The sequence below is a fragment of the Fictibacillus halophilus genome, from assembly GCF_042680145.1.
Classification (GTDB): Bacteria; Bacillota; Bacilli; order Bacillales; family Fictibacillaceae; genus Fictibacillus; species Fictibacillus halophilus_A.
The window spans coordinates 1835177-1892847 of record NZ_JBHTNQ010000001.1 but is presented as its reverse complement, the minus strand read 5'-3'; the positions used below and the strand labels follow the sequence as shown (position 1 = coordinate 1892847).

The window sequence follows — 57671 nt, the reverse complement described above, 5'->3', positions numbered from 1 at the left end:
TACCAGTAGCAGGGATACTCATAGGTCCTTTTTTAGGTGCTGTGCTTGCTGAATTGATCTTCCATAAAACAGGTTTTAAGTCTGCAGTTTCGATTGGTATAGGAACTGTTCTTGCTTTTGTAGGAACGACTATCATAAAAATATTTAATCAGGCTTTAATGATTGGTTATTTTTATTACCAAGTACTATAATTCGACCTTGCTTAATCCTCTATTGCATGCTATATTATTTTTGTTCAAAAAAAGTACATGTGTTCGTTTGAAGAACTTTTAAAATGTTATTGACATTAATTAAGACAACATGCTATAGTAGTTCTTGTCCTTAAATAATGTTAATTCATTATTCCACAGTAGCTCAGTGGTAGAGCTATCGGCTGTTAACCGATCGGTCGTAGGTTCGAGTCCTACCTGTGGAGCCATTTTGGCGGTGTAGCTCAGCTGGCTAGAGCGTACGGTTCATACCCGTGAGGTCGTGGGTTCGACTCCCTCCGCCGCTACCAAAATGTTTTTTTTCTTCACGATGGCGGTCGTGGCGAAGTGGTTAACGCATCGGATTGTGGTTCCGACATTCGGGGGTTCGATTCCCCTCGTCCGCCCCATTTCTTACTTACATAACCTATATTTTCACATGGACCCTTAGCTCAGTTGGTCAGAGCGGTCGGCTCATAACCGATTGGTCGTAGGTTCGAGTCCTACAGGGTCCACCAAAGTCGAGGAGGTATACCCAAGTCCGGCTGAAGGGATCGGTCTTGAAAACCGACAGGGGTGTAACAGCCCGCGGGGGTTCGAATCCCTCTACCTCCTCCATATTTTTTGGCTCGATAGCTCAGTCGGTAGAGCAGAGGACTGAAAATCCTCGTGTCGGCGGTTCGATTCCGTCTCGAGCCACCATATGTATACATACTAAAACCTTACGCTAATCGTAAGGTTTTTTTGTTTTATAAAAGGGTACAGTGTTTAAGAATTGAAAGTTTAGACTAAATTTGATAAGGTAAAATTGTTAAATCACTTTTTAAACAAGTAAGTTGATTAAATGGTTTCACTTTTCAAGATTATCCTTGAAAATGAAAATAAAAAACACTACATATTATAAGGAGGAAATGAACATGGCTAAATTTGAACTGCCTGCATTACCTTATGAATCAAGCGCACTTGAACCGCATATTGACAAAGAAACAATGGAGATCCACCACGGTCGTCACCATAAAACTTATGTTGATAACCTTAATGCTGCACTTGAGGGTCAATCAGAATTTGAAAATAAGTCTCTAGAAGATATTCTTTCAAACCTTGATTCTCTTCCGCAAAACGTTCAAACAGCTGTAAGAAATAATGGCGGCGGACATGCTAACCACAGTCTTTTCTGGGAAGTAATCGCACCAGGCGGAGCAAACGCTCCATCTGGCGAACTTGCTGATAAAATCAACAGCAAGTTTGGAAGCCTTGAAGCGTTTAAAGAGGAATTTGCAAACGCAGGTAAAACAAGATTTGGATCTGGCTGGGCTTGGTTAGTTGTAAACAATGGTGAGCTTGAAGTTACAAGCACTCCAAACCAAGACAACCCAGTAATGGAAGGTAAGACACCTATTCTTGGTTTGGATGTTTGGGAACATGCTTATTATTTGAAATATCAAAACAAGCGTCCTGATTACATTGCTGCATTCTGGAATGTAGTAAACTGGGATGAAGTTGATAAGCGTTATAACGAAGCAAAATAAGTTTAATGAAAGCTGCTGGCATCCCAGCAGCTTTTTATTATGCCTTTGTCATGGATTTCATAATTCTTTGCTAATTTTATTAGTAAGTCATCAAGTAATAAATTGCCGTCTCCAAAAGGAACACTAGACTGAATGACAAAAAGATTTCTTGCTTTGAAAAACCAGATACGATCCCCGTTAGGCTCTATGGAATTTTCATTTTTCCTCGAATATAAATCATCTTCTAAAACCAAAGGTATACCAAAGTCCTGATCATGATAAATCCAATATTCAAACATATTTCTGTCTCCTTATACAATTAAAGCCAATTAGTTAAATAATGAATAGCCCTTTTACTCTTGAAAGACACTAACGACGATATGTAAAGGGGCGAAAAACATGATATGGAAAAAATTCATGGAAGACGACCAATACCCTAGAGATCTTTTTTTACTTCTATTTGTCGGCGGTTTATTTACTCTAAGCACAGCTTTATCTAACACATTTGTTAACATTTTTTTGTGGAAGCAATCCGGCGAACTGACAGATATCGCTTTTTATAATCTATCTATTGTAGTCATGCAGCCTGTCGCATTTTATTTGGCAGGGTGGTTTGCTAAAAAAATTGACCGGGTTATTGTGTTAAGGATTGGTGTTGTCATTCTTGCGTTGTTTTATATAGGTGTTCTTTTTATGGGTTCACTTGCAAGTCATTATTTGTTTGCGTTAGGAGCAATGTTAGGTTTCGGTCTGGGATTTTATTGGCTTGCCTTTAATGTTCTGACTTTAGAAGTGACTGAACCTGAGACTAGAGATTTTTTCAATGGCTACCTGGGTGTATTGAATTCGTTATCCGGTATGATTGGTCCTTTAAGTGCAGGATTTATTATTACAAGGATGGACAAACATTCAGGATATGAAACCATTTTTACGATTTCAATGGTTTTATTCTTAGTTGCTGTTGTGATCAGTTTCTTTTTAAAACGTAGAAAAGCCGATGGGCATTTTGGGTTAAAAGAAGTTTTTCAAGAAAGAAGAGAAAACAAAGCCTGGTTCCAATTGTTAAATGCTCATTTCTTTCAAGGTTTGCGGGAAGGGACGTTTATTTTTTTAATCGTGATCTGGGTTTATACAACCTCACAGAGCGAATTTGCACTTGGAACATTCGGATTTGTTCAATCAGTTGTATCTTTTATTGGTTACTATTTCGTTTCTCATTATTTAAAGCCATGGCATAGGAAAAAAGGGATCTTCGCTGGGGGTTTATTATTGTTCATCTCTCCATTCATGCTTCTTGTACCTGTTTCTTTTACACTGCTAATAATATACGGCATATCTGTATCTATAGCGTATCCGCTTCTTCTTGTTCCTTATGTTTCATTAACTTATGACATTATTGGGAAATGTCGGGGAATTCATGAAAAAAGGATTGAGTATATTGTAGTTCGTGAATTTTTCCTTAACGCAGGAAGAATATTTTCAATTCTTATATTCTTGCTTGTCATAAATTATCTTTCAGAAGAAAAAGGTATTCCGCTTTTATTGCCAATATTGGGTGCAGGGCATTTTCTGATTTATTTTTGCTTAAGAAATATATCTGTACCAACCAGTCCGGCTGATCAAACAATAGAACTTGCTGAAACTCAGCAAGATGGCAATAATCCAAATAAACAATAATTAACTTTTGACATACTAACTAGTCAAAGGATACTATTGTTATGTAAAGATAATAACCGGTTGGCTTTAGGACACCTTTTTTTAAAGGTGTCTCTGCTGTTTTAAAGGGAGATTTACAATATTATGAAAACAAAATCAAATAAAAAGAAAAATCACGTACCGATTCGAATGAATGCCTTGTTTTTATCGGTATTTTTTCTCTTCTCAGTGCTTGTTCTAAGATTAGGCTACATACAAATTGTAAAAGGTGAAGAGTACAAACGGACCGCCTATTTGACGGAAAATGTGACTACAAAGCTTGATGCCCCACGCGGCAAAATGTTTGATGCTAATTATCGAGTAGTAGTGGATAATGAGCCAGTATTTTCGATAACGTATACAAGAACACGTGAAGCTGATGCTGAAAAAAGACACGAAATTGCTAAGAAAATGGCTGAATTGATCGATAAAGACTCGGAAGAATTAACAGAACGAGATAAAAAGGATTATTTTATCTTTCTAAATGAAGAAGAAGTGAAAAAGAGAATTTCAGCTGCTGAAAAAGAAAGTACTCCTCCAGAAGAGCTCTATGATTTAATGCTGGAAAAAGTAACTCAGAAGGACATTGAATCATTAACGAAACAGCAGCTTGAAGTGCTGGCGATTAAAAGTGAAATGGATAGAGGCTATACACTTTCTCCTCAAAGAATAAAAATTGGTGCAACCAAAGAAGAAATCGCTTTGATCAGTGAACACCTGCCTGAGCTAGAGGGTGTTGATATTAAACCTGATGCAGAACGTTCTTACCCATTTAAAGATTCGTTCAGGGATATATTCGGTCAAGTAAAACAAATACCCAAGTCAAAAATGGATTATTACACTTCGAGAGGTAATGACCGAAATGATATGGTTGGTACGAGTTTTCTGGAAGAACAATACGAATCGGTTCTTCGAGGCACGAAAACAAAAATTAAATATGTTACGGATAAAGTCGGGAATCCGGTGGGTGATCCTGTCGAAGAAGATGGTGCAAGAGGAAGCGATCTTGTATTAACTGTAGATATGGAACTTCAGCAAGAAGTCGAAAAGGTTATTGAAGAAAAATTAAAGGAAGCCATTCGAGGTAAGTATGCCTATGATAACAAGGAATTAAAAAATGCTTATGTTGTTATGATGGATCCGAATACAGGCGAAATCTTATCCATGGCTGGAAAAGAGTACAATCGGAAGACAGGTGAATTTAATGATATTCCATTCGGCAACATCTATCATTCGTATGCGATGGGGTCAACTGTAAAAGGAGCTACAGTTTTAACTGGATTACATGAAGGTGTAATTGAACGAAATACAGTAATCAATGATGCGCCGCTTAAATTTGGTGATGGAAGACAATTAAAATCACATGCGAACATGGGACCTGTTGATGCAGTAGAAGCATTGGAAGGATCTTCAAACATTTTTATGTGGCACATTGCGATGCGTCTTTCAGGCTATGATTATACAAACAAACGATTTAATGATCATAAAGTTAAAGAAGCTTTTGAAATTCTGAGAAATTCTTATAGTCAATTTGGTCTTGGTGTACCTACTGGTATCGACTTGCCATCTGAAGCAACAGGCTATAATACAGGAATGAGTAATGAATTGTTCCAAGCAATGTTTTTCTCGATTGGGCAATTTGACACATATACACCGATGCAGCTGGCACAATACGTTTCAACAATTGCTAACGGTGGTTTAAGGATGCAGCCGCATTTATTAAAAGAGATTAGGGAACCATCTGTAAATCCGAATAAATTAGGTAAACTTTTGTATCGTTTTGAACCAAACGTTATGAACAAGATTGAAATGAACCCGAGTCACATTGAAGTCGTTCAAAAAGGTTTTTACGAGGTAATGCATGGATCTAATGGAACAGCAGCTTGGATATTTAAAGACAAAGAATACAATCCTGCAGGGAAGACCGGGACGGCAGAAGTCGATAAGGAAACAGGTTTAGTCAACAAAACACTGATTGGCTATGCCCCATATGAAAACCCTGAAGTGGCGTTTGCGGTAGTTGTACCAGATATACGAGAAGGGTATACAAACAATGAAATTGCAGAAGGTGTGCTGGACGCATATTTTTCAATGAAAAAAGAAGGTATACCAACCGAACCTGAATCTAATCAATTAAACGAGAATAAAGAATCGCGCTAATTAGTGCGATTCTTTTTTTTGTATAGTTTCAAGCATTCAGTAAAAGAATAGGATTATATTCAATAAAATTCAGTCTTAACAATCTCTTTACAATTCATTAAAACCTAATTAATATTCCAGGTTTATTGTAGTAAGTGTAAGAAAGAAACAAGCTTTAAGGTTTCATGTGACCCGAGATAAAATCTCTAACATGAAAAAGTTGAAAATTACATTTAGGGGGACCTATCAAGATGAAGAAAATGAAGTCTGTGTACCTATTAGCTGTAATGTCACTTATTTTAGTTTTCGCAGCAGCATGCGGAAATAAGAGTGAAGATGGAGCAGCTGGCGGCGGAGATCTAAGCGGAAAAATTAAAATTGATGGATCATCCACAGTATTCCCAATCATGGAAGCTGTTTCTGAAGAGTTCCAAGCTGCGAATCCTGATGTGCAAGCACCAGTTGGAGTTTCTGGTTCTGGAGGCGGATTTGAGAAATTCACTCGCGGGGAACTAGATCTTGCAAATGCATCACGTCCTATTAAGGAAGAAGAAAAAACAGCAGCAAAAGAAAAAGGAATTGAATTTACTGAATTTGAACTTGCAAAAGACGGATTATCTGTAGTTGTAAGTAAAGATAACGACTTTATCAATCACCTGACAGTCGATGAACTGAAAAAGATTTACCTTGAAAAAGATGCAGCAAAAACTTGGGCTGACGTTCGTGAAGGATGGCCTAAGAAGAAAATTGAAGTATTTTCACCTGGAACTGATTCTGGTACTTACGACTACTGGAACGAAGTAATTCTTGAAGAAGAGCCTATGCGACGTGATGCTCAGCTTTCAGAAGACGACAATGTACTTGTTCAAGGTGTTTCTGGTTCTGAAGATGCGATCGGATTCTTCGGTTATGCATACTATCAAGCAAATAAAGATAAGTTAAAAGCTGTTCCGGTTGACGGAGGCAACGGCCCTGTTGAGCCAACTCCTGAAACAATCGAATCTGGTGAATATGCTCCACTATCGCGTCCGTTGTTTACTTATGCGGCTAACAAGTCAATTAAAGAAAACGAAGCGGTATATGAGTATATGAAGTTTGCTCTTGAAAATGCTGGGGAGCTGGCATCATCTGATACGATCGGATATGTTTCTCTGCCGAAAGAAAAATATGAAGAGCAGCTTAAAAAACTCGATGAACTTGCAGGTAAGTAATTGTCTAATCCAGAATAACTTAAAAAAATAATACAGGGTGAGGAGTGAAATCTCCTCACCTTTCACCTGTTTTAGTATTGGCGATTTATAGGAGGTTTTGTTGGTGTCAAGAGAGAAATCAAACCAAAAATCCATCCGCTCTATGATTCAGGAGAATAAATCCACTAGAAGTCAATCTGCGGTAATGGAAAAGGTAGTACCAAAAATATTTTTGATATGTGCAGTTATATCTATTTTCACAACATTAGGTATCGTTTTTACACTGTTAACAGAAACTTTTACATTTTTTAATCGAATCTCAATAGTTGAATTTTTTACGAATACACACTGGTTCCCTTTTACTTCAGATAAAAATGCTGATTACGGTATTCTCGCACTTGTAATGGGTACTCTTACTGTAACGGCTATTGCAATGGTAGTTGCAATACCGGTGGGTCTTGCTGCGGCGATTTATTTAAGTGAATATGCTTCAGCAAAAACAAGAAAATTTATTAAACCTATTTTAGAAGTATTAGCAGGAATCCCAACAATCGTTTATGGGTTCTTCGCACTGACGTTTGTTACACCTTTATTAGATAACATCATTCCTGGTGGAATCTCAATTTTTAATGCATTAAGCCCAGGTATTGTTGTTGGTATAATGATTATTCCGATGATCGCTTCTTTATCAGAAGATGCAATGAATGCTGTTCCAAACTCTATGAGGGAAGGTGCAATGGCTTTAGGAGCAACACGTTTTGAAGTTGCTATGAAAGTCGTGCTTCCGGCTGCTCTTTCAGGTGTAATGGCATCATTCGTATTAGGAATTTCCCGTGCCATCGGTGAAACGATGATTGTTACGATTGCTGGTGGTTCTAGACCTACAGCAGATATTAATGTTACAGAATCTATTCAGACAATGACTGCGTATATCGTCCAAGTCAGCCAAGGAGATACTGGGTATGGCACGACGATTTATTACAGTATTTATGCAGTAGGGATGACATTGTTTGTATTCACCTTGATTATGAATTTACTTGCTCAGTTTATTTCCCGCAAGTTTAGGGAGGAATATTAATGAGTTTAATTAATAAAGAGTCGGTTAAGAAAAGAATGGGGAACCGAGTTGCTGTCAACGGGTTTGCTAAGTTTCTTTTTATTCTTGCAACTAGTTTTTCATTAATTGTTTTAGGTGTATTAATCTATAGAATATTAGCAGAAGGATTGCCATATTTAAGTCTAGATTTTATTACAAACTTTGCTTCAAGAATGCCCGAACGCGCTGGTATATGGGCAGCACTTGTAGGTACCGTATGGATTATGGCTGTTACGGCCCCTGTTTCGTTTATCCTTGGAGTCGGAACAGCAATTTATCTAGAAGAATACGCAAAGAAAAATGCTTTTACAAAATTTGTTCAAGTAAATATTGCTAACCTAGCTGGCGTTCCATCTATTGTCTTTGGTCTTTTGGGATTAACGATTTTTGTTAGATTAGCGGGATTAGGATCAAGTGTACTTGCAGGTGGATTAACAATGAGTTTATTAATTCTTCCTGTCATTGTAGTTGCATCTCAAGAGGCAATTAGAACCGTACCAAGAGAAATTAGGGAAGCTTCTTTCGGAATGGGAGCAACAAAATGGCAAACAATCAGAAGAATTGTGTTTCCTGCCGCACTCCCTGGAATACTCACAGGCACGATCTTAGCCTTATCACGTGCAGTAGGGGAAACAGCTCCGTTGTTAGTATTAGGAGCATTAGCGTATGTAGCGTTTGTACCTGAAACTCTGTTTTCACAGTTTACTGTGCTCCCGATACAGCTATATAACTGGACGAGCAGACCGCAAGAAGACTTCCATATGCTTGCGGCAAGCGGAATTATCATCTTAATGATTATCTTGCTCATCATGAATTCAATCGCTGTTTACATTCGAAATAAATTTCATAAGCGCTTCTAACAGAGAGAAGGAGGACAAAAAACATGGATATTACAATTAATAAACAATTGGTACAAAAGGATAATGAAAAACAAGAGCAGTTCACACCTGTTTTCAAAATAAACAATTTAAACTTATGGTATGGACAAGATCATGCTTTAAAAGACATTAAGTTTGATATACCTGAAAAGCAGGTTACAGCAATCATTGGGCCGTCTGGCTGCGGTAAATCAACATTTATTAAAACACTTAACAGAATGGTGGAAATGGTACCAATCGTTCGTATGTCAGGAGAAATTGTTTACAGAGAAAAAAATATCTTTGATCCGAAGTACGGAGTAGAAGAACTTCGTACACAAGTAGGCATGGTGTTTCAAAAGCCAAATCCGTTCCCAAAATCGATCTATGATAATGTAGCTTATGGACCTCGAATCCATGGCATCAAAAATAAAAAAGTTTTAGATGAAGTTGTTGAAAAAAGTTTAAGAGGTGCGGCTATCTGGGATGAAGTTAAAGACCGATTAAACGAAAATGCTTATGGGTTGTCAGGCGGTCAGCAGCAGCGTTTATGCATTGCGCGTTGTCTTGCAATTGAACCAGACGTAATCTTGATGGATGAACCAACGTCTGCACTAGATCCAATCTCAACATTAAAAGTTGAAGAGCTTGTTCAAGAATTGAAAAAGGATTATAGCATTGTTATCGTTACACATAACATGCAGCAAGCAGCGCGTATTTCAGATCGTACAGCATTCTTCCTTAATGGGGAAGTTGTAGAGTACACAGATACCAGCACATTGTTCTCAAATCCATCTGATAAACGAACAGAAGATTATATTACAGGACGTTTTGGCTAATAAAAGGGAATAGGAGTGGGATAAATGGTTGTTCGTGAAAATTTTCAGCTTCAATTAGAAGAAATGAAAAAAGCTATTATTCAGATTTCAAAGCTAGCAGAAGAGGCTTTGCTCGAATCTGTAGAAGCTCTAAAAAATCAAGATCTTGATAAAGCATTAGAAGTAATTGAAAATGATAACAGGATCAATGTCTTAGAAGATGAGATCAATGATATGGCAATTCTTTTAATAGCAAAACAAGCTCCTGTAGCGTCAGATTTAAGACGTATTATTGCAGCTATTAAGATTTCATCTGATATTGAAAGAATGGCTGATTTCGCAGTAAATATTGCAAAATCAACGATTCGAATCGGCAAGCAAGAATTGATTAAACCCCTTGAAGAACTTCCGAAAATGGCGCATCATGCTATTAAGATGCTGACTGCAGCTACGAAAGCTTACGTGGAAGAAGACGTTGCACTTGCAAAAGAACTTGCTGATATGGATGACTACGTTGATGAAACGTATGGAAAAATTATTAAAGAGCTTTTAGAGTTAATGACCAAGAATCCTGATCACCTTTCACAGATTAGCCAATTGTTGTTTGTATGCAGATACATCGAACGTACAGCAGACCATGCAACGAACATTGCCGAAAGTATTATTTTCTTAGTAAAAGGCAAACGATACGGATTGAATGATTAAAAAAGACTGATTTCTAATAGATCGTTGCTGTTGAACATTTTTGTTGAGTACGCTTCTTTGACTAGTTGATTGGAGCGTAAGGTGCGAGACTCCTGCGGGATTAGCGTGCCAACCACCTGAGTATACTTCTCGTAAGGCATGCGACGAGGAAGCACGCTTCAATAGATTTAGCTTGCAGACGCAGGAGCACAGATACTTCCTTATGAGACCCCGGCAGGCTTAATTCGCTTAGGGGGCTCACCGCACGCGCGGCGGAAAGCGAGCATCCTGGAGCGGAAATCAACATCTTCTAATAGCAGCAATGATTACGAAAACAGCCTTTAAAAAAGAGAGCAGGCGTGATATACGCCTGCTCTTTTTATGTAATAAATTTATGAACTTGTAATTTCTTTAGCTAATTCATCAAAGTTCATGCTGCTGTTCACCTGATGAGATTCAGCTCTGACAGCACCTTCTAAGTTATTGGATCTTAAATACTTTAAGAATTCTTTGCTGTCCTTGATGATGTTTCCTTTTTGCAGAAGGTCACAAACCTCGCCAGTACTCATACCTTGTGAGATCGTTAAAGTCATTTGAAAGACTTTCTCTTCTTCCTTTTCAGGTTCAGCTTTGGCTTCTTCTTTTGCAGGAGCAGCCGCTGCACTTTCAGCTTCTGTTAAAGAAGTGTATTCCTCTGTTGAAATTGCCAACTCGCCTTTTTCAGAAAGATATTGTTCCACTGCAGTATCCGTTAATTCAGTACGGTTTTCTGTATCCGCTGTGTAGTATACACCAGCTAATATTCCAGTAGAAATTATAATACCAGCTGAAAATCCGCGAAGGTTTTTGCTCGTCATACTAATTTCCCCTCACAAATTTAGTTCTTATCGTTAATCATCATTTCATCTTCAAGAACTTTTAACTTCTTTTTAATTTGATAGATTTCTTTCATTAATTGAATCGTAAAGTTTTCAAGCTGTGTTTCAACTGAGTTTTCACGATTTTTTCGAAAGGAAAGAATCAAAAGAATAATACCAACTAGCAATAATCCAAAAATTGCAAACTCCATAATATCCTCCCTGTAAATAAAGCTATACCCTTTACTTTTATAACATAGTATCTATTTGTGGTATAGGTTTTTTCACAAAAGTTTACACAAAATACGACAATTCGACTATATTCATGTCTTACCAAAAATATAAATTCCATAAATTAGAAAAAAATAGTGTATTTTTGTGTTATTTTGTCTTAATTTCAGAATAATCTGATGAAGCAACCGGTTACAAAAACTTTACATAAACTGTAATCTCAAGCAGGAGATGGAACCGCCAATTTTCGACTTTTTTGACACATTGTACATAAAAATATCTAGTGATACGATTATTTAAAATCTAAGAATAAGTATAAGTTTACTAGAATAATTGATTAAGATGAGGTGATGAACTTGATCGAAGATATTGTGAAGTTGAAGGAAAGAGGACTTACGCTGCAAGAAATTGCTGAAAGAATGAATATGTCTATAGGCAAGGTTCAGTACCGCTGGAATAAATACCGGCAGCAGCAATTGCCGCCAGGAGAAAATTCTGCTTCATCAGTAGAAATGAAGAAAGAAAATTGGACAATGCCGTTTGAATATAAGGAAGAAAATGCTTGTCTTATGCCGCGCACTCCAGAGAGTTTGTATGTATATTGGAGTTTCTCCGAATCTATCAAGAATATGGCAGAACACCACTTCCGTACAAAGTGGGAAGAGCTTCCTGGCGTTTTAAAAATATATGATGTTACGGATATCCTATTTTATGGGCATAACGCACACAGAACATTTGAAATAGATCTTCCTCCTATGACAAACAACTGGTTCCTGCATTCGTTAGAGCCTGACCGGACATACATTGCTGATATTGGAACCCGCACATTTGACGGCAGCTTTTTTACATTGTTGCGTACAAATCCAGCTGAAACTGGTGCAGCCGAAATGAGCAGTTCTTACGATGAAAAGATAGAACGATGGAAACAGCAGGATATAACACAGCCTGAATGGCTTGAGAATTTTTCAACTTATTCATACTATCAAAAAATAAGATAGGAGATTACACAATGTCTAACGGGTATTTCGCATTGGTTTTGCACGCTCACCTTCCTTATGTGAGGCATAATGAAGCAAATCGTTTAGAGGAAAGATGGGTTTTTGAGGCACTTACTGAGTCATATATCCCGTTATTATGGGTTCTCGAAGAACAGCCTGAATCCTTATCTTGGACCTTATCATTTTCCCCTCCATTACTTGAACTATTGAATGATCCAGTTATTCAAAAACGCTATTTAGAGCATCTCGATTCCACTATAAAACTCATCAAAAAAGAAAAAAACTTTTCAAAAAACAAACAAGAAAAAGAAGTCATCAGTTTTTACGAAAAACGCTTTAAAAAGATCATGGATACGTATCAGAATCATGACTGCCAGATTATTAAAGCATTCAAATCTTTTATGGATGAAGGAAAAATCACATGTATAACATCCGCTGCAACTCATGCGTTCTTGCCGTATGTTCAGACTGAGCAAGGAGTAAAAGCGCAAATTCTTGCTGGTATAAATACGTATGAGAAATATTTTGGTAGTAAACCAACAGGATTTTGGCTTCCGGAATGTGCGTATTCTCCTGGGGTAGATAAAATATTAGCTGATGCAGGAATCCGCTACACGTTTGTTGATGAACAAACACTACTTAAGAGCAAACCTGTTCCAAGTAAAGGAATAGGAGCACCCGTTTATTCACCGCATGGGGTAGCGTTATTCCCGAGAAATCAGTTTATTTCTGAGACTATTTGGAATTCTTCTGTTGGATATCCGGGTGATTTCGATTACAGGGAGTTTTACCGCGACGTTGCTTATGAACGTGACTTTGATTACATTAAAGGATTTATTCATCCTGACGGGATCAGAGTAGATACCTCGTTAAAATATTGGCGAATTACTGGTGAAACTGAAAATAAAGACTGGTATAACAGAACGTATGCTGAAGAAAAAATAAAGCAGCACTCCAAAGATTTTAATATTCGCATCAAAGACTACTTACATAACAACAAACAATCTTTTCCTCCTCAACTTATTACGGCACCTTTTGACGCAGAACTTTTTGGACACTGGTGGTTTGAAGGACCAGAATTTTTACTGCAATCTATGGAAGTTTCGAATGAACAAAACATTAGCTGGATCACACCACAAGAATTTTTACACAGACATTATCAAGACCTTGAAACCGTTAGACCTTGCTTTTCAACATGGGGAAGGAATGGGACTGGGGAAGTTTGGCTAAACAATGCAAATGCCTGGATGTATCGTCATCTTCATTACTGTGAGAAGAAATTAGTTGAACTAGCTGCCAAGCTTTCAAAAGAAAAAGTGAATATTGTGATCGAACGTTATGCTAACCAAATGGTAAGAGAATGGATGCTTGCTGCAAGTTCTGATTGGGCATTTATTATTGAAGGCAATAGCGCTTCACAATATGCAAAAGATAGATTTCAAGAACACATTGAAAGGTTTCATACATTATATGAGGCTATTCAAAATGGAAGTTATAACGTTAATGAAATCTCAGAATATGAAAATGAATATCCATTTATCATGATGAATTTATGGCATTACTTTAAAAATCAGCATGATTTATATGTGAATATGCAGTATACAAAGGAAAACCAAAAAGGCAAAAAAATACTGATGCTCTCTTGGGAATTTCCGCCGATGGTAGTTGGCGGGCTATCGAGGCATGTATTTGATTTATCACGTAAATTAACAGATTTGGGTCATGAAGTGTATGTGCTGACTTCTGCAGTCGAGGGCTATCCAGACTACGAAATAATTAATGGCGTTCACGTATATAGGCTCAAAGGAAAACAGCCATCCTTTGAATCTTTCTTTCATTGGACCGGCAGCTTGAATTTAGCAATGGCTGATTATGCTGTTGAGCTATCCAAGAAAATTAAGTTTGATTGTATCCATGCCCATGATTGGCTCGTATCCGTTGCAGCGCTAGCGGTAAAAAAAGAATTAGAACTTTCGTTAATTACGACTATACATGCCACTGAACATGGAAGAAACAACGGGATCACTTCACCTCTTCAATATGAGATTAATCAAAAAGAGTGGGAGCTTATGGACGGTTCTGATAGCCTCATTGTCTGCAGTACTTACATGAAAAAAGAACTTACCGATGTCTTTCAAATTCCTGAGGATAAAATTTCGATCTTGCCTAATGGCATAGATCCACAACAGATAATAGCTGAATCAAATGAAAAACTTAATGATGAAAATCGCTCTGATAATGAACTATTGCTATTTTCGGTAGGTAGGCTCGTAAAAGAAAAAGGCTTTCAAACTATTGTTGAAGCTGCAGATATTATTAGAAATAAAGGACTTCAAGTGAGATTTGTAATTGCCGGAAAAGGACCTCTATTTGATGAATTAAATGAAATGGTGAGGAAAAAACAATTAGAAAGTTATGTTCATTTAGCTGGTTTTATCAGTGATGAGGAGAGAAATGTGTGGTTTGCAAAAGCGGATGCGGCTCTTTTTCCAAGTCATTATGAACCTTTTGGAATCGTTGCACTTGAAGGGATGGCTGCAGGAAAATTAACGATTGTCTCAAATACCGGAGGATTAAAAGAAATTATAGAGCATGAGGAAACCGGCTTGAAGGTTTACCCGAACGATCCTCACAGCATTGTTTGGGCAGTAGAATATATGTTCGCTAATCGTGAACATTGCAAAGAAATGGCTCGAAAAGGGGAAGAAACAGCTAGAACCATCTTCAGCTGGGATTCAATTGCAGAAAGAACCGCTGACTTATATAACAAAATTCAAAATAATACAGCAAAAGTAGGAGGAATGGTGTAATGAAAGGTGTAATCATGGCTGGCGGAAAAGGAACACGTTTAAGACCTCTTACATGCAACATGCCAAAACCTATGGTGCCCATGCTTCACAAACCGGTTATGGAATACGGAATTGAGCTGTTAAAAAGGTATGGAATAACTGATATTGCTGTTACAGTTCATTATCTTCCAGATGCCATCAAGAACTATTTTGGCGACGGACGGAATTTTGGTGTTAATCTTCATTATTTCGTTGAAGATTCTCCTCTTGGAACAGCAGGGTCGATTAAAAATGCTGAAGATTTTTTAGATGAACGTTTTATTGTTATTAGCGGAGATGCTTTAACTGATTTTGACCTTGAAAAAGGGATTGATTTTCATGAAGAAAAGGATTCTCTTGTCACAATTTTTATGAAACAAGTAGAATCACCTCTGGAATATGGTGTAATCATGACGAATCAGGAAGGAAAGATCATCCGATTCTTAGAAAAACCTAGCTGGAATGAAGTTTTCAGCGATACAGTGAATACTGGTATATATGTTCTTGAGCCCGAAGTTTTCCAATATATAGAAAAAGATGTACCTGTAGATTTCAGTAAAGATTTATTTCCCTTATTAATGAAGGAAGACAAAAATTTGTTCGGCTATCAAGCAGACGGTTACTGGTCCGATATCGGAAGTCTGCAGCAGTATCGCCAGTCTCACTATGATATGTTAAATGGTCTTGTCAATCTTCCTTTTGCCGGAAAAGAGCATGAACCTGGAATTTGGATTGGTGAGAACGTTTTTATTGAAGAAGGAGCTAAGATTGAGGGTCCTGTAAGTATTGCAGATGGGGCTGTTATTAGAAAGGGAGCTCACGTTGGTAAACTGTCTGTTGTTGGGAAAAACAGCGTTGTGAGTTCTGGCAGCTCATTGAAAAAAACGGTGCTATGGAATGACGTTTTTGTTGGCGATCAATGTGAGCTGAGAGGTGCTACTATTGCGAATGGAACAAAAGTTGAGAAAGATGCCTCGATATTTGAGCATGCAGTAGTAGGGAATCATTGTACGATTGGTAAAAATGCTACTTTAAAACCGGATGTGAAAATATGGCCGGAAAAAGAAATTTTTGAAGAGGCACTTGTTCATACATCGATCGTTTGGGGTAAAAAAGCGACCAAGTCCTTATTTGGATCACGGGGAGTTTCCGGCATAGCGAATGTGGAAATCACTCCTGATTACATCGCGAGGCTTGCATCTGCATACGGAGCGGTTCTTCCATATGGTTCACAGATTCTGATCGCAAGTGATTCACATGATTTTTCTGTAATGATCAAGCAATCTTTTATACAAGGACTTCATTCTTCAGGTGTCCATACACTTGATATCAGCCCGACAGTGGCACCAGTTGTCAGGTTTTCAATTGAGGAAGAACGTTTAGAAGGCGGGGTTTACGTCCGTTTCTCAAACCCTACTGGCGAAAAACAATTAATGATCGAGTTTTATGATAACAAAGGTTTGCCGATTCACTCCGATCTTGAAAGAAAGATTGAAAATGCATACTGGCAGGAAGATTATAGACGGGCATCGTTTGATAGAATAGGAAAAGGTGCGGTACAGGCGAATAAGCATGAGGATTATATTTCTGCACTGCTTGAAGAAATACAGGAAAAAAGAATACAAGAGGCAAAATTCAGGGTAGTCGTGAATTATAATCATCAGCCGTATTTGAATTTTATTCCGAATCTCTATAACCGCCTTAACTGTGAAATTCTTACTGCCCCGTATCAGACAAAGCCTGAAGAAATGGCTTCATTTGTTAGAGTAACTAATGCCAACATAGGTGTTCTGATTGGTGAAGCAGGAGAAACCTTGCGCTTGATTACAGAAACTGGTGAAGTCTTAGACGAAGAAACCATGCTAGCTCTTTACGTTTTCACAGCATTCTCTCAGGGCAAGCAAAAAGAAATGGCTATTCCTGTGTATGGCTCTTCTGCATTAGATTCAATCGCAGAACGGCTAAAAGGGAAGCTGATCCGTACAAAAGCTAACCCAAGGTCCATAATGGAAGTTGGGGAAGGTGTACTAAACTATCAATATGATGCACAATATGCATTTGTTCATATCCTGGAAGTGATGGCGATGCAGCAAATCACACTTTCAGAACTCGTAAAAATGCTGCCTGATGTGCATATGCTAAGAGAATATGTACCATGTCCTAAGGATAAAAAAGGGCGTGTGATGCGAAGGTTAATGGAAGATATTAGGGACAACAATGTAGAATTGCTCGATGGAATCAAGGTATTTCATCCAGAAGGCGGCTGGACATTAATTTTACCTGATGTGGAACAACCTGTTTTTACGGTTTATTCTCAAAACACGAACCCTGAACAAGCAAAACAGGCTGCATCACAGTACATCGAAAAAATCCAGCTGTATCAGCAGGTGTAACGTATGCCAAGACATTTAGCTTTAGGCAACGGAAATTTACTGATCAACTTAGACGAGTTTTTGCAGATTAGAGACATATATTTTCCCTATGTTGGTCAGCAAAATCATGTGCAGGGACATGTAAACCGTTTGGGAGCCAGTATCAATGGCTCCTTTTCTTGGCTTTCTTCTAAAGAATGGGTGATAGAACCTGGTTACCGCAGCGATTCTTTAGTCACTCAGTCATATGCAAGGAATAAAAAAGAAGGTGTGTGCCTAAAGATTGAAGATGCTGTACATCAAAGAGAAAACATGTTTATGAGGAGAATAAGTATTATCAATGAAACAGATGAAGAAAAGAAGATTAAGCTTTTCTTTCATCAGGATCTTTCTATTTACGAAACCGAAGTTGGCGATACCGCCTATTACGATCCTCATAAGTCAGTCATTATCCATTATAAAAAGAATCGATATTTTTTGTTCCATGCTTCTTTTGAAGGAAAAGGAATGGATCAATACACGACAGGTATAAAACGATTTTTAAGCGCAGAAGGGACATGGAAAGATGCTGAAGACGGCCATTTGCATGTGAATCCAATTGCTCAAGGATCGGTAGACAGTACATTCTGCGTCACTGGAGTCATACCACCGAATGAAACGAGAGAAGCATTTTATTCATCAACAGTTGGGAAAAGCAGGGAAGAGGTTTTTTCTCTTTTTGATTATCTGATGGAGATAGGTCCATCCTTAACCCTGGACAAAATCGATGTTTATTGGCGGAGGTGGGTTAATAAAACGAAGATTGATCCATGCAACCTTTCAGACGAACTGCTGGACCTATACAACCGGAGTCTGCTTATTATACGTACGCAAACGAATGAGAATGGTTATATCATCGCAGCAAATGATTCAGATATACAGCAATATAACCGAGATCATTACAGTTATATGTGGCCAAGAGATGGAGCATTAATAGCTGCTGCTGTAGCGAAAGCGGGATTTCATGGCATGGTTAAAAATTTTTATCGAAGATGTGCTGATGTTCTAACGAAAGAAGGGTACTTGCATCATAAATATAATCCAGACGGTTCAATTGGATCATCCTGGCACCCTATGATTGATAAAGATGGAGCAAGCCAGCTGCCTATCCAAGAAGATGAAACAGCACTCGTTTTGTGGGCCTTCTGGGAGCACTATAAAGAAACCGGTGATATTGAATTTGCTCAATCTCTTTATCGCTCTCTTGTCAGACCAAGTGCTAGATTTTTGCTCCAATACATGCATAGCGAACTTGATCTTCCTTTTCAATCTTATGATCTTTGGGAGGAAAGGAGAGGAATATTTACATTCACAGCGAGCAGTGTGTATGGGGGATTGATGGCTGCATATTCATTTGCTACGCTGTTTGGTGAAGACGATCGGGCAGAACGATATAAAAAAGGTGCTGAACGCATCAAAGCAGGCATGGAAAAACACCTATATGATGAAGGTGCGGGCAGATTCATCAGAGGCATCTATTTATTAGATAATAACGCTTATAAAAAAGATTTTACGATGGAATCAAGCATGTATGCCCTATTTGCCTTTGGCGTATTTTCAGCAGATGATGAAAGAGTCATCCGCACGATGCATCAGATGGAAGAAGATTTAAGTATAAAAACAAGTGTCGGTGGAATAGCAAGGTACACAAATGATTACTATTTTCAGCAAACACATGAAGTTGCAAGGGTACCAGGCAACCCGTGGCTGATTTGTACACTTTGGGTAGCAAAATGGTACATTCAAAAGGCAAAAACAGTACATGATCTAGAACGGCCGCACGAAATTTTGCGCTGGATTCAAGAGCATAGTTTTTCAACCGGTGTATTGCCAGAACAGCTACACCCCTTTACAGGTGAAGCATTATCAGTAGCTCCTTTAACATGGTCACATGCTACTTTTGTCGATGTTTTAAAAGAATATACGACCGTATATCAGAAACTTTCACAAAACTCTCTTGCCCGTTAGATAAGAATTTGTTATCATGTTAAAGTATGGTTTAATAGAGAATAATGACTGTTAGTAACCATTAATATGTACTTTGGTAAAGATGTGGAGGGAAACAACAATGCGTGTAAACATTACTTTAGCTTGTACTGAGACTGGTGATCGTAACTACATCACTACTAAAAACAAGCGTACAAATCCAGACCGTTTAGAGCTTAAAAAATACAGCCCGCGTTTAAAGAAATACACAGTTCACCGTGAAACTAAGTAATTTCACTTAAGAACGCCTGACTCCCATGAGAATGAGGAATCAGGCGTTTTTTCGTACATAAAAATAAATCAGTGGTAATGATTGGGGAGCGGATAGAATGAAAATTGGGATTTTAGGCGGTTTGACTCCACAGGCTACAATAGAGTACTACAAGCTGATTATCAGCAAATATCAAATGGTAATTGACTCCGCTACTTTTCCTGAAATGGTTATTGAAAGCGTAGATGTGAGTAAAGTACATCATTTAACAATGGGAAAGAAATTTCAGCAGCTTATTCAATATTTATCTGAATCCATGAATAATCTTATGAAAGCTGGTTCTGATGTCATCCTAATTGCTTCTAATACTCCTCATCTCTTTTATGAAGATATTACAAGGAATGTTGGTGTTCCTGTGATCAGTATATTAGATGCGACCTATAACGAAGTAATAAAAAGCAAAAAGAACCGCATAGGTCTATTAGGTACAATTCCAACTATGCAGAGCGATCTATACAAGAAACCATTTAAAAACACTGAAATCCAAATCTTTGGTCCTGAAATAACTCAGCAAGATTTCCTGCAGGAGAAGATTTTTAAACAATTTTCCAGAGGTATATTTATTGAAGAGGATATAATGGCTGTGGGGAACATGATTCATCAGTTAAAAAGTCAATATAATATAAATGGATTGATTTTAGGGTGTACTGAACTACCAATCTTTTTAAAACAAGAGGACTGGGATGATATTACTTTATTCAATACTACAGCAATTCACGTAGACAGCTTAATTCGTTTTTTGAAAATGTTATAAACGTAAACATTGTTGCATTCCTTGCGATATGGTTGGCACGCTAATGTAGTTATTAGCGTTTTTTTTTGTCTCTTACAAGACACATGCTATGATTAAGGCATAATTCAATTCATAAGAGGTGCTGCAAATGACGAAGGCAGAATGGCGAAAAAAGATAAAGAATGAGTTGCTCTCTATGGAAGCAAAAGATCGGAAAGCGATGAGCGAAAAAATAGCTGAACAATTATTTGAAACAAAACTATGGCAAAATTCAAACTGTATCGGAATCACTGTTTCAAGAAAATTTGAACTAGACACGACTTTTATTATAAAAAAAGCTTGGGAGGAAGGGAAAAGAATTTGTGTGCCAAAATGCTATTCGGCTAATAAAAAAATGGAATTTAGAGAACTGAGTTCCTTTGATGATTTAGAGAATGTGTATATGGATCTCTATGAACCAATAATCGAAAAAACGAAGGATATTCCTAAAGAAAATATCGACTTGCTTATCGTGCCCGGGCTGGTCTTTGACAAAAAAGGATACAGGATTGGTTACGGAGGCGGCTATTATGATCGTTTCTTACAGGACTATCAAGGGTCAACATTATCTATTGCATACTCATTTCAGACAGCAGAACAACTGCCTTTTGAAGAATTTGATGTTCCAGTAGAACAAATCATTACTGAAGAAGGACGCCATATTTAAAATGGAAGCTATCTTTTTTGCAGGGATCGCTCTGCTCTGTATGGTCTCCTTTATTTTTAAGCTGCTTACACTTCGGGGAAGTTTAGCAGCATTTTTAACAGGTGCTCTAACTTTTTATTCTTTTCAATGGCAGGGTCTAGTCATTTTAGCAATATTTTTTCTAACATCATCCCTTTTAACCAAGTGGAAAAGAGAAGTAAAAGAAGATTTTAACGCTGAACCTTTAGAAGACAAAAAGGGGAGGACAGCCGGTCAAGTGTTTGCAAATGGAGGTACATCCATGCTTGCTGCAACAGGTGCTATTTTAATCCCAGATCCAGTTTGGCTAATAATGTTTGCTGGTGCATTTGCAACCGCTACAGCAGATACGTGGGCCTCTGAGATAGGGGTACTGTCAAAAACAAAACCCTTTCACTTAAAGGAATGGAGAAAAGTTGAAGCAGGACTTTCAGGAGCTGTTACACGATTAGGGACGATCGCTGCGGTTATAGGAGCTGCAGCAATTGGGGCAAGTTATTATTTCCTATATGATACGTCAACTTTTATGGCAAGTGGGATTATCATTTTTGCAGGTTTTTTTGGAAACATTGCAGATACCCTTTTTGGAGCGTGGTTTGAACAGAAGTTTTATTGTCAAATTTGTAAAACAGAGACTGAGAGTAAGTGGCATTGCAAAACGAAAACAACGAGAATATTCGGTTTGCCATGGGCAACAAATAATCTGGTTAACTTTAGTTCTACAATCATTGGCGCGTTAATAGCTGGAGGATTATACATATGGACAGTCAAGTAATGTGTGCAGGTATAGTTTTGGCTGGCGGTGAATCCCGGCGGTTTGGAAGTCCCAAAGCATTAGCTGAGTGGAATAACAGAACATTTATAGATTATTCTATTGAATCATTAGCGCCGCATGCGGATAAGATCTTAATTATTACGCGTGAGGAATTATTGACACCTTTAACTAAAAACAGCTCAATGCTCATACGTATTCTTGAAGATGTACCCCGCTATAAAGGAAAAGGACCGTTAGCAGGAATTTATACCGGAATGATCAGCCAAAAAGCAGATTACTATCTTATCACTCCGTGCGACATGCCATTGATGAGCAGCAGTATGTACGGAAAATGGCTTGCCGCTGCACGAGAGGGAGAGTATGATTGTGTCATTCCTGTATTAAATGGCAAAATATATCCGTTAAACGGAGTATATAAAAAAACATGTTTACCTGATATTACTTCCTGTTTACAAGACAATATCTATAAAGTATTAAAACTCCTCCAAAGAAAAAACACCAAGTATATAGAAGTAAATGAAGAGGAAATACATTTTTTTAAAAATGTAAATACAACAAATGAGTTAAACGGGATCATTGAGGGGGAAGACAATGAATCGGTATGAAAAACAAGAGTTTTTTCGTCCAATTGGTAAAGAGGGACAAACTGTTTTACAAACAAAAACAGCCGTGATTGCAGGGGTTGGAGCTCTTGGCTCAGCTTTAGCTCATCAGCTGACACGTGCAGGCATAGGACGTTTAATATTGATAGACCGTGATGTTGTAGAAAAATCGAATTTACAGCGACAGACTCTTTTTATTGAAAAAGATTCAAAAGATATGATTCCGAAAGTTATTGCAGCTAAAGAACGATTGAACGCTATAAATTCTTCTGTAAATATTGAAACACATTTTAAACAAATTACAGGTCATAACGCAGAAACGCTGCTGAAAGATGCAGATGTGGTTTTGGACGGAACTGACAATTTTGAAACGCGGTACATTTTGAACGATGTCTGCATGAAGAATAACATTCCATATGTATATGGAGGGGTCGCAGGATCTACAGGCACTGTGGCTGTATTTCTTCGAGATAAGACTTGTTGTCTTCGCTGTTTATTAGGAGGACGGATGTCAGGGGAAACTTGCGATGCAAATGGTGTAATCATGCCAGCCGTTGAAATAACTGCATCCTATCAGACAGTTGAAACGCTTAAAATTCTTATAGACAAATCAAACCTAATCACTCCAACGGTGTTAACTTTTGATGTCTGGAACAGAATGAATATGGAAACGAAACTGCCTCTTTCTAAAGCGGATTGTCCCGTTTGCATCCATCATCTGTACCCGGCTCTTCAAAAAGATTTTTTGGAAGCAGTCGTTTTATGCGGAAGAAAGACTGTGCAATTATCAACGAATAGAATATTTAACCTTAAACAGTTAGAAACTGAACTTGCAATGCATCATCCTGTTTTAACTCCCTTTTTACTAAGAGTTTCGGTAAATGGATTAGATGTTGCTGTTTTTAAAGATGGACGAATCCATGTGAAAGGAACAGAAGACACAAAAATTGCCCAAGAAATGTATGATGAATATTTTGCAAGACTTGTTTACGAATAAAAAAGCCTTCAATCACAGAAAGTATAAGCAAGGAGGTTTTTTTATGAAAGGATTTATGATTAAAGGATTTCTGTTATTCCTTGCTGTAATGCTCGGTTATAGAATGCGTTATCGTCTTATCAACATGACTCTCGGACAACCTTTTATTAGACGTTTTGTAGTAGGAAGTGCTATGTCTTTCCCAGGATTGCGTTCAAAAATGATGGATGAACTGATCTAATATGAACGTTTTAAATAGCAAAGCTTTCTTTTTTGATCTGGATAATACGTTATTTGACTATGAAGCCTCCTTTAAGCAGGCTTCTTTATTTGCCTTTAAATCAATTTTTCATCCTTTTTTGAAGAAGCCAGTAAATGCTGATAAATGGTTTGAAGCTTACAAAATCTATTGTGATCTGTATTGGCCAGCTTATGAGGATAAAACGTTAACACGTGAGCAATATCAAAGAAACAGGCTTGTTTCTTCATTAATATCACTAAATATCCAATCGATTGATATGAATCAAATTGATTATTTCCGAAAACTTTGTGAAGAGATAATCCCTTCATTTGTCATACCTTATCCTTGGATCAAAGAAATTATTGATTTATTATACAAGCGAGGGTTTGTGGCAGGGATCATTTCAAATGGAGGGTCCGAACTGCAAAGAAAGAAGCTCAGTATGCTTGGGCTAAGCTTTTCAGAAAACAACATTTTTATTTCCTCAGAACTTTCTTTCGCCAAACCTAGTCTTGAGATATTTGAATATGTGAAAAGCAGAATACACGCGGCAAGTTTTTATTATATTGGCGACTCATTCAGTTTTGATATCCACCCAGCTGTAACAGCCGGGTGGACAGGGATATGGTGGAATCCTTCAAAACAAATGTTAGCACAAACAAATCCACTCATATATAACTGCTGTTCTGCAAATGAATTAAAAAATGTATTTAAGAAATGTATTGAATGAGCTGTATGTTCTCTCCAGTTGCGGTTTGAAATAAAACAAATAAGTGAGTTTTATCTTTGCTTAATAAAATATAAGGCATGCTGCTTCCTAGGGGACTGATCTTTTGGCCAGTTTTTGTTGTGATGTTTATAAAATAATTTTTATAAAGTCCTTCCCATAGTTTCCCGATAATCTCCTGGCTTTTAAGCTGGTTAAATCCGGGCAGTGTTTTTTCGTTATAGCCTGTTAATGACTGAAGTGAAATAACGTGGTAATTGTTTCGGTTTATCTGATAATAATCCAAAAGCTGAGCTAAAGTATTTTGAAGGTATTTATTTGTCTCTTGATCTAACATGTTTTTTAAACGCCGTTCTGATGCAGAATTAGGTTTTTTAAACCCGGTAAATGTGTTATTTGGTTTAACCGTATAGAGATAGTCACTGCTCATTCTTTGAACCGAACGATATTTTTCCTCATTAATATGAATTTCACCCTGATGATATGAGATGCCCTCCCATAACCCAGGGGTTTTCCCGTGTATATCTTTCTCCAGATCAATTGATTTTGCATTTGTTTTCCACTCGGTCATTTTGTTAGCTAGTTTTCCGTTTTCATAGATCATGGCGATGTCTTGTCTTAAATAAACACTTTCCGAGGATTTTGACTCAACGTCCCATTCCAATTCATAGTTTGAAGCAGTTCCCTTTTTAAATTTTATGGATGTTATTGCATCTGTAAAAGAGAAAGAACTGTCTATCGGAAAAAACGTAATACTTTCACGAGCCTCTTTTTTGACAAACGGCTGGTAGATGATACCTATTACAAGTATAATTATCAGCATAAATATTGAAATTTTCCACTTCATTACCTGTGCCTCCTCTAGGACAAACTAGTTCCTAAATTGTATGCGCTATCACTTAAATTAGAAGATGGAAAATTAAAATATCAAATTGTAAAGTTTGAATATAAGGAGGAGAAAGAAGATGGAAATAAAAACGAATGAAATTGTAAGATTTATTAAAGAATTAGTACATATCCCAAGTCCTTCTGGAAATACAGAAGCTGCCATTCAGTACATGAGAGAGTTCTTTGAAGAAAATGAAGTGCCTTTTAAAATCACAAACAAAGGAGCATTGCTTGCTACAATTAAAGGAGAAGATGATACTAAACACCGATTATTAACAGCTCATGTTGATACACTTGGTGCGATGGTAAAAGAAATTAAAAGTGATGGCCGCTTAAAATTAGATAAAATCGGCGGATATTATTGGAACACGGTTGAAGGGGAATATTGTACGATTCACACTTCAAAGGGGGAACGTTTCTCGGGGACAGTGTTGATGCATCAGACCTCAGCGCATGTATATAAAGGGATGGATGACTTGAAGAGGGATGAAAAAAACATAGAAGTAAGAGTTGATCAAGAGTTTCATTCCAAAAAGGATGCTGAGGAAGCGGGGGTTTCTGTTGGTGATTTCGTTTCGTTTAATCCGCGTTTTGATGAAACAGGAAGCGGTTTTGTAAAGTCCAGGCATCTTGATGACAAGGCTAGCGTAGCTATTTTGATGCATCTTGTTAAACAAATTCAGAAATCATCAATAAAATTACCTTTTACGACACATTTCTTGATCAGTAATAATGAAGAGATTGGTTTTGGAGGCAATTCCAATATACCAGAACAGACTGTCGAATATTTAGCAGTAGACATGGGTGCAATCGGTGATGGACAAACAACTGATGAGTTTACTGTAAGCATTTGTGCGAAGGATTCTGGAGGACCTTATCACTTTGGATTACGAAAGCATTTAGTTGAATTAGCTGAGAAGAACGGAATTGACTATAAAGTAGATATTTACCCTTTCTATGGTTCAGATGCTACTGCGGCTATTAGAGCGGGAGCTGATGTCGTTCATGGTTTAATCGGACCTGGGATCGATGCTTCACATGCTTATGAGCGGACACATGTTAAATCATTGGAACACACAGCTAATCTTATAAAGTCTTATTTGCAATCACACATTGTATAGACGAAATAAAATCCCAGCCATCGGCTGGGATTTTATTGATAGAAGGTATGAAAAGATTTGAGAAAGTAAAGGATGATAGGCAGAGGAGTGATGAAAATGTCATATCTGCCAAAAAAACAGCCTCTTTCACACGATTTTGACATAAACGTTCAATATATGAAGAAACAACTAGGTGTTGATATTAGTTTTGACTGCATCCATTTGGACTTAGAATATGCAGGCCGAAGAATGGCGCTTTTCATGGTGGATGGATTTGTGAAAGATGATATTCTTCACTATTTAATGAAGCTTTTAGCAGATCTTAAACCCGATCAGTTAGATCCCGATCCGCTTTTGAGATTAATGAAAACGTATATCCCATATGTTGAGATTTCTAAATCTGATGATCTTAATCAGGGGATAGATTGGGTTTTGAGCGGACCGACTGTTCTTATTGTTGAAGGCGTAGCTGAAATCATTCAGATAGATGCCAGAACATACCCTGTCCGTGGTCCAGAAGAGCCTGATGTTGAACGAGTAGTAAGAGGAGCAAGAGATGGCTTTGTTGAGACGATTATATTTAATACTGCACTAACAAGAAGAAGGGTACGTGACCGGTCTTTACGAATGGAATATTTGAGCATCGGAAGGCGCTCCAAAACAGATATCTGTATTTCCTACATCGAGGACATAGCTGATCCGCATATCGTGGGACGAATTAAAGACTCCCTAAAAATGATTGATACGGATGGACTTCCAATGGGAGAAAAAACAGTAGAGGAATTTATTTGCGGAAGGCATTTTAATCCATATCCATTAGTGAGGTATACAGAACGTCCCGATACTGCAGCTGTTCATCTATTTGAAGGTCATGTTCTCGTTTTTGTAGACGGGTCACCATCAGTTCTTATAACTCCAACTACATTTTGGCATCATCTTCAGCATGCAGAAGAATACAGGCAAAAACCAATCGTAGGTGCGTATTTAAGATTTGTCCGATTTCTTGCGGTATGGATTTCCATTTTTCTGCTGCCGCTTTGGTATTTATTCTCGGTTCAACAAGAATTGCTCCCGATAAATCTCAGTTTTATTGGTCCTGAGGAAATAGGCGTTGTTCCACTTTTTTTACAGTTTATAATAATCGAACTTGGCATGGACATGCTTCGAATGGCTACCATTCATACACCTACATCTGTATCCACAGGATTAGGACTTGTATCAGCAATCGTAATCGGTCAAGTTGCGATCGAGGTTGGTCTGTTTGTAAATGAAGTCGTATTGTATATTTCAGTAGCGGCAATAGGCACTTTTGCTACACCAACTTATGAACTTAGTCTTGCTAACAGATTATTAAGGCTTTCATTATTGGCACTTACTGCTTTATTAGGAGTGCCAGGTTATATGGCTGGGTTTACGTTAGCCATTTTATTTTTTGTTTCTTTTAAATCTTTTCATATCCCATATTTATGGCCGTTTATACCTTTTAACTATAAAGCGATCAGAGATGTGATATTTAGAATTCCTATGCCTTTGAAAAACAGAAGACCTGTTGTCCTGCACCCTAAGGATCCAGATCGTTAATACAAAAAACAGCTAGAGAAAAAAAGAGGGCACTGAAAAAGTACCTAAATAAAATGTTGAATGCGGGAATCTCCGCTCCAGGGTACATGCTTTCCGCGGGGCAGGCGGTGAGCCCCCTGCCGCTACACGCCTTTAGGGGTCTCACCTGTCCCACTCGTCCCGCAGGACAAGGAAGGCTTCGGCAGCTTTGCCTCGCACGAAGAAAATGTGAATTTAATTTTCGAGGAGTCAGTACCCTTCCGCTACAATCCTTACATGTTTGTATGCAAAAAAAAAGGATCAAACCATCTCTTATCGAGGTGGTTTGATTCTTTTTTCTGTTCAACCGGTTTTTCAGTGCCCTCAGAAAAAACTGACTATTTTTTGTGATAATATTGTGCAAAGGCTTGCATTCGGTCCCGTAATTTTTGTTATAATGACGTAGGTGATAGATTATGAAAACAATGTATGATGTGCTGCAGTTATTAAAAAGGTTTGGAACCATTATATACACAGGAAATCCAGCTGCAGATTTAGAATTAATACAAGAAGAAGTTCGAGAGCTTTACAACCAAAAACTTATTGATGTAAACGAATACAAAACAGCGATTCTTATTATTCGTTCAGCAAACAATAAATTACAATAGAGGATGAAGAGAAATGGAAAAATGGCTAGTTGGAGTAGACTTAGGCGGGACAACAATAAAAGTAGCGTTTATCACACTTGATGGTCATATCGTCGAGAAATGGGAGATTCCTACAAACATATCTGAAGACGGCAAACATATTGTCAGTGACATTGCTCAATCCATAGATGCAAAATTAGATCAGCTTTCTGAAAAACGCGAAAAGCTCGCTGCGATTGGTATGGGGGCACCAGGATTTATAGATATGAAGACAGGATTTATTTATCATGCTGTTAATATTGGGTGGCGAGATTATGCATTAAAAGATGAGCTTGAAAAAGCTACAGGTCTTTCGGTTACGATAGACAATGATGCAAATATTGCAGCGATAGGTGAGATGTGGCGCGGTGCAGGAGATGGTGAAGGAAATCTGCTGATGGTAACACTAGGAACTGGTGTTGGAGGCGGAATTATTGTGAATGGACATATCATGCATGGCACTAATGGGATGGCAGGCGAGATTGGGCATATTACATCCATTCCAGAAGGCGGAGCACCTTGTAATTGTGGAAAGTCAGGCTGTATTGAGACAATTGCATCTGCTACAGGAATAGCTAGAATCGCGAAAGAAAAAGCAGCAGATGATTCATCTTCATCTCTTAATGAAATTTTAAAAAATAATGGTGAACTAAAAGCAAAAGATGTAGCTGAAGCAGCTGAGAATGGCGATCAGGTGGCAATTGATACGCTAGACGCAGTAGCTTTCCATTTAGGACTTGTAATCGCAAATCTTTCCAACAGTATTAATCCAGGAAAAATTGTTATTGGCGGAGGCGTTTCAAAAGCTGGCCACATACTTATGTCCAGACTTGAAAAAGAATTTAAACGTTTTGCACTTCCTCGGGTAGCAGAAGGAGCAGCGCTTACTGTAGCAACTTTAGGCAATGACGCTGGTGTGATCGGCGGGGCATGGATGGCAAAACATAACATATAAATACTATATAAAAATAGAGAGCCACATGAAGTGGTTCTTTATTTTTTTGAAACTTTTTCGGCATAGGTTCGTCTAATTGTTTATGGATTAAAAAAAAGGGTAAAACTAATATAGTTTTGTTGTCCTATTTGTCAGAATCTTGAAATAGTGCGTTAGGGTATTGAATTCTTGTGCAAAACCATATATTATACTCTTTATGTAATCCTTTAGTTAAGGTTTTGTAAATGGTGATTTACATTCCCGATGGATACAGTGGATACGGTAGAGTATAAAAAATTACATTTAAATTTAACTGCACAAGTTCTTTTTGATTGAGGAGGTCAGAGAACATTATGAAAGAAAAAATGAAACAAGCTTTTGCTGATTATAAGTTCTTCTTTATCGCAATTGCTTTATTATGGGTTAAAACGTATATCGTGTATAAAACAGCATTTGAATTGCCAATGGACAACAAAATTCAGGAACTGATCCTATTTATTAATCCGATCAGTTCGGTCATCTTATTCTTAGGTATTACCCTTTATTTTAAAGGTAAAGCACATAGAAGAATGATTATTGCCGTTAGTGCAATCATGAGTTTTGTTATGTATGCAAACATGGTATTTTACAGATTCTTTAACGACTTTATTACCATTCCAGTATTGTTTCAAACAAGCAACATGGGTGATTTAGGTAACAGTGTTTTTGAATTGATTCAGCCTACAGATGTTTTAGTATTTGTTGACATCGTAATTTTGGCTTACTTTATGAGACGTGCTGATTACCGTCCTGCTCGTGCGTCACGCAAACAGATTACACTGACTTATGCAGCAGCGATTGTATTCTTTATCGTTAACGTTGGAATTGCTGAAACAGAGCGTCCACAGTTATTAACACGTACTTTTGACCGTGAGATGCTGATTAAGAATATTGGTTCATACAACTACCATATTTACGATTCAATCATTCAGTCTAAAGCGAAAGCTCAGCGTGCATTCGCAGATGGCAGCGAAATTACGGATATTGAAAACTATACACGTGCCAATTATAAAGAACCGAACCCTGAAATGTTTGGTAAAGCGAAAGGCAAAAATGTTTTCGTTATTTCCGTAGAATCAACACAAAACTTTGTTATTAATGAATCAGTAAACGGAAAAGAAATCACGCCGTTTATGAATGACTTGATTAAGGACAGCTATTACTTCCCGAACTTCTATCACCAAACAGGGCAAGGGAAAACATCAGATTCAGAGTTCTTGTTAGATAACTCACTATATCCGCTTCCAAGTGGAGCAGTGTTCTTTACACATTCACAAAATCAATACAATGCGACGCCAGAGATCTTGAAAGAGCAAGGCTATTACTCTTCAGTACAGCATGCTAACAACAAGAGTTTCTGGAACCGTGATATCATGTATGATAATTTCGGTTATGACCGTTATTACTCATTGAAAGATTTTGAAGTTACACCTGAAAATTCAATCGGATGGGGATTAAAGGATAAAGATTTCTTTAAACAGTCTATCCCTCACCTGAAAGAAATGCAGGCAATGAATAAGCCATTCTATACAAAGTATATTACTTTAACGAATCACTTCCCTTTCACATTGGAAGAAGAAGATGAAACGATTCCTGAATGGACTTCAAATGACGGAACAGTTAACAGATACTTTACAACTGTACGTTATACGGATGAAGCACTAAAAGAGTTCTTTGCTGATGTAAAAGCAGCTGGATTATATGAAGACTCTATCTTCATCATGTATGGTGACCATTATGGTATTTCTGAAAATCACAATGATGCAATGGGTCAATTCTTAGGAAAAGAAATTACGCCATTTGAATCAACTCAGTTACAGAAAGTACCATTGATCATTCATATGCCAGGTGAAAAAGGTAAGCAGATGGATACAGTCGGCGGACAAATCGACTTAAAACCAACAATCTTGCATTTGCTAGGAATTGACACTAAAGGTGACATTCAATTAGGATCAGACCTTTTCTCAAAAGACCGGGAAGATTTCGCAGTACTTCGTGATAACTCTTATATTACGAAAGATAATGTCTTTACAGATGGTAAGTGTTACGACAAAGCAACTGGGAAGCCAGTTGAAGGCGAAGAAAATGCATGTGAACCTTATGCTGAACGTGCAAAAACGGAGCTGGATATGTCAGACCGAATTATCTACGGTGACTTGCTGCGCTTTTATGATAAAGACAAAGCAAAACAAGATAAATAGTATGAGAAAGCACTTAGCTTCGGCTAAGTGCTTTTTTTTGCATATATGAGCGCAGCAATCATACATCTTTAAGAGAACGTTTTTAGGGAGGGCTTTGATTGGAAATTCTAGTTAGGAACGGGGACTCGCTTTGGTACTATTCCAGACTCTTGTCTATCCCTTACAATTTAATTAAAGATTCAAATCCCAATGTGCATTCTGGAAATATTGAAGCAGGAAGAAAAGTTCATATACCTGGAATCGCTGTTCAGCGCTATAAAATAAAAAATGGTGACACATTCTTTAAAATTGCTGAGGAAAAAGATATACCGATTGATGCGCTTTACTTATTCAATCCCGAAGTCCATCCTAAGAAAATATTTGTGAAAGATGAAATTAAAATTCCTTATGTCCTTCCGTTTCCTTGTATTCAAGGAAAACGAAAATATGACAGCCAAGTGCTAAAGAAGGACATTGATCAATTAATGCAAACTTATCCTTTTATCAAAAAACAAACCATCGGACATTCCGTACAGGGAAAGCCAATCGAAATGCTTATAGTTGGGAAGGGAAAGAAGAAAGTGCACATTAACGGTTCATTTCATGGGAATGAATGGATCACAACAGCTATCCTTATGAAGTTTATTAATGAGTATGCTCGAGCCTTAACAAGTGAAGCTTCCATGAATGACGTCTCTTCACTCGATCTATACAAGAATACCACTTTGCTTGCCGTACCAATGGTTGATCCCGATGGTGTGGACCTCGTTTTACATGGTCCACCAGAGGATGCAGAATTAAAAGATTTTGTATTAAATTTAAACAAAGGAAGAAAAGACTTTTCATCATGGAAAGCCAATATTAGAGGTGTGGATTTAAATAACCAGTTTCCTGCAAGATGGGAACTGGAACAGCCAAGGAAACCAAAAAAGCCTGCACCTAGAGATTATCCTGGAAAAGCACCTTTATCGGAACCAGAAGCAATTGCCATGGTTCAGGCTGCACAAAAATATGATTTTGACAGGGTAGTTGCTCTTCATACGCAAGGAAAGGAGCTTTATTGGGGATTTGAAGGGGAAGAACCTATGCCGATCTCCCAGCATATTGCAGAGGAATTTGAACGGGTCAGCGGTTATAAAGCCATCAGGTATGTTGACAGCTATGCAGGATATAAAGACTGGTTTATTCAGGAGTTTAGAAGACCAGGCTTTACTATTGAACTTGGTATCGGAGTTAACCCATTGCCATTAGGACAGTTTGATAAAATTTATGAAGACACACGAGGTATCCTGATTGCCAGCTTGTATATGTAAGTTTATATAGAAAAACCATCAGAATAATAATTCTGATGGTTTTTCGGATTTTAATGGCCTGTTGAACCGCCGCTGCCAACTAATACGTCAAGTACAGTCATGACTGTAAACCAGCCAAATACAGCAAACGTTAAGAACGCGAAGCCTGCTGCCATTAAGTTTTTAATTTTTAACGAACGTAATAGTCCTAATGCAGCTAGAATAGCTACTAAGCCGAATATAATGGCTAATCCCATTATTCTGTGCCCCCTTGCTTTGGAGTGATACCAATCCTATGTATAACGCTTTCACACAGGTACAACCTTGTATTATTTTACTTGTTTTATCCCTGTTTGTCGAGTGAACATTTATAACAATATGAATTCAGGCTTAACCTGATAGGATGCTGCCCATTTCAGAATAAGCAGTTTATTATGCTGGCTAAAAAAATAAATTGCCTCCGTTTCTTTTTCAACGGCAATTAATTCTTCTTCTGCTTGTAGAAGAAACATTTCTATTTGCTTCTGATCTCCTTCCTTAACAGAAAATGCACAAATCATATCAAGATATAAATAACATTTCCCACTTTCAGAAAAGAATCCATAATCCTCAAAAAGAAGAGAAGTTTTAAAGGGCTTTATTAAAAGTAAAGGAATCGCTTCATTTGAATCAGCTATACAATTATCTGTAATGATGAAGTCATCATCCCGGTCCAGTACAGGAAAACTTTCTAAATTGTTTTCAAAACCATAATAGACATTCATGTATTTCCTCCGTATATATGACTATTTTAGTGTAAGATAGAAAGAAAGAACTTGCAATTGGAACTGGAGGCATAAAATATGAGATGGAAGAAACTCACTGTAGGACCTGTTCAAGAAAATACATATATTCTTTATGATTCAAATAATGAAGCAATAATTATAGACCCTGGCAGTGAAAGTTTAAAAATTATTCAAAATATTGAATCTCAAAAGTTAAAACCGCTGGCTGTTTTGCTGACACATGCTCACTTTGATCACATAGGTGCAGTAGATCCAGTTCGCGAAAAATACCAGCTGCCACTATATATTCATAAAAAAGAACAAGATTGGCTCACTAATACAAAAAAGAACGGATCAATGCATTTCGGACAAAATATCACAGCTAAGCCTGCGAGTCACTTATTAACGGATAATGACAAAAGCTTAAAGATTGGCTCATTTTCTTTTGAGGTATTGTCTACTCCTGGACATTCACCGGGAAGTGTTTCCTATTATTTGAAGGGTGCAGGAGCTGTATTTTCCGGGGATGCACTATTTGCCGGAAGCATTGGGAGAACCGATCTTTATGGAGGCAGCCAGGATACATTGCTAAAGAGTATTCATGAGAAGTTATTACAGCTGCCAGAAGAAACTGTTGTACTATCTGGCCATGGTCCTGAGACGACAATTGGAATGGAAATGGATTCAAATCCTTTCTTAGGCGGTTTTTAAAGTTGAGTCTAAAAGATGTTATAAAAAGATATTTGGAGCAGAACCAATGGATGACGATGGAGCAATTTATGGAACTGGCTCTCTATCATCCGGAATACGGTTATTACATGAGTGAACAGAAGAAGATTGGAAAAAACGGTGATTTTTATACGTCCAGTTCAGTATCAGATGTGTTCGGAAAAGTTTGGGCTGATGTTTTTGCAAAAACCATTCATGAACACAAATTAGATCCTATCGTAGTTGAGTTTGGAGCAGGAACAGGCCGATTCGCGAAACAAGTTTTATCCGGCTGGAAAGATAACGATAATGGGCAGCAAATATCTTATATCATCGTTGAAAAAAGCCCTTATCACCGTCAGCTTCTCCAAAATGAATTAACAGGATCCTCTGTGAACATTTTTTGTTCATTTGAAGAACTGAAAGAATCTTATCCGGATTTTAAAGGCATTATTTTTGCAAATGAAGTACTAGATGCGTTTCCATTACGGATTTTTCAAAAACAAAAAAATGACTGGTTTGAGAAAGTAGTTATTCTTGATGAAGATAAAGATGAGATTCGTTTTAATTATATAAAAGCATTTGATCATTCTTTACTGTTAGATAAACTATTTGCATCAAGGAGAAGTGATTTTGAGCTTGAAGTGTCGTTTCAGATGATGAATTGGCTGAATGATCTATATGAATGGACTGCCGAGAAAAGTATCTATTTCTTTGTTGATTACGGCTATAGAGGCGAAGAATGGAATAGAGAAGCTTTAAAAGAAGGCAGTATACGCGGATATCATAAGCATAAAATTGAAAATAACACTCTTTCTTATCCTGGTAAAATGGATATAACTTATCATGTAAACTGGGATCAAGTTGAAAATGCTGCTAAAAAACAAGATGTTGAAACCATACATTTTAGCATGCAAGGTGAATTTCTCTTGAAAGAGGGGATGTTATCACTTTTAAATGATGCCAAGGGTACAGACCCTTTCTCTGCTGAACATAAAAGGAACAGGGCGATCAGGTCATTCCTTTTAGATAGTACGCTTGCTAACGGCTTTCAAGTTATGAAGCAACAAAAAAAACGGACCGTTTTATAACGGTCCGTTTTTCATAAGCTGATATGAACTTTTTTAATATTAATGGCCTCCGCCAGCTCCAGGAGTCATCATAAATGTTGACCAGTATGTAAATCCGACAAAGAAAACTGTTAAATAAGCACCAAAGATATAAATATACATACGTTCAGATAAGTTCAAATAACCTAATGAAACGAACATAATCGTTTGTCCTAAGAACAATAACGCCATGTCCTGCATATCGCCAAGATAAGCCATGACACCAATGATCCCTGTCCAAAAGCCCAAAACCTTATACATTCTTGACATATGTATCCCTCCTTTTTTCGCCAATACTTGTATCCTTTAGTATTATATATGAGTTTCCACTCTCTTGTAAATGACAATTGTAAGCGGATAAAAAGACAATTCAAATATAATTACTCGAAGTAGGTTAATTTTGGTTTATTATGCCTCTTTTAAAGGTAATGTAAACCAAAAGGAGTGAAGTCATATGAATTCAATTACGTTTTACACATATCCCAGCTGCACTTCATGTCGCAAAGCGAAAATGTGGCTTAAACAAAATAAAGTATCATTCGAAGAAAGACACTTATTTAAAGAAACCCCTTCAGTAGAAGAACTCAGAGAATTATTAAAGCTGACTAAAGCGGGAACTGAAGATATTCTGGCTAAAAGAAGCCAGTCCTTTAAATCGCTTGATGTAGATGTTTATGAACTATCTACAAACGAATTGCTTGAACTTTTAACAAAGAACCCTAAGCTGCTTAAACGTCCGCTCGTAACTGATGGAGAACAGCTGATTGCGGGATATAGCCCTGGCGATATGAAAAAATTATGCCATAAAAAAGAAAAAGAACACATTTCAAGTCATGTGTCCTGATTGATGCACTCTTAAAATCTTAAGAGTGTTATTTTTTTGGCTGGGCTAGCTGGATTCGAACCAACGCATGACGGAGTCAAAGTCCGTTGCCTTACCGCTTGGCTATAGCCCAATGCAACAATAATAGTATGAGCCGTGTCGAAATTTATATGCGCAATTTCTAAAAAAATGGCAGGAATTTTAATTTGTGTGAAGTATTTTTATAACACGAAACAAAAAGGAGGTCGATAATGCTTGCCAATAAAAATTTTAGGCATTTCTATTTTGCATGATGCTGTAACACAAAATGCATCTGACATTCATTTCATCCCATTAAAAAAAGGAGGAATAGTACAATTTCGTATTGATGAAAGATTGCTCGAATACAGATCTCTTAATTTCGAAGAGTACGTACGTGTCATTTCTCATTTCAAGTATTCAGCCAGAATGGATATTGGTGAACACCGTAAACCTCAAAGCGGTGCTATGGATGTGCTTATAGATAATATTAACGTACATCTTCGACTTTCTTCCATTCCTTCTGCATTTAATGAATCTCTCGTAATCCGCATCCTTCCTCAGCAAGAATCCTTTTCAATTAATGAATTATCTCTCTTCCCACATGCACTTCAAAAACTCATTTTTCTCATTAAACGTTCAAGCGGTTTGTTATTATTTACTGGCCCTACTGGTTCAGGCAAAACGACAATGCTATATTCTTTGCTGCAATACCTCCAGCACCACTACAAGCGCCAGATAGTTACTTTAGAAGATCCTGTTGAGCGAAAGGTAGATACATTTCTCCAAATGGAAATTAATGAAAAAGCTGGTGTGACTTATGGTGAAGGTTTTAAATCTTTATTGCGCCACGATCCAGATGTCATCATGATAGGGGAGATTCGTGATGAAGCTGCAGCCCGGCTAGTTATTCGTGCGTCTTTAACAGGGCATTTAGTACTCTCGACGATGCATGCCTCTGATTGTCTAGGCTGTTTAGAGCGTCTAAGGGAATTTGGAATCCGTGAAGCAGAATTGAAACAGACATTAATGGGAGTGGTTTCTCAGAGACTGATTTCAAAGCCTTGCCGTTTTTGCGGTGATAACTGCAGCGACTTTTGCTTTAAATCACGGACGTTCAGAAGAGCAGGGATTTATGAAATCCTAAGCAATCACGATTTGGAAACCGCTTTTAAGCAAGACATTTCCGTCCCTCCGTTTTATAAAAGTCTCCCTTATTACTTTAATCACGCATATGCAGCAGGGTTTGTAACGAAAGAAAGTTATGAAAGGTGGATGGGGGGGCAGGGAAATGTTCAAGAAGAAGTGGAAAAGGGCGTCTCAAGGAAAATTCCTTTATAAACTTGGACTTTTATTAAATCAAGGCTACTCGATCAATAAAAGCATAGAGCTTTTAAGATCGCAGTTTTCTGATAAAGAACAGCATTTAATAGATGAATTATTAGAGAGATTGTCAGCAGGTAATTCTGTGCTAGATGTTTTCTCAAAATTAAATTTACCGGATGAAGTAACTAGTTCATTATCCATAAACAGCGTTAACGGAAATTTAACTGATAGTTTGATGGAAAATGGTGCTTTTATGAAAAAAAAAGCCGAATGGCGAGATAGATTAAATAAAGCGGTTAGATATCCTTTATTTTTGTTATTTCTTACAGTATGGATCGGAATCCTTTTTTACTATTTCTTATTTCCTCAATTTTCTCTTCTGTTTTCTTCACTGGAAGTTAAGACACCCGCGTTCACCTCAATAATGCTGTCTTTTCTATCTTTGTTTCCTTACCTCCTAATTGCTGCTTTACTAATTGTCCTGCTTGGATGGATTGCTGTTTATTTTGTAAAAAGAAACACAAGTTATTCTGATCAGATGAGTTTATTAATATCGATACCCCTTTTAAAGAAATTTCTTTTGCTTATGAACTCACACTATTTCAGCATTAACTTTGGTTCGATGCTAAAAAGCGGTTTGCCGGTAACAGATGCATTAATGGTGATGGAAAAACATATGAAAAAAGGGTTTTTTCAAGAAGAGAGCATAAGGCTGCAAAAAGGTTTGATTGATGGAAAAACATTGCCTGAGCTATTGCTTCATAAACCTTTTTATGCAAAAGAAATGACTGAGATTATTCGTTTCGGACAAGCACATGGGGCACTAGGTTCTGAATTAATACAATATGGAGAGTGGATATTTATAGAATTGGAGGAGAAAATTCTTTCTAATATGCAAAAAATACAGCCTATCCTTTTTGCTTTAATTGGTGGTTTTGTCCTGCTTATGTTTGCTTCTATGCTCTTGCCGATGTTTCAACTAATGGATGCCTTATAGGGAGGGAAAAGACTTTTATGAGTAATGAAAATGGTTTTACCCTGATTGAAATGATGATTGTCCTTCTTATTATTTCAGTTTTGATGCTGATTGCCTTGCCGAGTATGACTAAGAATAATGCTATCGTCAAATCTCTTGGTTGTGAAGCAACGATAGATCTCGTGCAAGGGCAGGTTGGTGCTTATGAAGCTGAAAAAAATGAGCTGCCTACAATAGACCAGCTTTTTGATGAGAAATATATCGATACAAAAGTATGCCCCGATAAAGAACCATTGCTCATCGATAGTGAAGGGAAAGTGTATGTGAATGAGGATGAAGAGGATGAAACACCCTGAGCAAATATAAGCAGTCTGGTTATTTATTGATTGAAATGATAATTGTTCTCTTGATAATTGGATTAATCGGCTCTGCAGCTTATCCGAAGTTCAATTCGTTTGTAAAAAACAGAAAGACAGAGTACTTTTTAAATTCTCTTGAAAAGGACATAATCTATACTCAGCAAAAAGCAATTAATGAAAGTAGTGTATACCGTCTAACCTTCAATAATGAAAAAGATATGTACCAGGTAGGAACCTATAATTCAAATCAGGTATTAAACCGGCCTATTCCAAAACATATTACCATTGAGGGACAAGCCATGGAATTGACTATCCAATTTAATCAAAACGGAAACATCAGCCGTGCAGGAACACTTTATATATATTCAGGAAATGCTGTGTATAAAATGGTGTTCCAGCTTGGTAAAGGGAAATTTTATGTTGCGAAACAATAATGGGTATTTGCTGCTTGAATCCATGTTAGGTTTATTGCTGTTTTCAGCTATAGCTTCCATTTGTCTCCCATTTGTTTATATATTGCATCAAGAGCAAAAGACTACCGAGCAGCTAATGTTTGCTATCGAAGAGGCTGATCGGCTTTCTTTAATGAAAATACAATTGCAAGGTAGGGAGTGGACGCGAAACGGAACATCATATTCGTTAATAACTAAAAGGGGAGTTACAGATGAGTATGAAATCTGTATTAAATTTGTGGCCACAAATCAAAAAGAATATACAGCGTGTTCAAGCTATTATTAAATATGCTGATTCTCAAAAGGGCCATAGCTTAATGGAAGCCTTCATAGCTTTGACAGTGCTCCTTATGCTCTCCTCGCTCATACCATTACTGTTTATTCCTATCCAAAAACAGCCTCCAACTCCTCAGCTGGAAGAAACCTCAATATTTTTCTCTATGTTAGGAAAAGAAATAAGGGAAGGAAAGTCTATTGAAGTGAATAACAACTCCTTGTACGTCACACTTTCAAACGGCAATATACTAAGTTTCTCAAAATATCATTCTCTTATTCGTAAGCAAGTAAATGGGCTTGGACATGAAGTGTGGGTGCAGAATATTAGTGAAATGGTACTGGAAAAGCATTCAGATGTACTGTTATCCGTAAAGCTTATTGATACACAAGGAAATGAATATCAGCGTTTTTTTCGGAGGATCGAGTAATGAATAATGAAAAGGGGTTAATTTATCCTCTCGTAATTACATTATGTTTAGTTATCCTTATCTTTTTTGGATACCTTACAGGGAAGGTTTCCTCTGAAAGGCAGTTTGTTTATATGCAGGAAGAACAATTAAAGCAAACACGTCTTCTTCAGCAAGGGGTGGAGCGGGCAATCATTTATGCAAAGGATGCTTCTGTATTTCTCCCGATGGAGAAGAATTTAATCTTGAATCAAGGAATCGTTAATTTGGTGATCGAACAAACGACAGAAGAAGAAAGGCTAATCATGATCGAAGCATTTACAGATAAGCAACATACAAAAAAGGTGAAAGTATATTATAATGTAACCCAGAATAGCGTTACAAAATGGGTGGAGGGTTAAAGTTGAACACCATATATTTAGTAGGCTTCATGGGATGCGGTAAAACATCTGTTGGAAAACATCTTTCCAAACAGCTTGAAGTTCCGCCATATGATGTAGATTCTGCAATAGAGAAGCAAAGAGGACAAACGATAAAAGAAATTTTTCATCACGAAGGAGAAGAAGCTTTTAGAAACTACGAATCTCTAGCCATTCGTCAGCTTCCACTGAAACATGCAGTTGTCATGACAGGAGGCGGAGCGGTTGTTCGTGAAGAAAATCTTACTTATATGAAGAGTAAAGGGACAGTAATATATCTAAAAACAAGCTTTCCTGTATTGTGGAACCGGTTAATGAAAGAAGAGGAACGAAAGAAAAGACCATTATTGCTGACAAATACTAAAGAAGATATTTTTCAGCTGTATAATGAGCGGCGAAAGCATTATGAAAAAAGTGATATCACGATTTTAACGGACGATCTGACAGCACAAGAAGTATGCGAGCAAATACTTATTGAGCTGCAGCGGTTTAATTCCTGAGCAAATAGACAAGACTAGACATTGAATGGTTAATTAAAGGAGTTTTGTTAATGGCTGCGGGAAACGATGTCGTAAAGTATCTAACTCAGAAAATAGTAAAATATTTAGACGAACCAAAATCGGTCCGAAAAGAAAGAAAGCGCACACGAAAAAACGAAAAAGAACCGTTGTTAACATACCTTTTTGGTGTTTTACCAATGAGTTTAGGTCTTATGTTCAGGAAGAAACGAAAAAATAAGTAATGGCTGGAAAAAGGATTAAGCCGGGTGCCTAACCCGGCTTTTTGTTTTGGTTACATGGCTCATATCTAAAAGATTGTTGCTTTCTAACATTTATTATTGAGTAGACTTCTTGACTAGTTGATTGGAGAGCAAGGTGCGTGCCAGCCACCTAAAATTACTTCTCGCAAGGCATGCGACGAGGAATTAGTTCTTCGACAGGGTTTAACTGCAGACGCAGGAGCACAAATGCTTTGTTGAATTCGAGACTCCTAAAGGCGCAAAGCGCGAGGAGGCTCACCGCACGCCCCGCGGAAAGCGAGCGTCCTGGAGCGGAATCAACATCTTCTAATAGCAACATAGTATACGAAAAAGTCTTTATGAAAGATAAAAGAGCCCTCCGTTTATGATTTCTACTATGATCTTAGGCTCGTATTGAGTACGAAGTGCTTCTTTTTCAACATGGTAAGCTTCTGGCTTAGTTAAAAGATCCTCATAAAAACTTTCTAAAAGGTCCTGATCTTCCTTCCAGCGATTCTTTGCATCATCTGCCCAAGTATGATCATCCTGGTCGATCACTTCCTGTATTTTAGATTCAAGCCTTTTAATCGCACTTTCCGGCTTTATAAATGGAGTGAGTGTGTAACAAAAATCAGGAATTCTTTTAGTTAATAATAGCTTCTGAAGCCGGTTATGAAACTGGTCTTCTATCGTCCCGTTAATAAGCTGAATGCCATACGATAGCACTTGATCCTTTTTCTGATCACATTGATAGGTAACTTTCACATTTAAACACAGCCAAGGCTGAAGAGGAACTTGAGCACCTTGCTGCGGCACAGATTCGTATAACCGGATAAAAGAAGCGAGTTTTTTTGTAGATCCAAATATTTGATGGAGGCGGGGAGAGCCAAAATGAATAAACTCTCCTTTACCATCTGGTGACTGCTGCTGTCCGGTAACCAGTGTTAATGTCATGGGATTAGGGGTTCCGCCGGTTTTTTCAAGATAGTGCCAATAGAATGGACGATTCATAAGTACTTTGTCCAGCTCAGTCGTTAATTGAACCTTCATATAACTAAAGTTCTTCTCCAGAATCCGGCATTCGTTAGCATCAAAATACCTTTCAAGAAATCGATGTATCTCGTGCTGCTGCATGCTCTTCCCATCCTTTCTGCTTTATTCCTCCATCTAAATTGATAAGGGAAGCGAGGTTATCCATCTTTACTCTGATTTCTCCTTCACTGTCAGAAGTGTTCAGGATATCGGAAATATGGCGCTCAATATTTTTAATTTCAAACTTCGTTAAGATCTCATCAAGTTCCCCAATGACACTCTCAAACAAGTTAATCTTGTTGTAAAGAAGGTTTAAGATGTGTTCTTCAATAGTGTTCTGAGTGGCAAAATTATAGATGTGAACATCTCCCTGCTGGCCAATTCTATGGATACGGCCGATACGCTGTTCAATCCTCATCGGATTCCAAGGCAGATCATAGTTTATGATGTGCTGACAAAATTGAAGATTTATTCCTTCGCCTCCAGCTTCAGTAGCGATCAAAACTTGAGCACGAGTTTTAAATAGATGTGTCATCCAGTCTTTCTTGCTTCGTTTAAAGCCCCCTCTGAAGGGAACAGAAGAGATGCCGTGCTGCTGCAGAAACCATTGTAAATATAATTGGGTGGCACGATATTCAGTGAAAATGATAACTTTTGAGTTAATTGACTGAATAAGCTCAAGCGCATTCAATGCTTTAGAGTTTTGATCAACCAGTTCGATTTTCTTCATCAGTTCAACGATACGGTTTTCCATTACTGCAGATGGAACATCCTTCTGAAGCATATTCTTAAGCGTTAAAAATACAGCTTCTCTTGAACTGCAAGCTTCACGCTGCAAGGTAACAACAGAGAACTTGCTTCTGTCAAAGTAGGACTCTTTTTTAAGTTTTGATATTTCATCGTAAAGGTCCCGCTCTGTTTTTGATAATATTATAGGTATGGTTTTTACTAGCCGTTTTGGCCACTTTAAGCCAGTTTCTTCTCTTCTGTTTCTGACCATTACTTTATTGACCAGCTGCTTTAGTTTTTCTTCATTTTTCAAAGAATACTTATCTTCTTTAAAATCTTTATCAAAATTTTCTCTGTTGCCAAGATGTCCTGGCTTTAGAAGAGAAACAAGATTAAAGATTTCCTCGACTCTATTCTGTACTGGAGTGGCAGTTAATAATAAACAAAATTTCTTTTTCAGAAGCTGAACAAATTCATAGTTTTTCGTTTTCTTATTTTTTAATTTATGGGCTTCGTCGATAATGATAAGATCATATTCCTGATTCAAAACAATATCGCGGTGCGGGGCGCGTTTTGCTGTATCAATCGATGAAACGACAACATCACATTGCTCCCAAACATAAGCTTTCTTTTGAGCAATCGCAGGTATAAAAAACTTTTGATTAAGCTCATTCGTCCACTGTATAACTAAAGAAGCAGGTACTAGAATCAAGATTTTCTTCGCAAGGCGGCGAATCATGTATTCTTTTAAAATTAATCCAGCTTCGATCGTTTTCCCTAAACCGACTTCATCTGCTAGTATCGCTTTTCCGTTCATTTGTTCAATAACGGTTGTTGCAACGTCCAGCTGATGAGGCAGAAAAGTCATCTGTGGGAGATGGGCTGGAGCTTGCAGCCCCAAAAACTCAGGTATTGCAAGATGATGTTCGGCTTCAAGTGCCAAGTTATACAACTCCCAGTTGGCCCATGGTCCGTCTTCTTCCACACGCTTTAAAAAATCATCATGCCATTCTCGCTGAAACTGAACGTCGATTTTCATACCGGATTTCCTTTCCATAAAAAAGTTCATTGCCATTCCGTTTATAAAAATGATAGGATAATAATGTAGTAAACATAGTAATAGTATGTGCGACCTTGGACAATAACATACTCGCGAATGAAAGTAAGAGGAGAGACTGCTTTAGCGGCGCCGAAGGAGCAAACAATTGTGAAACTCTCAGGCAAAAAGACTCTTGCTAGACGCATCTCTGGAGAGAGCTTTTTAAATAGATGAAAGCCACCAACGAAGAAACTCAGGAAGTATTTTGAGAAACTTACCGGTTGCAGGACAGAGGATTCCTATTTTTCAAGGGGTCTCTCTGTCCTTTTTTTGTCCAAAATTGATTGAAAATTTTAAAGTATGAAAAAGGAGGAATTCACATGGCTACATTGTTGCGCACACCGTTATTTAACACATATAAAGAACACGGTGGAAAAGTTATTGATTTCGGTGGCTGGGAATTACCAGTTCAGTTTTCAAGTATTAAAGAGGAACATGAGGCTGTACGTTCTCAAGCAGGTTTATTTGATGTTTCTCACATGGGTGAGTTCGAAGTAAAAGGACCAAATGCACTATCATTCTTGCAATATACAATGACGAATGATGTTTCTAAACTTCAAAATGGACAGGCTCAATATACGGCGATGTGCTATGAAAACGGCGGAACTGTAGATGATCTCTTGATTTATAAAAGAGATGAAAATGACTATTTGCTAGTTGTGAATGCCTCAAATATTGAAAAAGATTTCGAATGGCTAAACAGCCACAAAACAGAAGGAGTAGAGCTTGTTAACGTGTCACCTGAATATGCGCAGCTTGCTATTCAAGGACCAAAAGCTGAAATGATTCTTCAAAAGCTGACAGACACTGACCTTTCTGAAATCGGTTTCTTCCGTTTCAAAGAAGACGTATCGCTAGCTGGGATCCCTTCTTTAGTATCTAGAACAGGATACACAGGTGAAGATGGATTTGAGATTTATTTAAAAACAGCTGATGCTGAAAAACTATGGAAATCCGTATTAGAAGCGGGAAGCGAAGATGGATTGCTGCCAGCTGGTCTAGGAGCACGTGACACGCTTCGTTTTGAGGCGAAACTTGCACTTTACGGGCAGGAGCTGACAAAAGATATCACACCGATTGAAGCTGGAATTGGATTTGCAGTGAAGACGGAAAAAGAAGCAGACTTTATCGGGAAAGAAGTGCTCGCTGATCAAAAGAAAAATGGAGCACCTCGTAAGCTTGTTGGTATTGAGATGATCGATAAAGGTATTCCTCGTTCTCATTATGAAGTGTTTAAAGGGGATAAGAAGATCGGAGAAGTAACTACTGGTACGCAGTCTCCTTCACTAAAGAAGAACCTGGGACTTGTACTTATTGACAAGGAATACAGTGAACTTGGCACAGAAGTTGAAGTGCAAATACGCCAAAAACGCTTAAAAGCAAAAGTGGTAGCATCACCATTTTATAAACGTGGAAAATAAATCGTTTTAATAAGGAGGAGAAACAATGACGTTCCGTTACTTGCCGATGACTGATCAAGATAAAAAGGAAATGCTTGAGACGATTGGAATTGAAACAACTGAAGAGCTTTTTAAAGATATTCCTGAAGAGGTTCGTTTTAAAGGACGCTTGGATATCGAAGAAGCTTTATCAGAACCACAGCTTGTAAAAGAAATGGGCAGGCTTGCTGCCATGAATAAAAACACGAAGGATTATGCTTCCTTTTTAGGTGCAGGTGTTTATGACCATTACACACCATCCATCGTAAACCATATGCTTTTACGTTCAGAATTCTATACAGCATACACTCCTTATCAGCCAGAAATCTCCCAAGGTGAGCTGCAGGCTATCTTTGAATTCCAGACAATGATCTGCGAATTAACAGGAATGGATGTAGCAAACTCATCTATGTATGATGGTGGAACTTCACTAGCTGAAGCTGGATTGTTATCAGCTGCACAAACACGAAGAAAGAAAATCGTGGTTTCAAAATCCGTGCATCCGGAATCCAGAGATGTTCTGAAAACCTATGCAAAAGGGCAGCATCTTGAAGTAGTGGAAGTAGATGCTGAAAACGGTCTAACTTCATTGAACGGATTGCGTTCAGCGGTTGATGAAGAAACAGCTTGTGTTATTGTTCAATATCCTAACTTCTTTGGTCAGATTGAGCCATTAAAAGAGATTGAAGAAATCATTCATGAGAATAAAGGAATGTTCGTTGTTTCCTCTAATCCACTTGCATTAGGAGCATTAACCCCTCCTGGGAAATTTGGAGCGGACATCGTTGTTGGTGACGCGCAGCCATTTGGTATTGCTCAAGGTTTCGGCGGACCTCATTGCGGATACTTTGCGGTAACGAATAAGCTCATGCGTAAAGTCCCAGGCAGATTAGTGGGACAGACTGTTGACGAAGACGGCAAACGCGGATTTGTATTGACTCTTCAAGCGAGAGAACAGCACATCAGACGTGATAAAGCAACAAGTAACATCTGTTCAAACCAGGCGCTAAATGCTCTTGCTGCTTCTATTGCAATGACAGCACTTGGTAAAAAAGGTGTTAAAGAAGTTGCGCACCAAAATATTCAAAAAGCACACTACGCAAAGAAAGTGCTTGAAGACAAAGGTTTGAAAACTGCATTTACAGGATCATTTTTCAATGAATTTGTCATCGAACTTAAATGCTCTGCTAAAGAAGTAAACCAAAAGCTATTAGAATCCGGTATTATCGGAGGATACGATCTGGGTCTTTCTTATTCTGAAATGAAAAATCATATGCTTATCGCGGTAACTGAGATGAGAACAAAAGAAGAAATCGATCAGCTTGCAAATGTATTGGAGGGATTGTCATGCGTACAGAACATCAGTCACTAATTTTTGAATTATCAAAGCCGGGGAGAGTTGGCTATAGCATTCCGGAACTTGATGTACCAGAAGTAAATGTAGAATCCATTATTCCTTCCGATTATTTGCGTATAGAAGAACCTGAACTGCCTGAGGTTTCTGAACTCCAGATCGTCCGTCACTACACGGCATTATCAAATCGTAACCATGGTGTAGATTCTGGTTTTTATCCACTCGGATCTTGTACGATGAAATACAACCCTAAAATTAACGAAGACGTTGCACGTTTCCCTGGATTTGCTCATATTCACCCGCTTCAAGAAGAAGAAACCGTTCAAGGTGCAATGGAAATGATGTACCGTCTGCAAACTTCTTTAGCCGAAATTACGGGTATGGATGAAGTAACATTGCAGCCGGCAGCTGGCGCTCACGGTGAGTGGACAGGGCTTATGATGATTCGTGCTTACCACGAAGCAAATGGTGATTTTAACCGAACAAAAGTAATCGTACCTGATTCAGCTCACGGAACTAACCCTGCTTCTGCAACAGTTGCTGGATTTGAATCGATTACAGTTAAATCAGATGAGCGCGGACTAGTTGACTTAGAAGATTTGAAACGTGTTGTGGATCAAGACGTAGCAGCATTAATGTTAACCAATCCAAACACTCTTGGTCTTTTTGAAGAGCATATTTTAGAAATGGCGAAAATTATTCACGAAGCTGGCGGAAAGCTCTATTATGACGGGGCAAACGCTAATGCTATTCTAGGTTTTGCAAGACCTGGGGATATGGGCTTTGATGTTGTTCACCTTAACTTGCATAAAACATTTACTGGTCCCCATGGCGGCGGAGGCCCTGGTTCTGGTCCGGTAGGTGTAAAAGCGGATCTTATCCCGTTCTTGCCGAAACCAGTCCTTGTAAAAGAAAACGATGTATATAAGTTTGAATACAACAGACCGCAATCTATCGGACGAGTGAAGCCGTTTTATGGAAACTTCGGAATCAATGTTCGTGCTTTCACGTACATCATGACAATGGGTCCAGATGGTCTGCATCAAGTTTCAGAGAATGCTGTACTGAATGCAAACTATATGATGCGCCGATTAGAACCGCACTTCGATCTTCCTTTTACGCAGCACTGTAAGCATGAGTTTGTGTTGTCTGGACGCCGCCAGAAGAAACTTGGGGTAAGAACACTCGATATTGCAAAACGTTTGCTTGACTTTGGCTACCACCCGCCAACGATCTACTTCCCGCTTAGCGTAGAAGAGGCGATTATGATCGAGCCGACTGAAACAGAATCAAAAGAAACGCTTGATGAATTCATCGAAAAGATGATTCAAATCGCAAAAGAAGCTGAAGAAACTCCAGAATTGGTGCAAGAAGCGCCTCATACAACTGTTGTAAAACGACTGGATGAAGCAACTGCTGCGAGAAAACCGATTCTAAAATACAGCAAACAAGCTTAATAACGAAACAAAAAAGCAGCCTGCAATGGGCTGCTTTGTTTTTTTAGTTCGATTTAACACGGCCTGTCCATTTGCGGAATCCGCCTTGTAGATGATGCAGATTGCTGTATTTCTTCTTCTTTAAGAAGTTTGCCGCACGTGCACTTCTAAATCCGCTCTCGCAGTATAGGTACACTGGCTGGTCGTTTCTAACTTCCTTTAATCGCTGTCTCATCTGAGATAACGGAATATTTCTAGCACCAAGAATGTGGCCTTTTTTAAATTCTTCAGGCTCACGTACATCAATTAGCTGAGCTTTACGATATCCTGCTTTAAACTCTTCTTCATTTAGGGTTTTTAAAAATTTCTTTTGATAGAGCCCCATTGTAACAACATAAGCAAGTATTGCTACAACAACAATAACTATTAAAATAATCCATTCCATAATGCTTGCACTCCTTTAAACAATCTACCCCAATTATAGCGGTGCTGGACCCGATAGGCAAAGAAAATAATAGGAATTAAGCGATTGTTTTTGACACAATCACCGAATTTGGTACACTAGTTACGATAGAATTGCAGGGAGACGAAAACATGGAAAAAGAAAATTGGTATTACATTGATTCAGGTAACTGTGAACCAGCGATTAATATGGCGATGGATGAAGCTTTATTAACATGGCATAGCGAAGGGGAAATCCCTCCTGTTATCCGTTTTTACGGTTGGAATCCAGCAACATTGTCCATTGGGTATTTTCAAAAAGTAGAAAAAGAGATAAATCTTGATGCCGTAAAAAAATATAATTTAGGCTTTGTAAGACGGCCAACAGGCGGTCGGGGGGTTCTTCATGATCAGGAGCTGACATACAGTGTAATCGTTTCTGAAGATCATAAAGCGATGCCGCAATCTGTTACAGAGGCTTATAGAGTTATCTCTGAAGGCATTAAAGAGGGATTCCAAGGATTAGGACTGGATGCATATTTTGCGGTTCCAAAAACCGATGAAGAGCGAGAAGGATTAAAAAATCCTCGTTCAGCCGTTTGTTTTGATGCACCTTCGTGGTATGAATTAGTTGTTGAAGGAAGAAAAGTTGCTGGAAGCGCTCAAACAAGACAGAAAGGCGTCATCCTTCAGCATGGTTCTGTTTTATTAGATCTAGACGAGGATAAACTCTTTGATTTATTTAAGTATTCCAGTGACCGTTTGCGAGAAAGAATGCAGGATGCTTTTAAGAAAAAGGCAGTAGCCATTAATGATCTGCTAGATTCACCTGTTACGATTAATGATGCAAAAACAGCTTTCAAAAAAGGATTTGAAGACGGGTTGAACATTAATCTAATTCCCTATACGTTAACGGAAGAACAATGGGCTGAAGTCGAACGTATTGCAGACATAAGATATAGAAATGACGAATGGACTTTTAGAAGATAAAAAACAGAAAATCGAAACCTCAAAAGAGGTCTCGATTTTTTCTTTTGGGAAAAGAAGTAAAGTTATTTTCTTAAGCTTTGTTGCTATTAGAAGTGGTTGATTTCCGCTCCAGGATGCTCGCTTTCCGCGGGGCGTGCGGTGAGCCTCCTCGGTGCTTTGCGCCATAGCGAGTCTCACCTGTCCCGCTGGTCCCGCAGGAGTCTCGCACCTTGCGCTCCAGTCAACTCGACTTCGAAGGTTATTCACAAAAACAACAATCTTTAGAAAAGAGGCAAGTAAAAAAAAGAAGTCAAGATATTAATTTTTTTTGGCAAAAAGAAGGATTTTGAGAAAACCTTTGTCTTATATAGGGTTATAAAACTTCCATATAATACAAATCTAGTATTTAGCCAAATATTAAATAAAATCATATAAATTATTCTTTTCTCTTTGATATTCTAGTAATTACTCTTGATTTCAAGTTTGACAAGATTTTTTCTTTGACACGGTGTTTACGTATATATAGTATAGGGGTAGAAGAACTACATACAAGATATAGATATTCATCGTGTGTGAGAGTATGAAAAAGGAGGAGAAATATGGACACAGTTGCCACTGTTAAAAAGGGTATCGATTACGAAGCTCTTAATCAAGATATAGCACAATTTCCACAAGTACATCCCGTATCATCCACAATGAAAACGACTCATAAAGGTGTTTCACGACTGGTGATGCTTGATCGATACAGTTTCAAAGACACAGAAAAGAAAACACTCAAACCGGGTGATTTTGTTGTTTTAACGGTCAAAGAAGATCCGAAATTTCCGGCGAGAGGACTTGGTTACATTCAATCAGTCAACTGGGACGATAAGAATGCAGTCGTTTTAGTTGAGGATGAATTCAAAGCAGTGCTTGAAAAACCGGAAGAAGCAGAAACAGGACTTATTACACGTTCACTCGATGTGATGGACAAGCCGCTGGAAGTATTCTACGAGCAGATTGCGCTAAGGAATGCCACAGGGTTATCATCTGTTGAAACGACAGAGGAAAAGCGCCAGGAATCGTTCGAGAAGTTCTATAAAGAACTTTCTGAAATGAACTTCGTACCGGCTGGACGAGTTCTTTACGGTGCAGGAGCAGAAACAGATGTAACGTATTTTAACTGCTACGTTATGCCGTATGTAAAAGACTCGCGTGAAGGAATCTCAGATCACCGCAAGCAAGTGATGGAGATCATGAGCCGGGGCGGCGGTGTTGGAACGAACGGATCAACACTTCGACCAAAAAATGCGTTAGCACGAGGTGTTAATGGTAAATCATCTGGGTCAGTTTCATGGCTGGATGATATTGCGAAACTGACGCATCTGGTTGAGCAGGGCGGATCGCGCAGAGGGGCCCAAATGATCATGCTTGCGGACTGGCATCCTGACATTATTGACTTCATTATTTCTAAAATGCAAAATCCCCGTATTTTGCGTTACTTGATTGAAAACACGAACGACGAGAAGATTAAACAAGTTGCTCAAGATAAATTGAAGTTCACACCGTTAACACCAGCTCAAAAGGCAATGTACGAAGGAATTCTACGTTACAAAGATATACCGGGAACAGGCGGTTTTGACTCTGATGTTTTACGCGATGCAGAAACGATGCTTCGCGACGGAGGTACTTACAGTGTTCATAATTCAGAGTTCCTGACAGGAGCTAATATCTCAGTTACGATAACCAAAGAATTTATGGAAGCTGTTGAGAACGATGGAGAATATATGTTGCGTTTCCCAAGTGTTGAAGCATACTCTCCTGAAGAAATGGAAGCTTACAATAATGAGTGGCATGAAATTGGAGATGTTCGTGTTTGGGAAGAAAAAGGTTACGGAATTCGTGTATATAAACGTATTAAAGCACGTGAACTTTGGAACCTGATCAACATTTGCGCAACATACTCTGCAGAACCAGGAATCTTTTTTATTGATAATGCCAATGACATGACGAACGCTACAGCATATGGACAAAAAGTTGTAGCTACTAATCCGTGTGGAGAACAACCACTTGCACCATATTCTGTATGTAATTTAGCAGCTGTGAACCTTGGTAACATGGCAGACAAAGAAAACAAGAAGGTCGACTTTGAGAAGTTGAAACAAACGGTTGAAGTCGGCGTACGTATGCAAGACAACGTAATTGACGCAACGCCATATTTCTTAGAACCGAACCGTGTACAAGCTTTAGGCGAACGCCGTGTTGGACTGGGCGTAATGGGACTTCATGATCTACTCATCTACTGCGAGACAGTTTACGGATCTGAAGAAGGAAATAAACTTGTTGATCAAATTTTTGAGACGATCGCTGTTACCGCTTATAAAACTTCGATCGAGCTTGCAAAAGAAAAGGGAAGCTTCCCATTCTTAGAAGGTGAGACAGAAATAGCTACAAATGACCTTCGAAATCGTTTTATTGAAACAGGATATATGAAAAAACTTCCTGAAGAAGTACGAAAAGATATTTTACAATACGGTATTAGAAACTCTCACTTATTAACGGTGGCTCCTACGGGAAGCACCGGGACCATGGTTGGAGTCTCAACAGGACTTGAACCTTACTTCTCATTCTCATACTTCCGCAGCGGACGCCTTGGGAAGTTTATTGAAGTAAAAGCTGATATTGTAAAAGAATATCTCGATAATAATCCGGAAGCTAATGAAAACGAACTTCCTGAATGGTTTGTTGCAGCGATGGAGCTTGCACCAGAAGCACATGCGGATACTCAATGTGTCATCCAGCGCTGGGTGGACAGTTCAATCTCCAAAACGGTAAATGCACCAAAAGGGTATACTGTTGATCAAGTTCAAAAGGTATATGAGCGTTTGTATAAAGGCGGAGCAAAAGGCGGAACTGTTTATGTTGATGGAAGCCGTGATGCGCAAGTTCTGACTCTTAAAGCAGAAGAAACATTTGAACAAACTGAGATCGACCTTGGAATGGAAGAAGAAAAGAAAAAAGTCGTAATTCTTGATACGATTACTGACCTTCGTTCAACAGATGTAACAATCGGTAACGAAGTAGGCAACACATGTCCTGTCTGCCGAAAAGGAAAAGTAAAAGAAATCGGCGGCTGCAATACTTGTACGAACTGTAATGCACAATTGAAGTGCGGTCTATAAACGAAATGCAAGAAGGAACTGGAAATGGTTCCTTCTTTTTATATGCCAATATTCGGACATACTAATCTCATCATTTGTGAAATTTTGGGGGTATGTAAAGTGGCCGGAGCTAATAAACCTTTTATGCCGCAGCTCATTTATTTTGAACCGCGTGCACTTGAATATCCATTAGGCAAAGAGCTGTTCGATAAGTTCAGTAAGCTTGAGGTTGAGATAAGAGAGACAACTTCACATAATCAGATACGTGATTTGCCTGGAGATAACGATTTTCAAAAGTACAGAACAGCAAAGTCAACGCTTGTTGTGGGTATACGAAAAACATTAAAATTTGATACGTCAAAACCCTCTGCTGAATACGCAATTCCGCTTGCAACTGGCTGTATGGGACATTGTCATTATTGTTATCTGCAAACAACACTTGGCAGCAAGCCTTATTTAAGAACGTATGTAAACACAGACGAGATCTTTGCTCAGGCTGAAAAGTATATGCAGGAAAGAGCACCGGAGATTACGCGATTTGAAGCGTCTTGTACATCGGATATCGTTGGAATTGATCATCTTACCCACTCCCTGAAAAAAGCGATTGAATTCTTTGGCCAAACGGCCTTGGGTAGGCTTCGGTTCACAACGAAATATCATCATGTTGATCATTTACTGGATGCCAATCATCAGGGACGGACAAGGTTTCGATTTAGTATAAATTCACATTATGTGATTAAAAACTTTGAATTAGGCACAAGCCCACTAGAGGAAAGAATTAATGCGGCCATAAAAGTAGCTGAAGCTGGATACCCATTAGGTTTTATAGTGGCACCGCTTTATCTTCATAAGGATTGGGAAGAAGGGTATAAAGAGCTTTTTGATATATTAGAAGCAAAGCTCCCAAAACATTTAACAAACGATTTAACTTTTGAACTGATTCAGCACCGTTTTACAAAGCCAGCAAAAAGGGTTATCGAAAAAAATTATCCGAAAAGCAAGCTCGAAATGAATGAGGAAGAACGTAAATACAAGTGGGGGAAATATGGAATAGGCAAGTATGTATATCAGGACGATCAGGCCACAAGGCTTCGTGAGACGGTAGAAAATTATATTAATACCATGTTTCCGCAATCCAAGATAGAGTATTTTACGTAATATTCCGGTAAAGGGTATTCCCTTGTCACTCAAACATTTCTATAGTATCCTTTTTATAGAGACCAATCGGTTTTAGTATAGGGAGGGAACATTTTGCCGCCAACCCCAAGTATGGAAGACTATATTGAACGCATCTATGCCCTAATAGAAGAGAAAGGGTATGCAAGAGTATCAGACCTTGCAGAAAACCTTGAGGTACATCCCTCTTCTGTAACCAAAATGATTCAGAAACTCGACAAAGGCAAGTATGTCGTTTATGAAAAATACAGAGGCTTTGTTTTAACGCCGAATGGAAAAAAACTAGGTAAGCGTTTAGTATACAGACATGAATTGTTAGAAGAATTTTTGAAGGTAATCGGGGTAGATGAGGAAAACATCTTTCAGGATGTTGAAGGAATCGAGCACCATTTAAGCTGGAACGCTATTGATCGAATAGGAGATCTCGTGCAATTCTTTGAAGAAGACAAAGATCGCCTGAATGAATTAAGAGAAGTACAAGCTAAAAACGAAGAACAAGGACAATCATAATTTTTTATGGTTGTTTTTTATTTTGAAAAAATTGGTTATAAAGGACATCTTCTTGCGATTAGGATAGTAGTGGAGGAGATGGTCAATGCGAATAGACGGCGTATTTTCAGGTGGAGGAATTAAAGCTCTCTCGTTGATAGGTGCGGTTGAGGCGGCAGAACACAGAGGACTTTCTTTTGAAAGGGTTGCGGGGACAAGTGCCGGTGCGTTAATGGCTGCTTTAGTAAAAGCCGGGTATAAAGCTGATGAAATGAAAAGCATTATCGATGCACTTGATTTTAAAAAGTTCTTGGACACAAGTAAGGTTCCAATACCGTTTATGAACTGGTTAAAGCTTTATTGGAAACTAGGTCTCTTTAAAGGAGATTATTTAGAAAATTGGGTGGCAACCCTTTTGGCTAACCGGGGAATCGTAACTTTTGCTGATATTCCTTATGGAAGCTTAAAGATAATCGCATCAGATATAACCCGGGGCAGACTTATTGTACTACCGGATGATCTTGAAGAATACGGCTTGCTTCCAGAACGATTTCCAATAGCCAGGGCTGTTCGGATGAGCTGCAGCCTTCCCTACTTTTTTTATCCTATTAAGCTGTTTAATCGGGTTGGACAAAAAAGCTATATTGTCGATGGCGGTGTCTTGAGTAATTTTCCGATGTGGCTGTTTCAAAGAAAAGACCGGGTACCGATACGTCCCGTGTTAGGTTTTCAGCTTAGTTCATATATCAATGATCATATTCCGACACATCAGGTTAAGAATGCAGTACAGCTTTTTAAAGCTTTGTTTGAAACCATGATGCAAGCACATGATAACCGTTATATTGACTCACACGATGCCAGAGATATTATATTTATGCCTGTTAAGCATGTATCTGTTATCGACTTTCAGCTGTCTGCTGAAGCGAAAAATGAACTTTATCAGTTTGGGTATGACAGGGCAGAACACTTTCTGCAGGGCTGGATCGCAGGGAAATCATATCCGCATCCAGCATACAAAAATCGAGCCTGATCCTTAAAAGGAGGCTCGATTTTTTTTCTTGTTCTTTTTTCCTTCAATAACAGTTAAATGATGTTCTCTTGCTCGTTTTTTCTGAGCTGTACTTTTAACTTTCTTGTTAGAAAATAACGGTGAAGTTTTTGAAGGCTTCTGGTTGGAACCATACCGTTTTTTTGATTGTTTTACTGCTTTTCTATATTTGCCGTTTACTCCTGATGAAGTTCTGCGAAATATAAAGTAAAAAACGGCGACCACTGCTGCTCCGATCAGAAGGGTTGTAAATAGTTGGCGAGGTGAAGTGATCAGTTGATATAGGATTCCGACAACAGCCAGTGAAATGACAAACCAAATGATAGGATGCAATCTTCTGCTATTCTGTTGCAACAGGTCCACCTCCTTAAAATTAAACAATTTGACTTTGCTGTTTCTCACTTTCATAGGATGCGTCACGTTTAAGCATTTCATTAAAAGATAGTATAGAAACTTCTATTTGTTTTTCGTCAGGTTCTTTTGTTGTCAATAATTGCAGCCAAAGTCCCGGATATCCTAAATATCGAAGTACTGGAACGTCTCTTAATTTGTTTGTCAGCTGTAATACTTCAAAAGATACCCCTAAAACGACAGGAATAAGCGCAAGTCTGGATAAAATTCTTTGCCAAAGTACATCAGAAGGTACAAAATAATAGATCACCATTCCAACAAGTACTGTAAACAGGATAAAACTGCTGCCGCAGCGGTAATGAAGCCGTGAGTGGCGCTTAACATTTTCAACAGTAAGTTCATCCCCAGCCTCAAAAGTATTAATCACTTTGTGCTCGGCACCGTGATACATAAATACCCTCTTAATTGCGGGGGTTAAGGAAACAAAATAAATATAGCTTAGTAAGAAGATAAACTTAAACAAACCTTCTAAAAGATTTTGCCCAAGATGTCCTGGAACAATAAAACGAAATGCTTCTGCTAAGAACACTGGAACAAGGGTGAACACGAATTTTCCGAACAGAAAAGATAGGACACCGATTATCGCCAGGCTAAAGAAAAAAGTAAACTTCGAAGTTTTTTCCTCTTCCTCTTCTGCTTCTGCCTGTTCTTCACCAGGATTAACACCAAATCGTTCAGCGGAAAAATTTAAGTGCTGCGTGCCGTTCATACTGGCTTCGATAATAGCGATAAATCCCCTTACAAAAGGAATCTTTTTAAGTTTTGCTAACACAGGAGCTGGTTTCTTTTTAAGTTCAAAATACTCAATTGAATCATCGTTTCTTCTAATTGCCGTGACATATGTGTGTCTTCCGGCAAACATAACCCCTTCTAGTACAGCTTGACCGCCGTAAACGGGTTTTTTCTCTTTTGTCATGTTGGACCCCCAGCCTAAAATTTTGTAGGTACTTTCTATTCTACAGTAAAGCTGGATATTCCTCCAGAAGGTATGATTTATTTGTATTTTTCCCATTCTATACATGTTTTACACGGATTATGATTGATTAAGCCTAATAGAGTTTGACGTGGTATTTTATGGACATACTAGAGGTGTTGGAGGTGTTCGTTTATGGACGAAAAACAATTAGAGCAAAACAAACAAGAATCCCAATCTTCGTTTATGAGCCGGGTTGTAGGAGTTGGTTTTTTTGGAGGACTGATTTGGTCTTCATTTAGTTTCATTGCATACTACTTAAATTTTTCTAAGGTAGGACCAGCTCTTGTATTGGCACCGTGGGCATTAGGGAAATGGAAATCTCAATGGATTGGGCAGCTTATCAGTATTCTGATTATTGCATTG

The 57671-nt window shown here is 38.1% G+C and carries 59 protein-coding genes, 7 tRNA genes and 1 riboswitch (2 of these 67 running past the window's edge); of the genes, 53 read left to right on the top strand and 13 right to left on the bottom strand.

Annotation, left to right across the window (positions count from 1 at the left end; translation table 11 throughout):
* From ACFQ4X_RS09815 to ACFQ4X_RS09780, 8 genes are all read left to right on the top strand, one after another.
* Positions 1-191 carry the end of a DUF456 domain-containing protein gene (locus ACFQ4X_RS09815; RefSeq protein ID WP_379834775.1) on the top strand. It extends 292 nt beyond the left edge of the window, so only the last 191 of its 483 coding nucleotides appear in the window; the start codon falls outside the window, past its left edge; its stop codon occupies positions 189-191.
* A gap of 152 nt (positions 192-343) precedes the next feature.
* Positions 344-418 (top strand) — tRNA-Asn (locus ACFQ4X_RS09810).
* A gap of 4 nt (positions 419-422) precedes the next feature.
* Positions 423-499, top strand: a tRNA-Met gene (locus tag ACFQ4X_RS09805).
* Positions 500-522: 23 nt separating this feature from the next.
* A tRNA-His gene (locus ACFQ4X_RS09800) sits at positions 523-598 on the top strand.
* 31 nt (positions 599-629) lie between these two features.
* Positions 630-706, top strand: a tRNA-Ile gene (locus ACFQ4X_RS09795).
* A gap of 7 nt (positions 707-713) precedes the next feature.
* Positions 714-806: transfer RNA gene (locus ACFQ4X_RS09790), tRNA-Ser, on the top strand.
* A gap of 8 nt (positions 807-814) precedes the next feature.
* Positions 815-890: transfer RNA gene (locus ACFQ4X_RS09785), tRNA-Phe, on the top strand.
* 215 nt (positions 891-1105) lie between these two features.
* Positions 1106-1717 (top strand): superoxide dismutase, encoded by a 612-nt coding sequence (locus tag ACFQ4X_RS09780; RefSeq protein WP_379834773.1) that lies wholly within the window; start codon positions 1106-1108, stop codon positions 1715-1717.
* Between the two features lie 2 nt (positions 1718-1719).
* Here ACFQ4X_RS09780 and ACFQ4X_RS09775 read toward each other — a convergent pair whose 3' ends face one another.
* On the bottom strand, positions 1720-1995 hold the full coding sequence (locus ACFQ4X_RS09775) for a hypothetical protein (RefSeq protein ID WP_379834771.1): 276 nt from the start codon (positions 1993-1995) through the stop codon (positions 1720-1722).
* A gap of 100 nt (positions 1996-2095) precedes the next feature.
* Here ACFQ4X_RS09775 and ACFQ4X_RS09770 point away from each other — a divergent pair, with 100 nt between their 5' ends.
* From ACFQ4X_RS09770 to phoU, 7 genes are all read left to right on the top strand, one after another.
* A complete protein-coding gene (locus tag ACFQ4X_RS09770; RefSeq protein ID WP_379834769.1) occupies positions 2096-3373 on the top strand; it encodes an MFS transporter in 1278 nt (425 codons plus the stop codon).
* Between the two features lie 123 nt (positions 3374-3496).
* Complete coding sequence (locus ACFQ4X_RS09765; protein ID WP_379834767.1) at positions 3497-5551, top strand: penicillin-binding transpeptidase domain-containing protein; 2055 nt, start codon at positions 3497-3499, stop codon at positions 5549-5551.
* Positions 5552-5781: 230 nt separating this feature from the next.
* Positions 5782-6741, top strand: a complete 960-nt coding sequence (locus ACFQ4X_RS09760; RefSeq protein WP_379834765.1) for a PstS family phosphate ABC transporter substrate-binding protein — start codon at positions 5782-5784, stop codon at positions 6739-6741.
* 100 nt (positions 6742-6841) lie between these two features.
* Positions 6842-7798, top strand: coding sequence for a phosphate ABC transporter permease subunit PstC (gene pstC / locus ACFQ4X_RS09755; RefSeq protein ID WP_379834763.1), 957 nt, complete (start codon positions 6842-6844; stop codon positions 7796-7798).
* Positions 7798-8676, top strand: coding sequence for a phosphate ABC transporter permease PstA (gene pstA, locus ACFQ4X_RS09750; protein ID WP_379834761.1), 879 nt, complete (start codon positions 7798-7800; stop codon positions 8674-8676). The genes pstC and pstA overlap by 1 nt, the downstream gene beginning before the upstream one ends.
* A gap of 47 nt (positions 8677-8723) precedes the next feature.
* The gene (gene pstB / locus ACFQ4X_RS09745; protein WP_379837118.1) at positions 8724-9512 is read left to right on the top strand and encodes a phosphate ABC transporter ATP-binding protein PstB; all 789 of its coding nucleotides are present in this window, start codon (positions 8724-8726) and stop codon (positions 9510-9512) included.
* A gap of 24 nt (positions 9513-9536) precedes the next feature.
* Complete coding sequence (phoU, locus tag ACFQ4X_RS09740; protein ID WP_379834759.1) at positions 9537-10196, top strand: phosphate signaling complex protein PhoU; 660 nt, start codon at positions 9537-9539, stop codon at positions 10194-10196.
* 371 nt (positions 10197-10567) lie between these two features.
* On the opposite strand, the gene ACFQ4X_RS09735 is transcribed toward phoU, so the two are convergent.
* Both ACFQ4X_RS09735 and ACFQ4X_RS09730 read right to left on the bottom strand, forming a co-directional pair.
* On the bottom strand, positions 10568-11032 hold the full coding sequence (locus tag ACFQ4X_RS09735; RefSeq protein WP_379834757.1) for a hypothetical protein: 465 nt from the start codon (positions 11030-11032) through the stop codon (positions 10568-10570).
* A gap of 20 nt (positions 11033-11052) precedes the next feature.
* Positions 11053-11244: a hypothetical protein gene (locus ACFQ4X_RS09730; protein WP_066290945.1), complete on the bottom strand. Its 192-nt coding sequence runs from the start codon at positions 11242-11244 to the stop codon at positions 11053-11055.
* 375 nt (positions 11245-11619) lie between these two features.
* On the opposite strand from ACFQ4X_RS09730, the gene ACFQ4X_RS09725 reads away from it, so the two are divergent.
* The 12 genes from ACFQ4X_RS09725 to ACFQ4X_RS09670 all read left to right on the top strand — a co-directional run bounded on the left by ACFQ4X_RS09725 (position 11620) and on the right by ACFQ4X_RS09670 (position 24538).
* Positions 11620-12261, top strand: a complete 642-nt coding sequence (locus ACFQ4X_RS09725) for a DUF4912 domain-containing protein (RefSeq protein WP_379834755.1) — start codon at positions 11620-11622, stop codon at positions 12259-12261.
* A gap of 11 nt (positions 12262-12272) precedes the next feature.
* Complete coding sequence (locus ACFQ4X_RS09720; protein ID WP_379834753.1) at positions 12273-15071, top strand: 1,4-alpha-glucan branching protein domain-containing protein; 2799 nt, start codon at positions 12273-12275, stop codon at positions 15069-15071.
* Positions 15071-17482: a sugar phosphate nucleotidyltransferase gene (locus tag ACFQ4X_RS09715; RefSeq protein ID WP_379834751.1), complete on the top strand. Its 2412-nt coding sequence runs from the start codon at positions 15071-15073 to the stop codon at positions 17480-17482. The genes ACFQ4X_RS09720 and ACFQ4X_RS09715 overlap by 1 nt, the downstream gene beginning before the upstream one ends.
* Positions 17483-17485: 3 nt before the next feature.
* The gene (locus ACFQ4X_RS09710) at positions 17486-19468 is read left to right on the top strand and encodes a glycoside hydrolase family 15 protein (protein WP_379834749.1); all 1983 of its coding nucleotides are present in this window, start codon (positions 17486-17488) and stop codon (positions 19466-19468) included.
* A 100-nt stretch (positions 19469-19568) separates the two neighbouring features.
* Positions 19569-19718: a 50S ribosomal protein L33 gene (gene rpmG / locus ACFQ4X_RS09705; RefSeq protein WP_066242361.1), complete on the top strand. Its 150-nt coding sequence runs from the start codon at positions 19569-19571 to the stop codon at positions 19716-19718.
* 97 nt (positions 19719-19815) lie between these two features.
* A complete protein-coding gene (locus ACFQ4X_RS09700; RefSeq protein WP_379834747.1) occupies positions 19816-20511 on the top strand; it encodes an aspartate/glutamate racemase family protein in 696 nt (231 codons plus the stop codon).
* Between the two features lie 127 nt (positions 20512-20638).
* Positions 20639-21196, top strand: a complete 558-nt coding sequence (locus tag ACFQ4X_RS09695) for a 5-formyltetrahydrofolate cyclo-ligase (protein WP_379834745.1) — start codon at positions 20639-20641, stop codon at positions 21194-21196.
* A 1-nt stretch (position 21197) separates the two neighbouring features.
* Positions 21198-21989, top strand: a complete 792-nt coding sequence (locus ACFQ4X_RS09690; RefSeq protein ID WP_379834743.1) for a DUF92 domain-containing protein — start codon at positions 21198-21200, stop codon at positions 21987-21989.
* Positions 21974-22594: a molybdenum cofactor guanylyltransferase gene (locus ACFQ4X_RS09685; RefSeq protein WP_379834741.1), complete on the top strand. Its 621-nt coding sequence runs from the start codon at positions 21974-21976 to the stop codon at positions 22592-22594. The genes ACFQ4X_RS09690 and ACFQ4X_RS09685 overlap by 16 nt, the downstream gene beginning before the upstream one ends.
* Positions 22581-23588 (top strand): ThiF family adenylyltransferase, encoded by a 1008-nt coding sequence (locus ACFQ4X_RS09680; protein ID WP_379834739.1) that lies wholly within the window; start codon positions 22581-22583, stop codon positions 23586-23588. The genes ACFQ4X_RS09685 and ACFQ4X_RS09680 overlap by 14 nt, the downstream gene beginning before the upstream one ends.
* 43 nt (positions 23589-23631) lie before the next feature.
* Positions 23632-23808 carry a hypothetical protein gene (locus ACFQ4X_RS09675; protein ID WP_379834737.1) on the top strand — a complete coding sequence of 59 codons (177 nt, stop codon included), beginning with the start codon at positions 23632-23634 and terminating at the stop codon, positions 23806-23808.
* A 1-nt stretch (position 23809) separates the two neighbouring features.
* Positions 23810-24538 (top strand): HAD family hydrolase, encoded by a 729-nt coding sequence (locus tag ACFQ4X_RS09670; protein ID WP_379834735.1) that lies wholly within the window; start codon positions 23810-23812, stop codon positions 24536-24538.
* On the opposite strand, the gene ACFQ4X_RS09665 is transcribed toward ACFQ4X_RS09670, so the two are convergent.
* Positions 24519-25382 carry a hypothetical protein gene (locus ACFQ4X_RS09665; protein ID WP_379834733.1) on the bottom strand — a complete coding sequence of 288 codons (864 nt, stop codon included), beginning with the start codon at positions 25380-25382 and terminating at the stop codon, positions 24519-24521. The two genes, ACFQ4X_RS09670 and ACFQ4X_RS09665, sit on opposite strands and share 20 nt — an antisense overlap.
* Before the next feature lie 118 nt (positions 25383-25500).
* Here ACFQ4X_RS09665 and ACFQ4X_RS09660 point away from each other — a divergent pair, with 118 nt between their 5' ends.
* The 6 genes from ACFQ4X_RS09660 (at position 25501) to ACFQ4X_RS09635 (ending at position 33214) form a co-directional block, all read left to right on the top strand.
* On the top strand, positions 25501-26544 hold the full coding sequence (locus ACFQ4X_RS09660) for a M42 family metallopeptidase (protein ID WP_379834731.1): 1044 nt from the start codon (positions 25501-25503) through the stop codon (positions 26542-26544).
* 96 nt (positions 26545-26640) lie between these two features.
* Positions 26641-28104, top strand: coding sequence for a spore germination protein (locus ACFQ4X_RS09655; RefSeq protein ID WP_379834729.1), 1464 nt, complete (start codon positions 26641-26643; stop codon positions 28102-28104).
* Between the two features lie 434 nt (positions 28105-28538).
* Positions 28539-28730, top strand: coding sequence for a YqgQ family protein (locus ACFQ4X_RS09650; protein WP_379834727.1), 192 nt, complete (start codon positions 28539-28541; stop codon positions 28728-28730).
* Positions 28731-28743: 13 nt separating this feature from the next.
* Positions 28744-29703: an ROK family glucokinase gene (locus ACFQ4X_RS09645; protein WP_379834725.1), complete on the top strand. Its 960-nt coding sequence runs from the start codon at positions 28744-28746 to the stop codon at positions 29701-29703.
* A 332-nt stretch (positions 29704-30035) separates the two neighbouring features.
* Positions 30036-31922, top strand: a complete 1887-nt coding sequence (locus ACFQ4X_RS09640) for an LTA synthase family protein (RefSeq protein ID WP_379834723.1) — start codon at positions 30036-30038, stop codon at positions 31920-31922.
* Positions 31923-32020: 98 nt separating this feature from the next.
* The gene (locus ACFQ4X_RS09635; protein WP_379834721.1) at positions 32021-33214 is read left to right on the top strand and encodes a M14 family metallopeptidase; all 1194 of its coding nucleotides are present in this window, start codon (positions 32021-32023) and stop codon (positions 33212-33214) included.
* Positions 33215-33264: 50 nt separating this feature from the next.
* Here the strand turns inward: ACFQ4X_RS09635 and ACFQ4X_RS09630 are convergent, their stop codons facing one another.
* Positions 33265-33450, bottom strand: coding sequence for a DUF2759 domain-containing protein (locus tag ACFQ4X_RS09630; protein WP_066242324.1), 186 nt, complete (start codon positions 33448-33450; stop codon positions 33265-33267).
* Positions 33451-33561: 111 nt separating this feature from the next.
* On the bottom strand, positions 33562-33957 hold the full coding sequence (locus tag ACFQ4X_RS09625; RefSeq protein ID WP_379834719.1) for a hypothetical protein: 396 nt from the start codon (positions 33955-33957) through the stop codon (positions 33562-33564).
* 78 nt (positions 33958-34035) lie between these two features.
* On the opposite strand from ACFQ4X_RS09625, the gene ACFQ4X_RS09620 reads away from it, so the two are divergent.
* Positions 34036-34668 carry an MBL fold metallo-hydrolase gene (locus tag ACFQ4X_RS09620; RefSeq protein WP_379834717.1) on the top strand — a complete coding sequence of 211 codons (633 nt, stop codon included), beginning with the start codon at positions 34036-34038 and terminating at the stop codon, positions 34666-34668.
* Between the two features lie 2 nt (positions 34669-34670).
* Positions 34671-35756 carry an SAM-dependent methyltransferase gene (locus ACFQ4X_RS09615; protein WP_379834715.1) on the top strand — a complete coding sequence of 362 codons (1086 nt, stop codon included), beginning with the start codon at positions 34671-34673 and terminating at the stop codon, positions 35754-35756.
* A 39-nt stretch (positions 35757-35795) separates the two neighbouring features.
* Here the strand turns inward: ACFQ4X_RS09615 and ACFQ4X_RS09610 are convergent, their stop codons facing one another.
* A complete protein-coding gene (locus tag ACFQ4X_RS09610; RefSeq protein ID WP_066242314.1) occupies positions 35796-36044 on the bottom strand; it encodes a DUF2626 domain-containing protein in 249 nt (82 codons plus the stop codon).
* 184 nt (positions 36045-36228) lie between these two features.
* Between ACFQ4X_RS09610 and ACFQ4X_RS09605 the strand changes: the two genes are divergently transcribed.
* On the top strand, positions 36229-36618 hold the full coding sequence (locus ACFQ4X_RS09605) for a Spx/MgsR family RNA polymerase-binding regulatory protein (RefSeq protein WP_379834713.1): 390 nt from the start codon (positions 36229-36231) through the stop codon (positions 36616-36618).
* 37 nt (positions 36619-36655) lie between these two features.
* Here ACFQ4X_RS09605 and ACFQ4X_RS09600 read toward each other — a convergent pair.
* Positions 36656-36730: transfer RNA gene (locus ACFQ4X_RS09600), tRNA-Gln, on the bottom strand.
* Positions 36731-36852: 122 nt separating this feature from the next.
* On the opposite strand from ACFQ4X_RS09600, the gene comGA reads away from it, so the two are divergent.
* From comGA to ACFQ4X_RS09560, 8 genes are all read left to right on the top strand, one after another.
* A complete protein-coding gene (comGA, locus tag ACFQ4X_RS09595) occupies positions 36853-37956 on the top strand; it encodes a competence type IV pilus ATPase ComGA (RefSeq protein WP_379834711.1) in 1104 nt (367 codons plus the stop codon).
* A complete protein-coding gene (comGB, locus tag ACFQ4X_RS09590; RefSeq protein ID WP_379834709.1) occupies positions 37907-38938 on the top strand; it encodes a competence type IV pilus assembly protein ComGB in 1032 nt (343 codons plus the stop codon). Before comGA ends, comGB begins: the two co-directional genes overlap by 50 nt.
* Before the next feature lie 17 nt (positions 38939-38955).
* The gene (comGC, locus tag ACFQ4X_RS09585; protein ID WP_379834707.1) at positions 38956-39273 is read left to right on the top strand and encodes a competence type IV pilus major pilin ComGC; all 318 of its coding nucleotides are present in this window, start codon (positions 38956-38958) and stop codon (positions 39271-39273) included.
* Positions 39270-39710 carry a competence type IV pilus minor pilin ComGD gene (gene comGD, locus ACFQ4X_RS09580; RefSeq protein WP_379837116.1) on the top strand — a complete coding sequence of 147 codons (441 nt, stop codon included), beginning with the start codon at positions 39270-39272 and terminating at the stop codon, positions 39708-39710. Before comGC ends, comGD begins: the two co-directional genes overlap by 4 nt.
* Positions 39711-39940: 230 nt before the next feature.
* Positions 39941-40432 carry a competence type IV pilus minor pilin ComGF gene (locus ACFQ4X_RS09575; protein WP_379834705.1) on the top strand — a complete coding sequence of 164 codons (492 nt, stop codon included), beginning with the start codon at positions 39941-39943 and terminating at the stop codon, positions 40430-40432.
* Positions 40432-40812 carry a competence type IV pilus minor pilin ComGG gene (comGG, locus tag ACFQ4X_RS09570; RefSeq protein ID WP_379834703.1) on the top strand — a complete coding sequence of 127 codons (381 nt, stop codon included), beginning with the start codon at positions 40432-40434 and terminating at the stop codon, positions 40810-40812. The genes ACFQ4X_RS09575 and comGG overlap by 1 nt, the downstream gene beginning before the upstream one ends.
* 2 nt (positions 40813-40814) lie before the next feature.
* Positions 40815-41330 (top strand): shikimate kinase, encoded by a 516-nt coding sequence (locus ACFQ4X_RS09565; protein ID WP_379834701.1) that lies wholly within the window; start codon positions 40815-40817, stop codon positions 41328-41330.
* Positions 41331-41380: 50 nt separating this feature from the next.
* Positions 41381-41572, top strand: a complete 192-nt coding sequence (locus ACFQ4X_RS09560; RefSeq protein WP_379834699.1) for a YqzE family protein — start codon at positions 41381-41383, stop codon at positions 41570-41572.
* Between the two features lie 354 nt (positions 41573-41926).
* On the opposite strand, the gene ACFQ4X_RS09555 is transcribed toward ACFQ4X_RS09560, so the two are convergent.
* Entirely contained in the window at positions 41927-42703 is a 777-nt protein-coding gene (locus ACFQ4X_RS09555; RefSeq protein WP_379834698.1) for a YqhG family protein, read from the bottom strand.
* Positions 42672-44369: a DEAD/DEAH box helicase gene (locus tag ACFQ4X_RS09550; RefSeq protein ID WP_379834696.1), complete on the bottom strand. Its 1698-nt coding sequence runs from the start codon at positions 44367-44369 to the stop codon at positions 42672-42674. The genes ACFQ4X_RS09555 and ACFQ4X_RS09550 overlap by 32 nt, the downstream gene beginning before the upstream one ends.
* Positions 44370-44486: 117 nt before the next feature.
* A riboswitch (glycine riboswitch) is annotated at positions 44487-44572 on the top strand.
* Between the two features lie 177 nt (positions 44573-44749).
* Between ACFQ4X_RS09550 and gcvT the strand changes: the two genes are divergently transcribed.
* Genes gcvT through gcvPB form a run of 3 tightly spaced genes read left to right on the top strand, consistent with a single transcriptional unit; the run spans position 44750 to position 48679 of the window.
* Positions 44750-45850: a glycine cleavage system aminomethyltransferase GcvT gene (gcvT, locus tag ACFQ4X_RS09545; protein WP_379834695.1), complete on the top strand. Its 1101-nt coding sequence runs from the start codon at positions 44750-44752 to the stop codon at positions 45848-45850.
* 25 nt (positions 45851-45875) lie between these two features.
* Complete coding sequence (gene gcvPA, locus ACFQ4X_RS09540) at positions 45876-47240, top strand: aminomethyl-transferring glycine dehydrogenase subunit GcvPA (RefSeq protein ID WP_066290865.1); 1365 nt, start codon at positions 45876-45878, stop codon at positions 47238-47240.
* A complete protein-coding gene (gene gcvPB / locus ACFQ4X_RS09535; RefSeq protein ID WP_379834693.1) occupies positions 47216-48679 on the top strand; it encodes an aminomethyl-transferring glycine dehydrogenase subunit GcvPB in 1464 nt (487 codons plus the stop codon). Before gcvPA ends, gcvPB begins: the two co-directional genes overlap by 25 nt.
* 43 nt (positions 48680-48722) lie before the next feature.
* Here gcvPB and ACFQ4X_RS09530 read toward each other — a convergent pair whose 3' ends face one another.
* Positions 48723-49103 (bottom strand): rhodanese-like domain-containing protein, encoded by a 381-nt coding sequence (locus tag ACFQ4X_RS09530; RefSeq protein ID WP_379834691.1) that lies wholly within the window; start codon positions 49101-49103, stop codon positions 48723-48725.
* Between the two features lie 149 nt (positions 49104-49252).
* On the opposite strand from ACFQ4X_RS09530, the gene ACFQ4X_RS09525 reads away from it, so the two are divergent.
* The 5 genes from ACFQ4X_RS09525 (at position 49253) to ACFQ4X_RS09505 (ending at position 55903) form a co-directional block, all read left to right on the top strand.
* A complete protein-coding gene (locus tag ACFQ4X_RS09525) occupies positions 49253-50089 on the top strand; it encodes a lipoate--protein ligase family protein (RefSeq protein ID WP_379834689.1) in 837 nt (278 codons plus the stop codon).
* Positions 50090-50667: 578 nt separating this feature from the next.
* Entirely contained in the window at positions 50668-53229 is a 2562-nt protein-coding gene (locus ACFQ4X_RS09520; RefSeq protein WP_379834687.1) for a vitamin B12-dependent ribonucleotide reductase, read from the top strand.
* A 123-nt stretch (positions 53230-53352) separates the two neighbouring features.
* Positions 53353-54366, top strand: a complete 1014-nt coding sequence (gene splB / locus ACFQ4X_RS09515; protein ID WP_379837114.1) for a spore photoproduct lyase — start codon at positions 53353-53355, stop codon at positions 54364-54366.
* 111 nt (positions 54367-54477) lie between these two features.
* Positions 54478-54894 (top strand): transcriptional regulator MntR, encoded by a 417-nt coding sequence (gene mntR / locus ACFQ4X_RS09510; RefSeq protein ID WP_066294827.1) that lies wholly within the window; start codon positions 54478-54480, stop codon positions 54892-54894.
* 85 nt (positions 54895-54979) lie between these two features.
* Positions 54980-55903 carry a patatin-like phospholipase family protein gene (locus ACFQ4X_RS09505; protein ID WP_379834686.1) on the top strand — a complete coding sequence of 308 codons (924 nt, stop codon included), beginning with the start codon at positions 54980-54982 and terminating at the stop codon, positions 55901-55903.
* A 3-nt stretch (positions 55904-55906) separates the two neighbouring features.
* On the opposite strand, the gene ACFQ4X_RS09500 is transcribed toward ACFQ4X_RS09505, so the two are convergent.
* Entirely contained in the window at positions 55907-56275 is a 369-nt protein-coding gene (locus ACFQ4X_RS09500) for an SA1362 family protein (protein WP_379834684.1), read from the bottom strand.
* Positions 56276-56294: 19 nt separating this feature from the next.
* Positions 56295-57248 carry a DUF1385 domain-containing protein gene (locus ACFQ4X_RS09495; protein ID WP_379834683.1) on the bottom strand — a complete coding sequence of 318 codons (954 nt, stop codon included), beginning with the start codon at positions 57246-57248 and terminating at the stop codon, positions 56295-56297.
* Positions 57249-57440: 192 nt separating this feature from the next.
* Here ACFQ4X_RS09495 and ACFQ4X_RS09490 point away from each other — a divergent pair, with 192 nt between their 5' ends.
* Positions 57441-57671, top strand: partial view of a YqhR family membrane protein gene (locus ACFQ4X_RS09490; RefSeq protein WP_379834681.1) — the beginning only. It continues 285 nt past the right edge of the window; 231 of the gene's 516 nt are visible here — the first part of the coding sequence; its start codon is at positions 57441-57443; its stop codon lies beyond the right edge, outside the window.

Bases quoted from the DNA above. Each gene is read 5' to 3' on its own strand.
- ACFQ4X_RS09780 (WP_379834773.1), top strand. From the start codon at position 1,106: ATGGCTAAATTTGAACTGCCTGCATTACCTTATGAATCAAGCGCACTT.
- ACFQ4X_RS09775 (WP_379834771.1), bottom strand. From the start codon at position 1,995: ATGTTTGAATATTGGATTTATCATGATCAGGACTTTGGTATACCTTTG.
- ACFQ4X_RS09770 (WP_379834769.1), top strand. From the start codon at position 2,096: ATGATATGGAAAAAATTCATGGAAGACGACCAATACCCTAGAGATCTT.
- ACFQ4X_RS09765 (WP_379834767.1), top strand. From the start codon at position 3,497: ATGAAAACAAAATCAAATAAAAAGAAAAATCACGTACCGATTCGAATG.
- ACFQ4X_RS09760 (WP_379834765.1), top strand. From the start codon at position 5,782: ATGAAGAAAATGAAGTCTGTGTACCTATTAGCTGTAATGTCACTTATT.
- pstA (WP_379834761.1), top strand. From the start codon at position 7,798: ATGAGTTTAATTAATAAAGAGTCGGTTAAGAAAAGAATGGGGAACCGA.
- phoU (WP_379834759.1), top strand. From the start codon at position 9,537: ATGGTTGTTCGTGAAAATTTTCAGCTTCAATTAGAAGAAATGAAAAAA.
- ACFQ4X_RS09735 (WP_379834757.1), bottom strand. From the start codon at position 11,032: ATGACGAGCAAAAACCTTCGCGGATTTTCAGCTGGTATTATAATTTCT.
- ACFQ4X_RS09730 (WP_066290945.1), bottom strand. From the start codon at position 11,244: ATGGAGTTTGCAATTTTTGGATTATTGCTAGTTGGTATTATTCTTTTG.
- ACFQ4X_RS09720 (WP_379834753.1), top strand. From the start codon at position 12,273: ATGTCTAACGGGTATTTCGCATTGGTTTTGCACGCTCACCTTCCTTAT.
- ACFQ4X_RS09715 (WP_379834751.1), top strand. From the start codon at position 15,071: ATGAAAGGTGTAATCATGGCTGGCGGAAAAGGAACACGTTTAAGACCT.
- ACFQ4X_RS09710 (WP_379834749.1), top strand. From the start codon at position 17,486: ATGCCAAGACATTTAGCTTTAGGCAACGGAAATTTACTGATCAACTTA.
- rpmG (WP_066242361.1), top strand. From the start codon at position 19,569: ATGCGTGTAAACATTACTTTAGCTTGTACTGAGACTGGTGATCGTAAC.
- ACFQ4X_RS09700 (WP_379834747.1), top strand. From the start codon at position 19,816: ATGAAAATTGGGATTTTAGGCGGTTTGACTCCACAGGCTACAATAGAG.
- ACFQ4X_RS09695 (WP_379834745.1), top strand. From the start codon at position 20,639: ATGACGAAGGCAGAATGGCGAAAAAAGATAAAGAATGAGTTGCTCTCT.
- ACFQ4X_RS09690 (WP_379834743.1), top strand. From the start codon at position 21,198: ATGGAAGCTATCTTTTTTGCAGGGATCGCTCTGCTCTGTATGGTCTCC.
- ACFQ4X_RS09685 (WP_379834741.1), top strand. From the start codon at position 21,974: ATGGACAGTCAAGTAATGTGTGCAGGTATAGTTTTGGCTGGCGGTGAA.
- ACFQ4X_RS09680 (WP_379834739.1), top strand. From the start codon at position 22,581: ATGAATCGGTATGAAAAACAAGAGTTTTTTCGTCCAATTGGTAAAGAG.
- ACFQ4X_RS09675 (WP_379834737.1), top strand. From the start codon at position 23,632: ATGAAAGGATTTATGATTAAAGGATTTCTGTTATTCCTTGCTGTAATG.
- ACFQ4X_RS09670 (WP_379834735.1), top strand. From the start codon at position 23,810: ATGAACGTTTTAAATAGCAAAGCTTTCTTTTTTGATCTGGATAATACG.
- ACFQ4X_RS09665 (WP_379834733.1), bottom strand. From the start codon at position 25,382: ATGAAGTGGAAAATTTCAATATTTATGCTGATAATTATACTTGTAATA.
- ACFQ4X_RS09660 (WP_379834731.1), top strand. From the start codon at position 25,501: ATGGAAATAAAAACGAATGAAATTGTAAGATTTATTAAAGAATTAGTA.
- ACFQ4X_RS09655 (WP_379834729.1), top strand. From the start codon at position 26,641: ATGTCATATCTGCCAAAAAAACAGCCTCTTTCACACGATTTTGACATA.
- ACFQ4X_RS09650 (WP_379834727.1), top strand. From the start codon at position 28,539: ATGAAAACAATGTATGATGTGCTGCAGTTATTAAAAAGGTTTGGAACC.
- ACFQ4X_RS09645 (WP_379834725.1), top strand. From the start codon at position 28,744: ATGGAAAAATGGCTAGTTGGAGTAGACTTAGGCGGGACAACAATAAAA.
- ACFQ4X_RS09640 (WP_379834723.1), top strand. From the start codon at position 30,036: ATGAAAGAAAAAATGAAACAAGCTTTTGCTGATTATAAGTTCTTCTTT.
- ACFQ4X_RS09630 (WP_066242324.1), bottom strand. From the start codon at position 33,450: ATGGGATTAGCCATTATATTCGGCTTAGTAGCTATTCTAGCTGCATTA.
- ACFQ4X_RS09625 (WP_379834719.1), bottom strand. From the start codon at position 33,957: ATGAATGTCTATTATGGTTTTGAAAACAATTTAGAAAGTTTTCCTGTA.
- ACFQ4X_RS09620 (WP_379834717.1), top strand. From the start codon at position 34,036: ATGAGATGGAAGAAACTCACTGTAGGACCTGTTCAAGAAAATACATAT.
- ACFQ4X_RS09610 (WP_066242314.1), bottom strand. From the start codon at position 36,044: ATGTCAAGAATGTATAAGGTTTTGGGCTTTTGGACAGGGATCATTGGT.
- ACFQ4X_RS09605 (WP_379834713.1), top strand. From the start codon at position 36,229: ATGAATTCAATTACGTTTTACACATATCCCAGCTGCACTTCATGTCGC.
- comGB (WP_379834709.1), top strand. From the start codon at position 37,907: ATGTTCAAGAAGAAGTGGAAAAGGGCGTCTCAAGGAAAATTCCTTTAT.
- comGC (WP_379834707.1), top strand. From the start codon at position 38,956: ATGAGTAATGAAAATGGTTTTACCCTGATTGAAATGATGATTGTCCTT.
- ACFQ4X_RS09575 (WP_379834705.1), top strand. From the start codon at position 39,941: ATGAGTATGAAATCTGTATTAAATTTGTGGCCACAAATCAAAAAGAAT.
- comGG (WP_379834703.1), top strand. From the start codon at position 40,432: ATGAATAATGAAAAGGGGTTAATTTATCCTCTCGTAATTACATTATGT.
- ACFQ4X_RS09560 (WP_379834699.1), top strand. From the start codon at position 41,381: ATGGCTGCGGGAAACGATGTCGTAAAGTATCTAACTCAGAAAATAGTA.
- ACFQ4X_RS09555 (WP_379834698.1), bottom strand. From the start codon at position 42,703: ATGCAGCAGCACGAGATACATCGATTTCTTGAAAGGTATTTTGATGCT.
- ACFQ4X_RS09550 (WP_379834696.1), bottom strand. From the start codon at position 44,369: ATGAAAATCGACGTTCAGTTTCAGCGAGAATGGCATGATGATTTTTTA.
- gcvT (WP_379834695.1), top strand. From the start codon at position 44,750: ATGGCTACATTGTTGCGCACACCGTTATTTAACACATATAAAGAACAC.
- gcvPA (WP_066290865.1), top strand. From the start codon at position 45,876: ATGACGTTCCGTTACTTGCCGATGACTGATCAAGATAAAAAGGAAATG.
- gcvPB (WP_379834693.1), top strand. From the start codon at position 47,216: ATGCGTACAGAACATCAGTCACTAATTTTTGAATTATCAAAGCCGGGG.
- ACFQ4X_RS09530 (WP_379834691.1), bottom strand. From the start codon at position 49,103: ATGGAATGGATTATTTTAATAGTTATTGTTGTTGTAGCAATACTTGCT.
- ACFQ4X_RS09525 (WP_379834689.1), top strand. From the start codon at position 49,253: ATGGAAAAAGAAAATTGGTATTACATTGATTCAGGTAACTGTGAACCA.
- ACFQ4X_RS09520 (WP_379834687.1), top strand. From the start codon at position 50,668: ATGGACACAGTTGCCACTGTTAAAAAGGGTATCGATTACGAAGCTCTT.
- splB (WP_379837114.1), top strand. From the start codon at position 53,353: ATGCCGCAGCTCATTTATTTTGAACCGCGTGCACTTGAATATCCATTA.
- mntR (WP_066294827.1), top strand. From the start codon at position 54,478: ATGGAAGACTATATTGAACGCATCTATGCCCTAATAGAAGAGAAAGGG.
- ACFQ4X_RS09505 (WP_379834686.1), top strand. From the start codon at position 54,980: ATGCGAATAGACGGCGTATTTTCAGGTGGAGGAATTAAAGCTCTCTCG.
- ACFQ4X_RS09495 (WP_379834683.1), bottom strand. From the start codon at position 57,248: ATGACAAAAGAGAAAAAACCCGTTTACGGCGGTCAAGCTGTACTAGAA.